We start from the raw sequence: 54,773 nt of genomic DNA on the forward strand, positions 1-54,773 counted from the left end.
CAAAACCGTCTCGACAAAATGCCCTTGCCAAGGGGGCGTCCACATATGAATCACATCGCGCCTCTCACATCAATGGGTCCTGACCCTAGGCGTGACGAGGAGGGTGCGGTCTTCAACTTTGACGGTGTTGCTGGTCGGGTTACTTGGAGGGTGCAGCGCAAACCCCATCGAGTCCTGCCAGTTCGGAAAGCGCATACGCGAACTACCAGTATCAGGCGTCATATTTGGAGGCGTCGGCACGAAAGTTAAAATAGATTCGTGCGGTGGACGATACTTCAAGCTAGCGTCAATCGGAGACGTCAACCTTCCTGCTATTTTTTCTAGATTAAAGGAATATTCTAAGAAGCGTAGTCAGCCCGTTGGATTTACAGCAATGGTAGACGGATACATACTTACGGACGGGCCTAATAAAGACTTTCTGCTAGTCATAGATATGAAAAACGTAACTGAAGGCGGCAGAGCGATCGAGGAATATCATCCGTAAAATTGCAAGCGCCGTTCTAGTTGAACGGCAGCCTCCCACCACCTTCGGTCATTCGCTGGAGGAGGCTTCCTCAAATCCACTGGAGTGGCGGCCCTCGGCGCGACCTATCGAATGAACGGCGGAGGGTGGGCGGGAGCCGACGCTCAATTTTTCGGCCGACGGCCGCCACCGGACGCTTACGAGCAACCCCAACGATGGTATCCCCCGGTACATCGCATTGTGCCAGCACCGCGGCGCGCTCCGCGTCTGAATAGCGTCGCCGGCGCTCCGCGCGGGTGATAACCTCCATTCGCGCCATCCGCACTCTCCTTAAGGCGTGCCAAAGGACACTCCTGAGTGCGCCTCGGGTCGCGCAGCAGAAGTTGCCACGCAATACGGGTCAGAGCGGACGCTTACCCCTCCCGTCCATATGCGATCGCCCCCCTTGTCGCAGCGCGATTGTTCCCCATATGTTCAAATCGCTGCCCGGTGCGGGCGCCGCTCTTTGCATCTGTAGAAACCACAGGCCGGGCTTTGCGCGTGCGCGCGATGCCCTAAACTTCCTGAACTTCACCTCTCCCCGCACATTCGCGCGTGAGCCTAAACTTCCTAAACTTCACATTGCGCGCGTGAGCCTAAACTTCCTAAACTTCACACCCCCCCGCACATGCGCGCGTGAGCCTAAACTTCCTAAACTTCGCCGGGCGCACAGCGCCTCCCCCACGCCCCGCGCCGGAAGCTTTTGCCGGTCGCCGGCGCAAGGGATATAAGCCACTTACCGCCGGGGATTGGCACTCGGGAGCGCGGACATGGGCGACATGGTGATCGTGGCGTATCGGCCGAAGCCGGGCCAGGACGAAGCCCTGCTGGCACTGACGAAGACGCATGTGCCGGAATTGCGCGAACTCGGGCTGGCGACCGACCGGCCGGCACTGGCGATGCGGTCGAAGGAAGGCGTGATCGTCGAAGTCTTCGAATGGCGCGACGGCGCGATCGAGACGGCGCACAGCAACCCGGCGGTACTCGCGATGTGGGAACGCTATGCCGCGGTGTGCGACTATGTGCCGCTGCACCAGCTTCCCGAGGCGCAGGACATGTTCGCCCAGTTCGCGCCGATCGACCTGGACTGAACGCGCGCCTAGTTCGCCCGCCGGGCATAGTGCCGCGCGAGCACCGCGCAGGCGAACAACTGGAGCTGGTGGAAGATCATCAGCGGCAGCACGATCAGGCTGACGCCGGCGCCGGGGAACAGGATGGTCGCCATCGGGATGCCGCTCGCCATGCTCTTCTTCGAGCCGCAGAAGACGATGGCGATCTCGTCCTCGGTCGAAAAGCCCAGCCGGCGGCTGACCAGCGTGGTCGCCACCAGGACGATGGCGAGGATCGCGGCGTTGAAGCCGATCACCAGCGCCAGATCGGCCAGCGACACCTGGGTCCATACGCCGGCGACCATGCCCGCGCTGAACGCGGCGTAGACGACGAGCAGGATCGATCCGCGATCGACCGTCATCGTCAGCACGCGGTGCTTGAGGATGAACCGGCCGATCCAGGGCCGCACCGCCTGCCCCGCCGCGAACGGCAGCAGGATCTGCGCGGCGATCGTCTCGAGTGCGTGCAGCGAGAAGCCCGCGCCGCTGGTGCGCGGCAGCACCAGCGCGACCAGCAGCGGCGTCACCAGCACGCCGACAAGGTTCGAGAGCGAGGCGCTGCACAGCGCGGCGGGCACATTGCCCCGGGCGATCGAGGTGAAGGCGATCGACGACTGCACGGTCGAGGGCAGCAGCGACAGGAACAGCAGACCGGTCGCGATGCCACCGGGCAGAACATGCCCCGCCACCGCAAAGGCGCCGAGCCCGACCAGCGGGAAAAACAGGAAGGTGCTGAGGAATACCAGCGCCTGCAGCCGCCAGTTGGTGATCCCCGCCCAGATCGCCGAGGGGGCAAGCCGCGCGCCATAGAGGAAGAACAGCAGCGCGACGGCAACGGTGACCGCCTCGTCCGCCACATCCGCCCAGCCGCCACGCGCCGGGAACAGCGCGGCAAGGCCGACGGTGCCGAGCAGCATCAGCAGATAGGGATCGATCCAGCGACGAAGGGCTTCCATGGCGATACTCGAACAAAGGCAATGCGGGGAGCCCATGCGCGCGCCTGCCCGATCGCGCAAGTATCTGCCGGCGCCTCAGGCGGCGAGCGGTACCCCGCGCTCGTGCCGCTCGCCGGCATCGGCCCAGTCGGTGCGGCGGCGCATGAAGGGATTGAGGAACAGGATCGGCAGCTTCACGAACAGCAGCTCGGAATGGATGAAGCTGTCGATCGCATGTTCCCACCAGCGCGACGCCCGCTTGCCTTGGGCGCGCAGCCAGCCGTCATAAGGTGCCCAGTGGCTCGGCTCGTCCTTCTCGATCACTTCGAAGATGCGGGTGAGCGCCTTGTCGGCCAGCACTGCCTTGTGGCGCAGCAGGATGTGCACCTGCTGATAGCCGCGCTGCTCGGTGAGCGAGATGACGCGGCACAGCTTTTCGAACTGGGCATCGTCGTCGATCACCGCCTGGGTATCGAGCGCGTCGATGGTGCGGCGGAACATGATTTCGACGAAGCGGTCGATATGGCCGCAGGTGCGATCGACTGCGAGCGGCATCCGCCCCTGAAGCTGGAACCAGCGCTTGAACATCTGGTAGTGTTTGCGCTCATCGGCGCGGTGCTTTTCGATCGCAGCGATCAGCGCGTGATCGTCGGGCGCCCGCACCCGCACCGCCTGCAGCACCCGGTCGATGCTCGTATAGCCGCGATGCTCGTTATAGATGTAGATCGAGCCGAGCAGGTCGAGATAGCGGCGGCGGTACCAGGCGAACATGGCCGCGACGCTAGGCGCCGGCGAGGCGCGAGGCAATGGGGATGCCCCCTCCCGATTTCGGAGGGGGCCTCGCCCTCACGCCGTAGCCAGCGCCACCGTGTAGTTCGCCGTGGTCTTCGCCGCGACTTCCTCCGCCGTCACGCCCGGCGCCAGCTCGATCAACCGGAACGGCGAGGCATGATCGGCACGGCTGAACACCGCCAGATCGGTGATGATCATGTCGACGACGTTCTTCCCCGTCAGCGGCAGCGTGCATGCCGGAATGAACTTCGGGCTGCCGTCCTTGGCAGTGTGTTCCATGACGACGATGATTTTCTTGACGCCGGCGACCAGATCCATCGCCCCGCCCATGCCCTTGATCATCTTGCCGGGGATCATCCAGTTGGCGATGTCGCCGCCTTCGCTGACTTCCATTGCACCGAGCACGGTCAGGTCGATATGTCCGCCGCGGATCATCGCGAAGCTGTCGGCCGAGCTGAAATAGACCGAGCTGGGCAGCTCGCTGATCGTCTGCTTGCCGGCGTTGATCAGGTCGGGGTCTTCCTCGCCCTCATACGGGAACGGACCGATGCCGAGCATGCCGTTTTCCGACTGGAGCGTCACTTCCACGCCAGCCGGAATATGGTTCGCCACCAGCGTGGGAATGCCGATGCCCAGATTGACGTAGAAGCCGTCGTGCAGCTCCTTTGCGGCGCGCGCCGCCATGTCGTCGCGAGTCCAGGCCATTATCGCTTCTCCTGCGGGTCCGCCCAGCGCGTCGCTGGCGGGAAGGTTTGGTCATAGGTGGAACCGAGGCCGGTTCCATAAACGGGGTTGGGCAGCACGAACCACCCATGGCCCCAGAGCGATGCGATCACCGGGCTCTGCACCAACGCACGCCGTTCAGGCGGGGTACGACCGGCGAAATCGTCGCTGAAATCACCGAGCTGGTCGCCGCCCATCGCCACCACGCACCAGCGCTGGGCAATGGCGTTGCGGCGGCCGTCCTTGCCCGATTTGCCTTCGACATCGCCCTTCAGGAACAGCGTCTCGCCATGCTTCGCGGGGCCAAGCCCGGCGAAGTTGAGCGCGGCTTCGGTATCTTCGGCATGGGCGGCGGCGCGGTTGGTGTTGAAAATCACCGTCACGCCCATCGCCCGAAGCGCCTTCACGGCCTCGACGGCGCCGGGGACCGCCGCGACCTTGGTCGCGCCAGTCTGTTCCCAGCGGTCCCAGCGGGCGGGATCATAGGGCCCTGGATGGCGCGCATCGTCGCCCTCGAAGCCAAGGTTCAGCAGCATCGTCTCATCGACATCGAACACGGCCGCTGCCGGCTTGTCGCCGCATGACTGGAAACGCGGGATGGCCAGCGTCGAACCCGGTTCCAGCACGACCGAGGTGCGGGGACCGCCCCGCTTCGGATCATCCTTGGCCATGCGCGTCCGGACCTGATCGACGAGTGCCGAATAGGCCTGTACGCTCAGCGCCGCCGCCTCGCCCGAACCATAGAGATACTGCATCCCCGCCGGAACTTCGCCCGTCGCCGCTGCGGGCGCCGGGGACGGTGGGGCCTCCATCACTGTCGAGCCGACGACGCAACCGGACAGCGCCAGCGCACCCGTCAGCAGCAGTGCGGGCCGAATCATGCCGCCTCGCGCGGACGCGTGGTGCGGAACTCGATCTTCTTGTCGTAGGGGGCGCCGATGAACAGCCGTTTCACATAGATGCCGGGCAGGTGGATCTGGTCGGGATCGAGGCTGCCGACAGGCACTACTTCCTCCACCTCGGCCACGCAGATGCGGCCCGCGGTCGCCATCGGCTGGTTGAAGTTGCGCGCGGTCTTGCGGAAAATGAGGTTGCCGGCCTCGTCGGCCTTCCAGCCTTTGATGATCGACAAGTCGGCGCGGATGCCGCGCTCCAGAATATATTCCTGGCCGTCGAAGACCTTCACTTCCTTGCCCTCGGCGACCTTCGTGCCGACGCCGGTCTTCGTGTAGAAGCCGGGAATGCCCGCCCCACCTGCCCGGCACCGCTCGGCCAGCGTGCCCTGCGGACAGAACTCGACCTCGAGCTCGCCCGAAAGATACTGGCGCTCGAACTCCTTGTTCTCACCGACATAGGAGGAGATCATCTTCTTGACCTGGCGGCTGCGCAGCAGCTTGCCGAGGCCCTCATTGTCGATGCCGGCATTGTTCGAGGCGATGGTGAGGTCCTTGACCCCCGCAGCCTGGATCGCGTCGATCAGCCGTTCGGGGATGCCGCACAGGCCAAAGCCACCTGCGCACAGCGTCATGCCGTCGAACAGCAGCCCTTCCAGCGCTGCGCTTGCGTTGGGGTACAGCTTGTCCATCGGCGATTCTCCTCGATCCTGATGGCCGATAATACCGGGCACGAGCCCGGGTCAAGCGAACCTGAACGGGTTTTCAAGTTTGCGAGAAGCAGCGCCTGCGGGGGCAACTGTTGCGAGCGCGCAACAGTCAGGATTGTAATGCAATCGTCATATTGCACCTGCGAACCAAAGGCCTAGGTATCCGCCCGGATGGCCGTCCGGAAAATGTAAAGTATAAAGTCCAAAGGTAGGTAAAATAATGCGTATTCTCGCAATGACGGCGCTCACCCTGACGGCAGTCGCCACTCCCGCACTCGCACAGGACGGCAGCTTCCAGGGCCCGCGCGTCGAGGCGGTGGCCGGCTGGGACCGCATCGAGACCAAGGCTCCGGGTGCGCCGGGCTTCGTCTATGGCGGCGCGGCGGGCTATGACTTGCAGCGCGGCAAGCTGGTCGCGGGTGTGGACGGTGAAATCACCGGCACCACCACCGACAAAACCACGGGCACGCTGAAACTGAAGGGCGGCCGCGATTTCTACGCCGGCGCGCGTCTCGGCTATGTCGTCCTCCCGGGCACGCTGCTCTACGGCAAGGTCGGCTATGACAACAGCCGCGTCATCAGCACCGTCGCCAACGTGCGCAACGCCGACAACGTCGATGGCGTCCGCCTGGGTGCCGGCCTGGAGCACAGCTTCGGCCATTATTACGGCAAGGTCGAGTATCGCTACACCAACGCTGCGCAGAATGTGGAGCGTCATCAGGTTCTGGCGGGCATCGGCTACCGCTTCTGAGCGTGTAACGGTCGCACCGCTCTTGCCGACGCGATTGTCTGCGGCCCCGCATGCCCTGGCATGTGGGGCCGTTTCCGTCTGGGGTTCCGCTCGACTTGAGCCGCGAGTCGAGGCTATGCCGTTCCCATGAATGCGAAACGCACCGGGGGCCGTATCCTCGTCGACAATCTGGTGGCACAGGGCTGCGACCGGATTTTCCATGTCCCCGGCGAGAGCTTCCTCGCCGTGCTCGACGCGCTGCACGACACGCCCGAAATCGACGTGGTGACCTGCCGGCAAGAAGGCGGCGTAGGCTTCATGGCCTGTGCCGACGGCGCGATGATGGGGCGCCCGGGCGTCGCCTTCGTAACGCGCGGGCCGGGCGCGACCAACGCCAGCATCGGCGTGCACGTCGCCATGCAGGATTCGCAGCCGATGCTGCTGTTCATCGGGGATGTCGACCGGGGAATGCGCGATCGCGAGGGCTTTCAGGAAGTCGACTTCCCGGCGATGTTCGCGCCGCTCGCCAAATGGGCAACGCGGATAAAGGACGCGCGGCGCATTCCCGAATATGTCGCACGCGCCTGGGCGGTCGCTACCTCCGGCCGTCCTGGTCCGGTGGTGATCGCGCTGCCGGAAGACATGCTATGCGACGAAGTGGAGGCGGTGGACCGGCCTGCCATCGTACCACCGATCCAGGCGCCCGACGGCTATGATCTCGATCTGGTGTTCGAGCAGCTCGCCCGCGCCGAACGGCCAGTGGCGATCGTCGGCGGCGCCGGATGGGATGCAGAGACGGGCGAAGACTTCCTGCGTTTTGCCGAATCGATCGCGCTTCCGGTCGCCGGCGCCTTTCGTCGTCAGGATTCGATTCCCAATAACTCGCCGGTCTGGGCGGGCAATCTGGGCTACGGCCCGAACCCCAAGCTGGTCGCGCGGATAAAGGCAGCGGACCTGTTACTGGTCATCGGCGCGCGGATGGGGGAGGCAACTACAGATGGCTATACGCTCGTCACACCGGACCACCCCGGCCAAACGCTGATCCACGTCCATCCCGATCCCGAGGAACTCAACCGTACCTATCGTGCAGACCTGCCGATCTGTGCACGCCCGTTCGAATTCGCCGTCGCCATCGCTGCGGCAGCTACCGAAGTGGAATTGCCCCGCTTCGCCATGGCTGAGGCGCATGCGGAATGGCTGGAATGGTCGACGCCCCGCCCCCGCGAAGGCGTGACGCTCGACCTCGGCCAATGCGTCGCGGCGATGCGCGAGGCCCTGCCGGCGAACACAATCATCTGCAATGGCGCGGGTAATTTCTCGGGCTGGTGGCACCGCTACTGGCCCTATGCCGCGCATCCGTCGCAGCTTGCTCCGACTGCGGGCGCAATGGGCTATGGCGTGCCCGCCGCGGTTGCAGCCGCGCTGCGCTTTCCGGAACGAAAGGTCGTAGCCGTGGCGGGTGATGGCGACTTCCTGATGAATGGACAGGAACTCGCCACGGCCGTGCAGCACGACGCCGACATGCTGGTGATCGTCGTCGACAACGGCACCTATGGCACCATTCGAATGCATCAGGAGCGCGAATATCCGGCGCGGCTTTCGGGCACCACGCTGCGAAATCCGGACTTCGCCGCCCTCGCCCGCGCCTATGGTTGCTGGGCGGCGACCGTGGAGACGACCGAGGCTTTCGCCCCGGCGCTGAACGCGGCCCTGGCAGAACCCGGCGTCAAGCTGTTGCACCTGAAGACCGATATCGAATTCATCACGCCCGCGACCACGGTGACGGCGATCCGCAACCGCTGATTTTGCCGCGTCTCGCCCGTCCCTGTGCCGCTCCGCACGCTATAAAATGAGGAAAGGAGAGGCACGTGGGACAGCGTTGGCGTTCAGCGCATATCGGCAAGCAGGGCGATCGGTTCAAAGTCGACGGGCAGCCGGTTTGGCAACGCGAATGGCGCTGGATCGACAAGAAGACCGTGCGCCTGCCGGACCCGATCAACGGGGTCGACATCTATTCGTTCATGATTTGCGAGATCGGTAATCGAACCAATCCGAGCCGCTTCGCCGCCGCGCGGGTCGGGCCGGATATGTGGGCCTTCTACGTCGAAGACTGAAAGGGCCGCGCCCCTTACGGAACCCGGCCCCGGCATTTCAGTAGCTTGGTGACGCGATCAGATGTCGTCGCCCAGCGCGCCCTTGACCTTGCCGCCAAGCTGCTGCGCCTTGCCCTTCAGCTCCTGGGCGGCGCCTTCGTCGCGGGTTTCGGGATCACGGCTCTGCTGCTTGGCCTTTCCAACCGCCTCGTTGATATTGCCTTTGATCTTGTCGACGAGTTCGCCCATGATTTCAAACTCCTAACAGAGCTGCGGCGGCGCGGTTTGCGTCCCTTCAGCTTCGATGGGATAACGATTGTTAGCGAAATAGGGTTCCCGCCATGCCCGATCGCATCGCCGACCATTACGAACGCCACGCCCGCACCTTTGACGCGGCGCGCAGCCGTGCTTTCGTCGAGAAAGGGTGGCTGGATCGCCTGCTGCTTGCGGTACCCCGTGGCGGCTCTGTCCTCGACCTGGGTTGTGGCGGTGGCGAGCCGATCGCCCGCTATCTGGTCGATCACGGGACAAAGGTAACGGGCGTCGATGCGTCCGCTTCACTCATCGCGCTGACGCGCACCCGCTTTCCCCGCCACCGCTGGGTCCATGGCGACATGCGCAAGGTGACGCTGGACGGTCCGTTTCATGCGGTACTCGCCTGGGACAGCTTCTTTCACCTGCCAGCCGAAGACCAACCGGCCATGCTTGCGCGCATGGCGGGTTGGTTGGGACCGGGCGGTTTGATGCTGTTCAACACCGGACCGGAGGCGGGACAGGCCATTGGCGAACAATTCGGAGAGCCCCTGTTTCACGCAAGTCTGGGCCCAGCCGACTATCGCGCCGTCTTTGCTGCAAACGGCCTGGTCGAAATCGCCTTCGCCCAAAACGACCGCACGACCGGTCGTGCCGTATGGCTCGCTCGCAAGCGTTGATACGTCAGCCGGTCGTCACGCTGTCAAGAAACGCGATTACCGCACGCCAAGCATAAAGCGCCCCTTGCGGGTTTTTCATGCGAAGCAGTGTCGACGATCCGTGCACGCCACCCAGCTTTGGCACGAACTGGACCTTGTCCTTGCCCGGCACGGCCGCAAGTATGGACCGCGCGGCGTCGATCTCCTTGCCGTCCTGGGCGGAGGTAACGAACACCGGAATTTGCAGCATTGCCGCGGCGCGGTGCACGCTCTGCTTATCATCGAGATATTCGTCCGGCGAAAAGGCCAGCACGGCCTTCACTTGCGGAGCATGTTCGGCCGCCAGCGGGAAGACCAAAGCCGCCGAATAGCTGCTGCCCCATAAGATCAGCGGCAGTTTTTGGCCCACGCCCCACTGGAAGGCCGCCTCCAAATCCTGACACGCCTCGGCATAGCTGGCCGAATGGCCGAGTGCCTTCACCGTATCGTTGAGGCCGAAAAGGTCGCCGCCGGCACGCTGGTCGATGCGCAGCGAGGAGTAGCCGGCCTGGGCCAGCTGCGGCGCGATCAGCGCATATTCGTCCTTGCCCGAGCCGGCCTGGTGAAAGAGCAGGATCAGCGCCCGCGGATTGGTCGCGCGCGTATAAACGCCGGCGATCTTCACGCCGTCAGTCGCCGTCAGCGTTACCGATTCCGCCGAAATAGGGCCGGCGCTACGGACAGGATCCGACTGGGGGCGAGGATGGCACGCCGCCACGCCTAGCAGCGCCAGTGCCAGTGCCAGTGCCAGTGCCAGTGCCAGTGCCATAGCGGCAGCCCGCAGCATCAGATCAACCCCGCCAGCGGGCTCGACGGATCGGCATAGCGACGCCTGGCCATGCGCCCAGCGCGGTAGGAAAGCCGTCCGGCCTCCACCGCAGCCTTCATCGCCGCCGCCATCAGGATCGGATCCTTGGCCTCGGCGATCGCGGTGTTCATCAGCACGCCGTCGCAGCCCAGTTCCATCGCCACGGCTGCATCCGACGCTGAACCTACGCCGGCATCAACCAGCACCGGCATCTTGGCGCCTTCGACGATAAGCCGGATCGTCACTTGGTTCTGGATGCCCAGCCCTGACCCGATTGGCGCGCCCAGCGGCATGATTGCCACTGCGCCGGCATCTTCCAGCCGCTTGGCGGCGATGGGATCGTCGACGCAATAGACCATCGGCTTGAAGCCTTCCTTGGCCAGCACTTCGGTCGCGCGCAGTGTCTCGACCATGTCGGGATAGAGGGTGCGCGCCTCGCCCAGCACTTCCAGCTTCACCAACTCCCAGCCGCCCGCCTCGCGCGCCAGCCGCAGCGTGCGGATCGCCGATTCGGCATCGAAGCAACCGGCGGTGTTGGGCAGATAGGTGATTTTCTTGGGGTCGATATAGTCGGTCAGCATCGGCGCCTTGGGGTCGCTGACGTTCACCCGGCGAACCGCCACGGTGACGATCTCGGCGCCCGACGCCGCGACTGCCGCCGCGTTCTGCTCGAAATCCTTGTACTTGCCGGTGCCCACGATCAGCCGCGAGCGGAAGGTCTTGCCCGCCACCGTCCAGCTATCGTCAGCGAGCGGCGCACCATGATCGCCGCCGCCCACGAAATGGACGATTTCCAGCTCGTCGCCGTCCTCGACCAGCACCTGTCCCAGCGTCGAACGTGGCACCACTTCGAGGTTGCGCTCTACCGCCACCTTCTCGGGCACCAGCCCCAGTTCCTCGGCGAGCTGCGCGAGGGTGAGCCCGGCGGTGATCCGCTTGTGTTCGCCGTTGACCCGGATGGAGACGGTGCCGTCGCTGTGCATGAGGTGCCTTGGATTTGATTGGAGACGCTGGGTCATATAGGGAGGGCCACAACCCGCCCGCAACCGAAAGGCGCCTGCATTGGCCGATACGATCTTCGTCTTGAATGGTCCCAACCTCAATTTGCTGGGGCTGCGCGAGCCGGAAATCTATGGATCGGACACGCTCGATGACATCGCCGGAATGCTCGAGGATCGCGCCCGCGAACTCGATCTGGAGATAGAGATGCGCCAGTCCAACCATGAAGGCCATCTGATCGATTGGCTGCACGAGGCCCAGGCGACCGGCGCGCGCGCCGTGATCCTCAATCCGGGCGGTTACACCCACACTTCGGTCGCTTTGCATGATGCCATCAAGAGCATCCGCACGCCGGTGATCGAAGTGCATTTGTCGAACCCGCATGCACGCGAATCCTTCCGCCACATCAGCTACGTAGGCCGTGCGGCGAAGGGTACGGTGGCCGGGTTCGGTTCGCTTTCCTACATTCTCGCGCTTGAAGCCGCCGCGCGTCTCTGACAGAGGGCACCGTTTCATTTACGGAATTTCAAAGAAGGGTCGTATGGCCGAAGATACCAAGACGGGTGCAATACAGGTTGACATCGAGCTGGTCCGCCAGCTTGCTGCCGTGCTCGATGACACCCAGCTGACCGAAATCGAAGTCGAGGACGGCGAACGCCGCGTACGCGTCGCCCGCACCGTTACTGCGGCGCCGGCCGCCGTGCAGGTTGCCGCGCCGCAGTTCGCAGCGCCCGCGCCCGTCGCCGCGGCTCCTGCCGCCGCTGCCGAACCGGTTGCAGCGCCCAGCGCCGCCAATGCCGTCAAGTCGCCGATGGTCGGCACCGCCTATCTCAAGCCGAATCCCGAGGCGAAGCCCTTCGTCGCGGTCGGCCAGCAGGTCGCCGCGGGCGACACGCTGCTGATCATCGAGGCGATGAAGGTGATGAACCCGATCCACGCCCCCAGCGCCGGCACGGTCAAGGCGATCCTGGTCGACAACGGCCAGCCGGTCGAGTTCGACCAGCCGCTCGTCGTGGTCGAGTAACGGAACGCTCATGCCCGAGATCAAGAAGCTGCTGATCGCCAATCGCGGCGAGATCGCGCTGCGCATCCACCGCGCCTGCCATGAAATGGGCATCAAGACGGTGGCGGTGCACTCCACCGCCGACGCCGACGCGATGCATGTGCGCCTGGCGGACGAGGCGATTTGCATCGGCCCGCCGGCGGCTGCGGAGAGCTATCTCAACGTTCCGAACATCATCTCGGCGGCGGAAATTTCGGGTGCGGATGCGATCCATCCGGGCTATGGATTCCTATCCGAAAACGCGCAGTTCGCCGAGATCGTCGAGGCGCACGGGCTGATCTTCGTCGGCCCCAAGCCCGAACATATCCGCACCATGGGCGACAAGATCGAGGCGAAGCGCACCGCCGGTGCGCTGGGGCTGCCGCTGGTGCCGGGCTCGGACGGCCCGATCAGCGACCTCGCCGAAGCCAAGGCGATCGCCGCCAAGGCCGGCTATCCGGTGATCATCAAGGCCGCTTCGGGCGGCGGTGGTCGCGGCATGAAGGTGTGCACCAGCGAGGACCAGCTCGAAACGCTGATGCAGCAGGCAGGCTCGGAAGCGAAGGCCGCGTTCGGCGACGCCACCGTCTATCTGGAAAAATATCTCGGCAACCCGCGCCACATCGAATTCCAGGTGTTCGGCGACGGCAACGGTAACGCCATCCACCTGGGCGAGCGTGACTGCTCGCTCCAGCGCCGCCACCAGAAGGTGCTCGAAGAGGCACTGTCGCCGGTCATCACCCCCGAGGAACGCGCACGCATGGGCGCGATCGTCGCCAAGGCGATGTCCGACATGGGCTATCGCGGTGCCGGCACGATCGAGTTCCTGTGGGAAAATGGCGAATTCTACTTCATCGAGATGAACACCCGCCTCCAGGTCGAGCATCCGGTGACCGAGATGATCACCGGCATGGACCTGGTCCGCGAACAGATCCGCGTTGCCGAAGGGCATGGCCTGTCAGTGCGCCAGGAGGATCTGGAGTTCCGCGGCCACGCGATCGAATGCCGCATCAACGCCGAGGATCCGCGGACCTTCGCGCCCTCGCCCGGCACGATCACCCACTTCCACGCACCGGGCGGCATGCACGTCCGCGTCGATAGCGGCATCTATTCGGGCTACCGGATCCCGCCTTACTACGACTCGATGATCGCCAAGCTGATCGTCTATGGCCGCACCCGCGAGGGCTGCATCCTGCGACTGAAGCGTGCCCTGGAAGAGTTCGTGGTCGACGGCATCAAGACGACGATCCCGCTCCACCAGGCATTGCTCGACGATCCCGAGTTCCAGAAGGGCGAATACACGATCAAGTGGCTCGAAGAGTGGCTGGCGAAGCAGGACGAGGCTGCGTCGGCGTGAAGGCCACGATCTACCACAACCCGCGCTGCTCCAAGTCGCGCGAAGCGCTGGCGATCCTGACGGACGCCGGCGCCGAGGTGGAGGTGATCGAATATCTGAAGACCCCGCCGAGCCGCGAGACGCTGGCGGACCTGTACCGTCGCGCCGGCATGACCGCGCGCGAAGGCCTGCGCATCGCCGAAGATGCTGCCAAGCCGCTGAAGGGCGCCGATGACGACGCCATCCTCGACGCAATGGTGGCGAATTCCATCCTGATCGAACGCCCGCTGGTAGTTACTGAGCGCGGCATAAGGCTGGGTCGGCCGCCCGAGAAGGTGCGGGAGATTTTGTAAGCGCCCCCTTTTCGGGCTACCCTCCCGCTTGCGGGAGGGGGCGGGGGAGGAGATGACATCGGCATTCCTGCCGCGGCGGCATCGCGAGCGACAACGCAGCCCCTCCCCTAGCCCCTCCCGCGAGCGGGAGGGGAACAAAACACAGGCCCCGCCTCCTTTACCCCTTCAACGCGGCCGCCAGCGTATCGCGCCACGGCGTAGTCGGGCGGCCGATCAGTTTCGACAGGGTGCGGCTGTCATCAAACAACGCGCCTTCGGCAGTCCGCGCGTCGCAGTCGGCCAGCGTTGCGGCGAATGGCGCGGGAACGCCGGCACCCTCCAGCGCCTTGGCATAGTCTGCCTCAGGTAAATTCTGATAGGCGATGGGCCTGCCCGCCAGTTCGGACAGCGCGACCGCCAGATCGGTGAGCGTGAAGGACGTATCGCCGGCCAGTTCGTACGCAACCGTGTCTGCCCCCGTCCCGGCCAGCACGACCGCGGCCGCTTCGGCATAGTCGGCGCGGGCTGCAGCCGAAATCCGCCCCTCTCCCGCGCTGCCCAGCAACACACCGTGCTCGATGGCCGGGCCGGCGCTCATCAGATAATTCTCGGTGTACCAGCCATTGTGCAGCAGCGCGTGGGGTACGCCGCTCGCCGCGAGCAGATGCTCGGTCGCCTTATGCTCGGCGGCAAGCGACAGAGGCGAGTTCTGGCCGTGCAGAACGCTCGTATAAGCGAGGTACCCGACACCGGCGGCCTTGGCGGCGTCGATCACGGCGCGGTGCTGCGGGACGCGGCTGCCCACCGCATTTCCCGAAATCAGCAGCAGACGCGCGACACCGGCCAGCGCCGGTGCCAGCGTTTCCGGCACATCATAGTCGAAGGCACGCACCACCACGCCGCGGCTGGCGAAATCGGCAACGCTATCGGGGTTGCGCACCAGCGCAACGATCTGATCGGGCGCGACCTTGCCCACCAGCGATTCGACAACAAGGCGGCCAAGCTGACCCGAAGCTCCGGTAACGGCGTACATGCGCTTTTTCCTTCCAAAGGCAGATTGCTGCGCATCAGCTAGAGGCATAACTTACGAATCGTAAGTACGCACAGGAAGGTAAGTGTGGAAAATAATCCGCCCCCCGCAACCGCCACCCTCGCGCAGCTGTTGGCAAGCGGCCAAGTGTTCGCCCCTGCCTGCCCCTCGCGAACCGTACTCAAGCGGATCACCAGCAGCTGGGGTCTGCTGGTGCTGGTCGCGCTGCAAGCCGAAACGCTGCGCTTCAGCAGCCTGCGGCGGCGGGTGAACGGCGTGAGCGAGCGCATGCTGGCACAGACGCTGCAACAGCTGGAGGCGATCCACCTCGTCGAGCGGCGCAGCTTTCCCGTCGTGCCGCCGCATGTCGAATATAGCCTGACGCCGCTGGGTCGCGAGGCGGCAGCGCGCGTCGAGGCGCTGGTCGACTGGATCGGACAAAGCCTGCCCGCCCTGCTGGGCGATGCGATGCCGGCAGCGACTGCCCTGCCCGACAGTTGCGTTGCGTGAAACCAGACCTGCGAAAAACCCGCATTGCCGGGCGGCCGGCGGCCATGTCATGGCGCAGGGCATGATTGCCGCCATTGCCACGCTGCTTCTGTGCCAGTTGCTCGGCACCTGTCTGCAACTGCTCAGCGGGGTTCCCCTGCCCGGCCCGGTGATCGGCATGTTCCTGCTGCTCGGCTGGCTGTTGCTGCGCCCCGGCGAGCGGCCGACCCTGGTGCAGGTTTCGGCATGGCTGACTGCGCATTTGTCGGTGATGTTCGTGCCCGCAGCGGTGGGGCTGATGGAAGAAGGGCCAGTGCTCGCACGCAGCGGCGCCGTGTTGCTGGGGGCGACGATCGTTTCGACATTGCTCACCATTCTTGTCACCGCCCTCGTGTTCCGCTGGGCGCTGGCCCGGCAGGAGCGTGACGCATGACCGCAGCCTGGCAGAGCTTCACCGCCTCTCCCCTGCTGTGGCTGGCGGTCACGCTGATCGTGTTTGAAGGCGCGGACCAGCTTTCGCGGCGGAGCAACCGCCATCCGCTCTGCCACCCCGTGCTGCTCGCCACACCCGTGCTGATCGCGATTCTGCTCGCCTCGCACACCCCCTATCCGCGCTATGCCGCCGCGACCTGGATCCTCGGCTTTTTGCTCGGGCCGGCCACGGTGGGACTGGCAGTGCCGTTGTGGCGCAATCGCGCGCTGGTCCGGCGCGTCGCCGGGCCGCTGGCACTGGCGCTGCTCGCCGGGTCCGCTACCGCAATCGTCAGCGCCGTCGGCATTGTCTGGGCATTTGGTGGCACACCGCAACTGCTCGCGACGATCGCGCCGCGATCGGTCACTACGCCAGTCGCGATGGCGCTGGCGCAGCAACTGGGGGGCATTCCCGCGCTGGCGGCAGTGATCGTGCTCGTCTCGGGCGTGTTCGGCGCAATGGTGGCCAGCCCGATACTCAACCGAATGGGCATGACCGACTATCGCGTGCGGGGCTTTGCCGTCGGAGTCGCCGCGCATGGTTTCGGCACCGCCCGTGCGTTTCAGGTATCGGAGATAGGCGGCACCTTTGCCGGCATCGGCATGGCGCTCAACGCCGCGATGACCGCGCTGCTGCTGACGATCTGGGCGCTGCTGGTCTAGCGCTTGCCGCTCTGTGACAGGCGCGCCATTTCTTCGGTGATGTCCTGCTTGGTGCCGTAAAGGCGCACCGGCCGCCCTTCGCGGCATTCGACATCGGCGGTCAGCCGCATCCAGCGCCAGCTGCCGTCGGTGCGCCAGATCTGCGCGTCGAACGTGAAGCTGCCGGCCGTCGCAATGGCCTGGTCACGCAATGCAGCGAGCTGCGCGCGCGATTCCGCACTGTACATCGCCACCGCCTGATCGCGCGTGACCGGAGCCCCGCGCGGGAGGCCGAAAAGGTCATAGACGCCGGGCGACCAGCGAATCTCTTCCGTTACCAGATCGCACTCCCAGGACGCGGGCAACGGCATCAGCGGATCGTCCGCGTGCAATCCGGAACCGGCAAGGGGCAAGATGTCCATGCCGAAAAGCGTTAGCACCGGCGGAGTTAACGGGCTGTATGTCCCTTGGCGCACAGGTGGGGTGACGCGCGGCCCACACCCCGCTAAGGGGTCCGGCCATGACCCAGATCACGCCCGAGATCGTGGCCGAGCACGGCCTGTCGCCCGAAGAATATGAGCGCGTCCTGAAGGCGCTCGGCCGCGAGCCGAACCTGACCGAGCTCGGCATCTTTTCGGTGATGTGGTCCGAGCATTGCAGCTACAAGTCCAGCCGCATCCATCTGAAGAAGCTGCCCACGACCGGCCCGCAGGTGATCTGCGGCCCCGGCGAGAATGCCGGCGTAGTCGATATCGGCGACGGGCAGGCGGCGATCTTCAAGATGGAGAGCCACAACCACCCGAGCTACATCGAGCCCTATCAGGGTGCGGCGACCGGCGTGGGCGGCATCCTGCGCGACGTGTTCACCATGGGCGCGCGCCCGATTGCCAACATGAACGCGCTGCGCTTCGGCCGGCCCGATCATCCCAAGATGAAGCATCTGATCGCCGGCGTGGTCCACGGCATCGGCGGCTATGGCAATTGCGTCGGCGTGCCTACCGTGGGCGGCGAGGTGAACTTCCACCCCGCCTATGATGGCAACATCCTGGTCAACGCGATGACCGTCGGCATCGCGGATACCGACAAGATCTTCTATTCGGCAGCATCCGGCGTCGGCAATCCGATCGTCTATGTCGGTTCCAAGACCGGCCGCGACGGCATCCACGGCGCGACGATGGCGAGCGCGGATTTCGGCGAGGATTCGGAAGAGAAGCGCCCCACCGTCCAGGTCGGCGATCCGTTCACCGAAAAGCTGCTGATCGAGGCCTGCCTCGAACTGATGGCCTCCGACGCGATCGTCGCGATCCAGGACATGGGCGCGGCCGGCCTCACCTCCTCCTCGGTCGAGATGGCGTCCAAGGGCGGCGTCGGCATCGAGCTGATCATGGACGATGTGCCCCAGCGCGAAACCGGCATGACGCCGTACGAGATGATGCTCTCCGAATCGCAGGAGCGCATGCTGATGGTGCTCAAGCCCGGCCGCGAAGCCTTTGCCGAGGCGATCTTCCGCAAGTGGGAGCTCGACTTCGCCGTCATCGGTCATGTCACCGACACCGGTCGCATGGTGCTGAAGTGGAAGGGCGACGTGGTGTGCGACATACCGCTCGCCCCGCTGGCCGACGAGGCGCCGCTCTACGACCGCCCGCATGTGCCGACGCCGAAGCAGCCCGAGCTGCAGAATGTGCCGGAATGCACCGATCCCGCAGCCGATCTGCTCAAGCTGATGGGCTCGCCAGACATCGCCAGCCGCCGCTGGATCTGGGAGCAATATGACCACATGGTCGGCGCCGACACCGTACAGCGCCCGGGCGGCGACGCGGCGGTGGTGCGCGTTCACGGCACCGAGAAGGCGCTGGCGATCACCACCGACTGCACGCCGCGCTATTGCTTCGCCGACCCGGTCGAGGGCGGCCGCCAGGCGATTGCGGAAGCGTGGCGCAACCTTTCCGCAGTGGGCGCTACTCCGCTGGCGGTGACCAACTGCCTCAACTTCGCTAACCCGCAGCGCCCGGAAATCATGGGCCAGATCGTCGGCTGCCTCGAAGGCATGAGCGACGCCTGCCGCACGCTCGACTTCCCGATCGTCTCGGGCAATGTCAGCCTCTACAACGAGAGCAAGGCGACCGGCGGCGGCTCGGCGATCCTGCCGACCCCCGCGATCGGCGCGATCGGCCTGCTCAAGGACTGGCAGAAGAACTGCACCATCGCCTTCAAGGGCACGGGCGACGTGATCATCGCGGTTGGCGAGCGCGGCGGCCATTTGGGCCAGTCGATCTGGCTGCGCGAGATTTGCGGCCGCGAGGAAGGCCCGCCCCCGCCCGTCGACCTGATGATGGAGCGCCGCACCGGCGCGTTCATCCGCGCGGCGATTGCCGGCGGCGCGATCACCGCCTGCCACGACGTGTCCGACGGCGGCCTGGCGGTTGCGGTCGCCGAGATGGCGCTAGCCTCGAACATCGGCGCGATACTCGATCAGCCGCAGCCCTTTGGCGTGGCGGGAAGCTGGTTCGGCGAGGATCAGGGCCTGTATGTCGTGACGGTGAAGGACGAGGCGCTGGCCGACTTCCTGGTCGCCGCCGACAAGGCCGGCCTCGCCGCCGATCCGATCGGCCGCACCATCGCCAACCGCATCATCTTCGAGATGGAGGAAGGCGATTTCTGCGTGAGCCTGGACGATCTGCGCAAGGCGCATGAGGGCTTCTTCCCCGCGCTGATGGGCACGTCTGCGACGAACTGACCGCGCTTCCTCTGCCGGGCCTCAGGGCGCGCTTGCGTCTGGATTGTTTCTAAAGGATGAGAAGCAAGGCCCGGCAGCTTCCCTAAGGCGGGAAGCCACGCCGCTTTCCGTGGCCGCGGACGAGACGTGCAGGCGAATGAAGCCGCTGGACCAGACACTCGAGCGGCTGCCGCTGCTGACAGAGCGGCGGTGGGCCGCCTATACGATCACGGTTCTGCTGTGCGGGCTGGCGTGGTGGCTGCGGCTGGTGCTCGACCCGTTCTTTCCGCCGGGCTTTCCGTATCTAACCTTCTTCCCCGCGGTCATTCTGTCGTCCTTCCTGTTCGGACGCTGGCCCGGCGCCGTGGCGGCGGTGCTGTGCGGCTTGCTCGCCTGGTATTTTTTCATCCCGCCTGGGCGCAGCTTCCAGATCGGCCGCAACACGGCGGTGGCGCTGCTTTTCTATGCGGGCGTGGTCACCGTCGACATTCTGCTGGTGCACTGGATGCAACTGGCCAATGGCCGTCTGGCGGCCGAGCGGGAACGAAGTGCCGCGCTGGCCCACCGAACGGAATTGCTGTTCCACGAGCTCCAGCACCGTGTTTCGAACAATCTGCAAATGGTGGGCGCCATGCTCACGCTGCAGAAGCGCAGCCTGCCGGAAGGCGATGGCCAGCGGGCGTTGAGCGACGCCGCTGCCAAGCTGCAGCTGATCGGGCGGATCCAGCGCCAGCTCTATGGCACGCATGGCGAGCAGGTGCCGCTCGACGCCTTTGTTACCGAGCTGGTCCGTGACCTGGCCGAAGCGAGCGGCAAGCCCGGCATCCACCATATCGTCACTGCCGATACCGGTCTGTCGCTGCCGCCCGACAGCGCCATTCCGCTGGCGCTGATCGTGGCGGAGGGCGTGGCGAACGCCATCGAACATGGCTTTGCCCAGCGCGAGCAGGGCACCATCATGGTCCGGCTGGATCGTGGTCTCCAGGGGCTCGCGCTCAGCATCGAAGACGACGGCGCGGGACTGCCGCCCGACTTCGATTCCGCGCATGTCGACAGCCTGGGCCTGCGGATCGCGCGCAGCCTGGCCGGACAGTTGGGCGCCAACATGCAGATCGCGCCGGCAAACCCCGGCACGGCGCTGCGCCTGAGCGGCATCACCATCGCCGCGATCGCGACGCCACCCTGGGCGGAGCACCGTCGCCCGGCAGACTGACCTACATCAAGGATATTGGCCGGCAGCCGTGCGATGCACTAGACTCGCGCACCAGGGAGGCCGCCATGATGACCACAGGTTATTCGGCTACGCCACTGGCCGACAAGCTGGGCCTGAAGCCGGGCATGCGCGTCTGGTTTCACAATATGCCGGACAGCGTCCGCGCAGAGATAGATCCGGAACGGATGGTGTTGGAGGAACAGCCCTGCGCCTCCGACGGGTTGCAGGGCGCGCATCTGTTCGTCACCGAACGAGACCATCTGGAACGCGAACTGAAGGCCCTGCGCGCGCTGCTTGCGATCAACGGTTTCATATGGGTATCGTGGCCAAAAAAGGCTGCAAAACAACCAACTGACGTGACCGAAGATGTGGTCCGCGCAGTCGCTTTGCCGATCGGGCTAGTGGATACAAAGGTTTGCGCAGTGGACCCGATCTGGTCCGCGCTCAAACTGGTTATCCGCAAGGAACTCCGGGAATAATACCAAATCGACGGTACTAATCCGGCCGTGCTAGGGGAAAATCCAGAATCGACGGTGTAGGCGGCGATCGCAACATCCCGTTCGGAAAAAATGATGCCCCCATCGCACCCCGTTCCCTGGCTCCCCTATCCGGATATGTCGGACGCCGAGCGCATTGCCCGGGCGGAAACGTTTCGCGATGCCATGGCGTCTCGACATAGCTGTCGCGACTTCTCCGACGCACCGGTCCCGCGCCAGGTGATCGAGGCGGCCATTACCGCCGCCGCCAGCGCGCCCAGCGGCGCCAACCGCCAGCCCTGGCATTTCTGCGCTATTTCCTCCCCCGGCGCCAAGACAGCAATCCGTGTGGCATTCGAGGAAGAGGAACGGCGTTTCTATGGCAGCAGCCGCAGCGCAGAATGGCTGGGCACGCTTCGCTCCTTTGGCGGAGGGCCAGACAAGGCGTATCTGGAGACCGCCCCCTGGCTGATCGTCGCGTTCGGCCAGACCCGCGCAAATGGTAAAGACCTGACGCCCCACCCGTTCGTCACCGAAAGCGTAGGCATTGCCTGCGGGCTGTTACTGACGGCGCTCCACCAGGCGGGGCTGGCCACCCTTGTCCATACGCCCGACCCTGCGGGTTTCCTGAACCGCGTCTGCCGGCGGCCTGCTTCGGAAAAGCCGCTGATGCTGGTGGTTGTCGGGCATCCGGCAGCGGACGCCACGCTGCCTTCCGCGGTGCTGCACAAAAAGCCGATAGAAGAGGTTGCAAGCTGGCTGTAAGCGCCGGCTTGTGACATTTGCACCTGCCAATCGCCTCCCCTCGCTGGACATCGTGCGCGGCACCGCGGTTCTCGGCATCCTGCTGCTCAATATCGTCGGCTTTGCCCTGCCCGAGGCCGCCTATTTCAACCCGCGTGCCTATGGCGGCTGGCACGGCGCCGATCTGGTCGCCTATCTGATCAATTTCCTGTTCTTCGATAGCCGGATGCGGGGGCTGTTCTCGTTCCTGTTCGGCGCATCGATGCTGATCGTGGCCGATTCGGCGCAGGCCGCCGGTCGCAATCCCGCCGTGGCGCACTATTCGCGCATGGGCTGGCTGCTGCTGTTCGGTCTCGCGCACCTGTGGCTGGTCTGGCACGGCGACATTCTCGCCCATTATGCGCTGGTCGGCATGATCGCCTATCCGTTGCGTCGCCTGCCGGTGGCCCGGCTGGTGGCATTGGGCGGCTCGCTGGTGGTGGTGAGCGTATTTCTGTTCGGCACTATCGCCCATTCGGCATGGCAGCTTTCCACCCACCCCATGCCCGGCAGCGCCCGCCAGCTCGCCGAACTGGTCCAGGCCTTCGGAACCCCGCCGCCGGACCGGATTGCCACAGAAATCGCCGTCCATCGGAGCAACTATGCCACGTTGGTGGCACAGCGTTTCGCCGAGTACCGGTTCAGCCCGCTCTCGATGCTGATGCTCTTCGGCTGGGAAACCCTCGCCTATATGCTGTTTGGCATGGCGGCGCTGAAAAGCGGCTTGCTGGCCGGCAAATGGACGCGCGAACGCTATCGCCGCTGGTGGATGCGGAGTTGGGCCGTGGCGGTGCCAGTCTATGCCGTGCTGGCGCTGGACCTGGTGCGCGCGGAATTCCGCCTGCCGGCAGTGGTGCTGGACGCCGTGACATTGCCGGGTCTGGTGCGGCCGGCGATGATCCTCGGCTGGGCCTGCCTGATCCTGCTGCTCACGCAGCCCGGCAGCTGGCTGAGCAACCGGCTGGCAGCCGTAGGGCGCATGGCATTTTCCAACTATCTCGCCACCAGCCTGCTCTGCGTGCTGCTGTTCGACGGCTATGGTCTGGGCTGGTTCGGCCGGCTGTCGCGCTGGCAGCTCTATCCCGTCGTCCTTGCCGTCTGGGCGCTGATACTGCTGTGGTCGGCACCGTGGCTGCGCCATTTCCGCTACGGGCCGATGGAATGGCTGTGGCGCAGCCTGGCGCGGGGCCGCCTGCAACCCTTCCGCCGCCACCTTGCAAATCAGTCGCATTAGCCCTACATTCCGATTCGCGAGTTGCGAGGGATGTGATGGTCGTCTGCGTCTGCAATGCTCTTCGGGAACGGGATGTGCGCGAAGCCGCGCGCGGCGGCGCGCAGAGCGCCTGTCAGGCCTATCGTGCGCTGGGGTGCCAGGCTAAATGCGGCCAATGCGTCCCCTTCGCCCGCGCCATCATCGCTGAGGAACGTGCGGCTGCGTGACAGTCGCAAGTAAAGGCGTGCGCATTTCTGCGGTTTTTTTATCTTCCCGTTCGCGCTAGGCGCCTTCCGCGAAGGGAGTTGCCGAGCATGAAGGGCGATACCAAGGTTCTCGAGTATCTGAACGAAGTTCTCAGGAACGAACTGACCGCGATCAACCAATATTGGCTGCATTATCGGATGCTCGACAATTGGGGCGTCCACAAGCTTGCCGAGTTTGAGCGGCACGAATCGATCGACGAGATGAAGCATGCCGACAAGCTGGCGGAGCGCATCCTGTTTCTGGAGGGGCTGCCCAATTTCCAGCTGCTCGGCCGGCTGCGCATCGGCGAGACGGTCGAGGAAATCCTGCGCTCCGATCTTGCGCTGGAAATGGAAGCGATCGCCGTGCTGCGCGACGCCGTCCAGCATTGCGAAACCGTCCGCGACTTTGTCAGCCGCGAACTTTTCGTCGAGATTCTGGAGAGCGAGGAAGAGCATGTCGACACGCTGGAGCGTCAATTCGACATGATCAGCCGGATGGGCCTGGAAAACTACATCCAGCTCAACAGCAAGGCAGCCGAGGCGGACTGATACCAAGCCGCGTCGACTCATCCGCGCGTTGGAGCCCTATTCGCCAGCCGTCACCCCAGCGGAAGCTGGGGTATCCGGCGACCGGGCGAAAAACGGAACAGCGCTACTGCGGGACATGCCAGCTTGCGCTGGCATGTCCCGCTCACGCAACTGATGTCAGTTTGGCGCCGCCCGTTTGCCGAAACCTGCCGGACGGCGTACTGCCAGCGGATTGGCCTCGCGTTCCAGCATGGTCAGCGTTGTTTCGAACATCGGACGCAGTTGAACGACATATTCTAGCGCATCGCTGGGAGTTTCGTGCCGTTCGACACAGGCGCGCGCCGTCATCTCGATGGTTTCGGCAAGGTCGCCGAGCACATGCGCGCCGAACTGGCGGGCCTCCCCCTTCAACGTGTGCGCCGGAATCACCATCGATGCGGCATTGTTGGCGCGCATCGCTTCTTCGATCCGCATCAGCGATTTTACGCCATCCTCGCGGAAATAGCCGAGGATGCGAACGAAATTGGCCCCAAGTTGCGCACGCGCCTGCGCGAACGCAGCCCAGTCCACCAGCGGCTCACCGTTCGTCAAGTCCATGCCCGTCCCACCCGTATCCACGCGGTTTTGGCCGGCATCCTTAGCGGGCAGCAGTAAACAGGCTGTTGATACGACCTGCTTTGACCGCCTCCGGATTATTCCTTGTTCCGGTCGAACGGATTTTTCGGGGCGCGCAAGGTCAACCGCACCGGCACCGCCCCGAAATCGAATTCGCGGCGCAGGCCGTTGATCAGATAGCGCTGGTAGCTGGTCGGCAGCAGGTCGACGCGCGTGCCGAACAGCACGAAACTGGGCGGGCGGGTCTTGTTCTGCGTGACATAGCGCGGCTTGATCCGCTTGCCGCCGGGCGCGGGCGGCGGATTGGCCTCAATCGCGCGTTCGAACCATCGGTTAAGCTGGCCCGTGGATACGCGGCGCGACCAGGCTTCGCGCGTCTCGAACGCCACGCGGATCAGCACGTCGAGCCCCTTGCCGGTTGCCGCCGACACGGTGAGCAGCGGAACGCCCTTCACCTGCGCCAGCCCTTCGTCCAGTGCTGCCTTCACCCCGTTGAACAGGCTGGAGGCATTCTCCGCCACGTCCCATTTGTTGAGCGCGATGATCAGTGCGCGGCCTTCCTGCAGCACGCGATCGGCGATCTTCAGATCCTGCACCTCCAGGCCGCGCGTCGCATCGAGCAGCAGCACCACCACTTCGGCAAAATCGATCGAGCGCAGTGTATCGGCGACCGACAGCTTTTCCAGCTTCTCTTCGACGCGGGCACGCTTGCGCAGCCCGGCCGTGTCGATCAGCCGGACGGCGCGGCCTTCCCATTCCCAGTCGATCGCGATCGAATCGCGGGTGATGCCGGCTTCCGGCCCGGTGATCATCCGGTCCTCGCCGAGCAGGCGGTTGACCAGGGTGGATTTGCCCGCATTCGGACGGCCGACAATCGCCAGCTTGAGCGGCGCGTCGGGGTTGTCGAGGTCTTCCTCGACCTCTTCCTCGTCGCGCTCGACATGCGGCAGCAGCGCCTCGAACAGATCGGCAATGCCCTCGCCATGTTCGGCGGAGAGCTGCACGGGCTCCCCCATGCCCAAAGCCATCGCCTCCAGTACCCCGGCCTCACCGGCACGGCCCTCGGCCTTGTTGGCGACGAGCACCACGGGCCGGTCGGTGGAGCGCAGCCAGCGGGCAATTTCCTCGTCGAGCGGGGTCACGCCGGCGCGCGCGTCGATCAGGAACAGCGACACGTCCGCCTCGCGCACCGCCGCTTCGGTCTGCGCGCGCATCCGGCCGGGCAGCGTCGCGGCGTCCTCGTCCTCATAGCCGGCGGTGTCGATCACCCGGAACTCCAGCCCGAGCAGCGTCGCCTCGCCTTCGCGGCGGTCGCGGGTCACGCCCGGCTGATCGTCGACCAGCGCAAGGCGCTTGCCGACCAGCCGGTTGAACAGCGTCGACTTGCCGACATTGGGGCGTCCGATAATGGCGACGGTGGGAAGCGGCATGGCGAAACTCTTATCACGGTAGAGGCGACAGAAAAGCCCGCCCCAAAACGCAACGGGCCGGGGCAGGCCCGATCGGCCGCCCCGGCACCGTCGCCAGACTGCCGCCCGCCCTGTCCGGGGCAGGCGGCGATCGATCATTTATAGGCGGTCAGCCGCCCCTTGTTGTCCAGCACGTACAGCATGTTGTTCACCACAACCGGCTGCAGGCTGATCGGATCCTTGGTCTCCATGGTCGACAGGATGCTGCCGTCCTTGGGCGACACCGACACGATCTGCCCGCGCGAATTGACGAGCAGCAACCGCCCGCCGGCCGCCACCGGGCCGGTCCAGGAAATCGGATTGCTGACCTTTTTGGGCTTCTTGTAGCGCTGAAGCTGGACGATCCAGCGCGCCTTGCCGCTGCTACGCGAGAGGCAGAGCAAACGCGCGTCATCGGTCACGACGAACAGCCATTCGCCGACCGCCCAGGGCGGAGAAATGCCGCCGATCGTCTGTTCCCACAGCGTCGAGCCGCTGGTGATGTCGATTGCGACCATGCGGCCACCCTCGCCCAGCGCATAGACACGGCCCTGATCGATTACCGGCTCCGCATCGATATCGGTGAGCGACGACACCGAGGTCGACATGCTCGAGCGCGTGAGCACGTCGCCCCACAGCGACAGGCCGTTTTCATAGCGATAGGCGTTGAGCTCGCCCGACGAGAAGCCGGCGATCACCGTGCCCTGGGCCGAAGCGGGTGCCGCCACACCGAACACGCCCTGCGATTCGAGGCTGGCGGTCGAGGTCCAGGACACCTCGCCCTTTTCCTGGGTAAGCGCGAACAACTGGTTGTCCTGCGTCACCACATAGACATTGCCGTTGGCGAGCGTGGGCGCACCGCGCAGCGGGCCGCCCGGATGCGCGCGCCACAGCTCACTGCCGTTGCTGGCGTTGAGCGCGACCACTTCGCCCAGCCCGTTCGAGGCGAACACCTTCTCGCCTTCGACGCTGACGCCGCCGCCGAACAGTGCCGAGCGATTGCGCTTCTGGTTGGACGTTGCGACCACCCAGATTTCCGCACCGGTGTCGGCGGCGAGCGCATGGACCCGACCGTCGGTGTCGATCACATAAAGCCGGTTGCCGGCCACCACCGGCGATGCCGCCAGACGTTCCTTCGGCGAAGTCTTGGCGATCTGCTTCGACCATACGCGCGAGAGCGAATCGCCCAGTGCCAGATGCCCCATCGACTTGGCGGCGTTGCCACCGGGCTGTGTCCAGCTATCGTTGACCTCCGCTGCCGGCAGCAGCACTTCCACCTGCGCCAGCGTCTTGTCCGACTCGACGTCGTTCTCGGTCACCAGAATGGGCACGCGCTCGCCGAGCACAGGGGTCTTGTGACCGCCGCTGCCGCCCTTGAAGACGCCGCAGCCGCTTACCAGCGCCAGCGCCGTCAGGGCTGCCGTAACCCTCACCTTATACTTCATTTGGATTTCTTTTCCTGCGTCTGGGTCGCCGCGGGGGCGGCCGAAAGCACCTTCGCCAGGTCGGCGGCGCGCTGGCGGATCGATTCGGGCACGCGCTCGCCTGCCTGGCCGATCTGGCTGTAGAGACGGATGGCCTGCTCGCGCTTGCCTGCCTTGAGATAGGCGGCGGCGACCATCTCGCCGGCCGTACCGAACCAGGGCGATTCGGGGTTGGCATAGATATTGAGGCGCTGGACGACCGTGTCCGGCGCCAGCGTGTCGAATTCCGCCTGGGTCTGACGCACCAGTGCCAGATCGCGCATCGCCTGATCGAGATGCGCATCGTTGGCGACCTGGGCGAACTTCGCAGCAGCGCCGGTCTTGTCGTTCCGCGCGAGCAGCAGATTGCCCAGCGTGATCCGCGCCATGCCGGTATAGCCGTCGTCGCCGCCCTGCGCGACCTTGTCGAGCGCCGGCTCCGCCTGAGACGGCTGGTTGCTAATGACGAGCTGCAGCGCTGCGTCGAACGCTTCGCCGCGCTTCTCTTCGTTCGCGGCGTTCTGATGCTGCCAGAACAGCCAGCCCGCGACGGCAGCCAGGAACAGGACCACGCCCAGAATGATCAGCCGCCCGTAGCGCTGCCAGAGCGACAGCATCTGGTCGCGGCGATATTCTTCGTCGACTTCGCGAAGAAAAGCCTCGTCGGTGGTGCCGGAAGGAGGAAGCGCCAAAATCTACTCCATGGGTCTCGTGCGGGCGCGGACCTTAGCCACGCCGTGGAGGAAGGGAAAGCCGGGTTACCCCGTCAATCGCGCGCCGCATAGACCTGTTCCGCCCCCGGAAAGGCCCGGGAGCGCACCTCGGCGGCATAGGTTTCAACCGCGGCGGAAATGCGGCCGGCCATATCATCATAACGCTTCACGAACCGGGCGGTGCGCTCGAACAGGCCCAGCATGTCTTCCGCCACCAGCACCTGACCATCACACTGCGCCGACGCGCCGATGCCGATGGTGGGGCAAGCGACCTTCTGCGTGATCTCGACGGCGATCGGTTCGACCACGCCTTCGACGACAATCGCAAAGGCTCCCGCCTCGTCCATCGCCACCGCATCGCCGACCAGCTTTTCGCGCTCGGCATCGCTGCGGCCGCGCGCGGCGTAGCTGCCCAGCACATTGATCGCCTGCGGCGTCAGGCCGATATGGGCGACGACCGGAATGCCGCGCTCGTTGAGGAAGCGGACCGTCGGCGCCATCGCCGCCCCGCCCTCCAGCTTCACCGCCGCCGCGCCCGTCTCCTTGAGCAACCGCGCCGCGCTGGCAAAGGCCTGTTCGGGGGAAGCTTCATAGCTGCCGAACGGCATGTCGATCACCACCATGGCGTGATAGCTGCCACGCACCACGGCAGCGCCGTGCGCGGCCATCATCTCCAGCGTCACCGGCACCGTGGAGGGCAAGCCGTAGATCACCTGGCCCAGGCTATCGCCGACCAGCAGCATGTCGCAATGCGCGTCCATCAACTGCGCCATGCGCACCGTATAGGCGGTCAGCATCACGATCGGCTCGCCACCCTTGCGCTTGCGGATAGCCGGCACCGTCACGCGCTTCATCGGCGCGGGGGTGGGATTGGCGCGGCTGGTGGCGGTATCGAGCGTGAAGTGCGACATGGCAGCGCTCTAGCGGGTTCGCAGGCCGCTCGCCAGCGGACTCAGATCAGAGGATCCAGCCCCGCCGCGTCGCAAATCCTGCCAGCCAGATCTGAAAGGCGCCGATCGCGAGGGTGGAAACGGGGATCGCAGCAGCCTTCAGCAGCCCCTTTTCGCCGATCACGCCGGTGAAGCCGAGCGTATAGCCGAACTGGACGACCACCGCCGCAAGCGAGACGATGTAGAGGATATTGGCCATGCGCGACCGTCGCAGCATCGCCACCGATCCCCACAGCGCCGCCCCCACGGCAATGGCAAAGTCATAGCTGAACCAGACCGGCAACTCCTGATGAAACTGCCGCTCCCATGCCGAAGCCGCCACCGCCGTGTGCGGATCGAACATGACATGCTGGTAGAATGCGATGCAGCCGACCAGACTCCACAGCAGAAGCAAGCTCGCCACGCTCCGGAACCAGCCGGCAGGCCTCTGTCGAATATAAGACGCCATGCAACCCCAATAATTTCTGGGTTCAATGACGTTAATTTAGGATAAAAACGTAGGTCTGGCCAGAAATCCGGCGTTTATCGGCAATCAGAGTAACCCGCGCGCATAGCGTTCCGGCGCGAATCCGACCAGAATGCCGCCCGGATATTCGAGCACGGGCCGCTTGATCATCGACGGCTGGGTAATCATCAACGCTGTGGCTTTTGCCGAATCCAGTCCTGCTTTTTCGGCATCGGGAAGCTTGCGAAATGTGGTGCCCGCACGATTGAGCAACACTTCCCAACCCTCGGCCTCGATCCACTGCGCCAGCCGCGCGGGGTCGACACCTTCCACCTTATAGTCGTGGAAGACATAGGCGATCGCATTGGCATCCAGCCAGGCGCGCGCCTTCTTCATCGTGTCGCAATTCTTGATGCCGTAGAGTGCTAGCGCCATTCCGATCTCCCTTGGTTCGTACCGAACTCAGTGATTTGCATCGCAGCCGGTGGCGCCCACTACGCCGCTTGGTCTATGCTGGACTGCATGACCAGCGAACCACGGGTACGCTTCGACGGCCCCTCCGGATCTCTCAGCCTCAGCGTTGAACGCTACCAATTCCCGGAAATCGTGGACGACGAGTGGGACTCGAACTGGCTGATCGTCGTTGGCGATGCAGAAGTTGATGGGAAGCGTTGGCGATTTCGCGACGCCTGTCTCACAACCTTCGAGGTGCGACATCTCGCTGATTGGCTCGACGCCGTAGCCGCCGGCCAAACTGAAAACACGTTCTGCGGTTTCACCGAACCTCACATCGACTTTGAGGTAGCGCCCAACGGCGTGATGCGGATTGCGCTTTCCCTTCAGGCAGCGCTGCCGGAAGCGGACCCGAATGCCGATCTTGGCGCAATCGGCTTCGAAGTTCCGATCGACCATCGGCTCTCCGCTGCCGCAAACGCATTGCGCCAAATCTTCAGGGATTATCCGGTCCGGGCGAGGGACTGAGACGAAACACCCCCTCATTTTCAATTACTCGCAGAGGCGGCGACTGCTTGTAATGAAAAACATTGCTCGCAATTCTTGATGGCGCAGAGTGCTGTCGTCATGCCTGCCCTAGTGCAGGAAATGGCCGAGCGTCACAACCGGCTGCGGCTCCAGCCCCAGCGCGTGATAGAAACCGATCGCCGCATCATTGCCTTCGCGGACCATCAGCTGCAGCTTGGGACAGCCCCGCGCGCGCAGCCAGGATTCGGCGGCCGCCATCAGCGCGCGGCCGTGGCCCTGCCCGCGCGCGGCCTCTGCCACCGCCAGATAATAGACCCAGCCGCGATGGCCGTCATCGCCCACCATCGCGCTGCCCAGCAGGGTGTCGCCATCGCGGCACAACAGCACCGCCGACTGCTCGCCTGCAACCGCGCGGAGGAAATCTGCCTCGGGGTCGTTCCACGGGCGGGTCAGCCCCGCCGCCTGCCATAGCGCGACCACCGCAGCACAATCTTCCGCCGACGCAGGCTCGATCCTGATCATGCCGCCGATTAGCGCGGGCGCGCCGGCATCCGCAATCCAAGCAGCGCAACCGCCGCCACTGCCGAGCCCAGCGCCATCACGAATGCCACCACCGGCAGCCCCAGATTCATCTGGAACAACAGCCCGGCAACGATCGGCCCCAGCGCCGCGCCGCCGCGCCCGACTCCGATCACAAAGCCCGTGCCGGCGCCGCGCGTCGCGGTTGGAAAGCTCTGCGCGATCAGCGAATACATGCCGACTACGCCGGCATTGGTGCACGATCCGGCGATGGCGGCGACGAGCGCCAGACCCGCCAGACCATGCTGGCCCTGCCCGAACAGCGTTACCGCGACCGTCGCCGCCGACAGTGCCGCCACCAGCAGCGGCCGCAACGGCACCCGCCAGCTCAGCGCGCTCAGCAGCAACGCCCCGCACAGCCCGCCGACATTGGCCCAGACCAGCACGCCACCCGCCTGCGAAGCGGGATAGCCCATGTCGACCACCAGCTTCGGAATCCATTTCAGGATGAAGTAGAAGGTCATGATGTGGCAGAAATAGGCGAGCGTCAGCAGCAGCGTGGTGCGCATCAGCCCCGGCGCGAACAGCGCTGCAAGCGGCAGCGACGGCACACCCTCCGCTCGATCGGGCAGGGCAGGCACAGGCGCCTGCCCCATGCGGGCGAGAATGCGGTTGGCGCGGGCCAGTGCGTCCCGTGGCTGGCGCTGCACCAGATAACGGATCGATTCGGGCAACAAGGCCCAGGTGAGCGGCAGGCACACCCCGGTCGCTATCGCGCCGAACAGAAACACATGGCGCCAGTCGCCCGACACCAGCAGCGCCGACGCGATCGACCCGCCGAGAATCGCGCCCACCGGATAGCCCGACGCCATCACGCCCACCGCCAGGCTGCGCGTGCGGGCATTGGCGAGTTCGGCCACCATCGCGTTGGTGCAGGCGAGCATCCCGCCGATGCCGAGGCCGGTGAACAGGCGAAAGGCAGACAGCATCACCACGTCGCGCGCTGTCACTGCCGCCAGCATCCCCGTCGCCATGATGACGAGGCAAAGCAAGATCGCCGGGCGCCGGCCGATCCGGTCGGCGAGCGCACCCAGCGCAACCGAGCCCAGCGCCATGCCGATCAGCTCCATCGACAGCACCAGCCCCAGCGCCGCGCGGTCGATATGCCATTCGGCGGCGATGCCGGGCGAAGCGAAGCTGATCGCCAGCACGTCGAACCCGTCGAGCGCGTTGAGCAGCACGCACAACAGGATCGCCAGTATCTGGACGCGGCTGAGCGGCGCCGTGTCCAGCCGTTTCAGCACGGCCGCCGATTCATTCATCCAACCTCTCCCTCGGGCGCTTCGCGCGCCTCGTGTCAGGCGCCCGCAGGCGCCGTCAGCATCAATGCATCCAGCGCCACCACGCCCTCGCCACGAGGATGGACGACCACCGGGTTCAGGTCCACCTCACGGATCGACGGTTCGGCAAGCAGCACCCGCGCCAGCCTGGCGATGAGTTCCGCCACGGCCGGCACGTCCAGCGCGGGCGCGCCGCGCCAGCCGCGCAGGATCGCCGCGCTCTTCAGCAGGTGCAGCTCGCGCTCGATTGCGTCGATGGTAAGGTCGCACGGCAGCAGCCGCACATCCTGCAGGATTTCGGCCGTGACACCGCCAAAGCCGGCCAGGATCACCGGCCCCCATTCCGGATCGCGCTTGGCACCGACGATCAGCTCGACGCCGCGCTTGCCCATGGCTTCCACCAGCACGCCGTCGAGCGTCAGGCCGGGGCGATAGGCGGCGACATCCGCGTGCATCTTGTCCCAGCCCGCGCGCACCGCCGCGTCGTCGGCAAGGTTCAGCACCACGCCGCCGGCATCGCTCTTGTGGCTGAGTTCGGCGGACTGCGCCTTGAGCACCACCGGATAGCCGATGGTCGCGGCAACCTGCACCGCCTCGTCCACCGTGCGGGCAAAGCCGCCCTTGGGAAACGGCAAGCCGAGTGGACCGAGCACTGCCTTGGCGCGATATTCGGGCACCACCCCGCCGAGCGGCAGGCCCTCACAGGCGAGCGGCGCAGCGTCAGCGCTGGTGAAGTCCCGCGCGGCATGGCGCGACAGCCGTGCAATGGCGCGGAACACGCGCTCGGTGGAGGCGAAGCACGGCACCCCCGCCGCGCGCAGCCGGGCGATGTTTTCGGCCCCCAGCGGCGCGCCTTCGTCCAGCCCGGTGAAGATCAGCGGCTTGGTGATCGGCGCTTCTTCCACCGCGCGCAGGATCGGCGGCAGCTTGATCGCGACGGTGGCCGGATCGGTGAGGATGATGCCGGCAACGACGCAGCCAAAACGATCGTCCGCCCCCAGCGCCTTGAGCAGCCGGTAATACATGTCGGGCTCGACCAGCCCCTGCGCGGTAATGTCGAGCGGATTGCTGACGCCGACAAAGTCCGGCATCGCCGCGCGCAAGGCGGGTGCGTTGACGTCATCCAGCGCCGGCAGCGCGACGCCCAGTTCCTCGCACAGATCGAGCGTCAGCGCCTTGAACGCGCCCGATTCGCCCAGCACCGCGGTGCCGCCGCCGGGCAGCGCCGGGCAGCGGGCGGCGATCTCGGTGATGTCGCCCAGTTCCTCCAGCGTTTCGGCGAACACCACGCCGGCACGCTCCACCATCACCCGCATCAACTGATAGTCGCCGGCCATCGCGCCGGTGTGCGTCGCAGCCGATTCGCGCGCGGCGCTGCTCTTGCCGGGGTGGAGCAGCACGACGAGCTTGCCCGCCGCCCGCGCCTTGCGCGCCGCCTCCAGGAAGCGCTGCGGCTTGCGGAACTGCTCGACGATCATCGCGATCACCTGCGTGTTGGGATCGGCCACGCAATAATCGACATAATCCTCGACGCCGCTCGCCGCCTCGTTGCCGGTCGATACCGACAGCGTCACCGGCAGGTCGCGGCTGAGCAGCATCGTCGCCAGTACGGCCGCCATCGCCCCGCTCTGCGAGACGATGCCCACGCCCGCGCCCGGGCCGCGCTCCGGCACCGTCGTCTCGACAAAGGTTAGCGGCACCCGCTCGACATAATTGACCAGGCCCAGACAGTTCGGCCCCTCGATCACCATCCCCGCCTCGGCGGCGATGCGGGCAATCTCGCGCTGGTCGGCCAGGCCCTGCTCGCCGCCTTCGGCGAAACCGGCCGAAAACACGATCGCCGCACCCACCTTGCGCGCGGCGAGGGCGCGGATCGTGTCCACCACCCCGGCGCGCGGAATGGCGAGAACTGCAGCATCCACCCCCTCCGGCAGCGCCTCTACCGACGGCAAACAGGGCCGGCCGCCGATCGTTTCGCGCTTCGGGTTGATCAGGTGGATGTCGCCGGCAAAGCCGTTGCGCTCGAGATTGGCGAGCACCGAGGCGCCGAGCGCCCCGGGCTTGTCCGAGGCGCCGACGATCACGACCGATTTCGGCCGCAACAGCCGGTCGAGCGCAAGGCCGGTCGCCGGCGGGGCGAGCGTATCGACGGTCATCGGTGCCGCTCCCTGGCTCAGGCGTTCTGCTTCGACTTGTCGTACGCGCCGAGGCCCGGCTTGTACGTCTTGTCGTCAATGAACTGCTTGATGCCTTCCTTGCGGCCTTCATTGTCGAAGCTGTTGGCCGCTTCCTGCGCGCGGATCAGATAATCCTCGGCATTGTCGTAGGTCATTTCGCGCACGCGGCGGATGGCGTCCTTCGTCGCCTTCAGCGCCACCGGGTTCTTCTGGAGCAGCACCTTGGCCACTTCCTCGACCCGTGCCTTCAGCCCGTCGAGCGGCACCGCTTCGTTGACCAGGCCCCATTCGGCGGCCTTTTTGCCGCTGACATTCTCGCCCATCATCGCGTGGTACATCGCGTTGCGAAAGCCGGTCAGCTCGGCGATCACCTTCGACGCGCCGCCGCCGGGCAGGATGCCCCAGTTGATTTCGGACAGGCCGAACTGCGCCTCTTCCGCCGCGAAGGCGAGGTCGCAGGCGAACAGCGGGCCATAGCCGCCGCCGAAGCACCAGCCATTGACCATCGCGATCGTCGGCTTGTGATACCAGCGCAGGCGGCGCCACCAGGTATAGGCCTCGCGCTGCGCCTTGCGGGTGGCGCCCAGGCCGATCTGTTCGTTCTCGCGGAAATATTCCTTCAGATCCATGCCCGCCGACCAGGCGGTGCCCTCGCCGCTCAGCACCAGCACGCCGACATCGTCGCGATATTCGAGCTCGTCGAGCACTTCCACCATCCGGCGGTTGAGGCGCGGCGACATGCAGTTGCGCTTGTCCGGGCGGTTGAAGCGCACCCAGGCGATGCCGTCGACGACGTCATAGGCGACAGTGGCGGTTTGGATCGGATCGGTCATTGCAATAACTCCTTGGGGAGCCGCACCCCCGGCGCGGCCAGGGTGTTCAGATCAGATGGGATAGTGGCCGGGCTGGGTTTCCAGCGTGATCCAGCGCAGTTCGGTGAAGCTCTCGATCCCCGCCTTGCCGCCGAACTTGCCATAGCCCGACGCCTTGACGCCGCCGAACGGCATCTGCGCTTCGTCATGCACCGTCGGCCCGTTGACGTGGCAGATGCCCGACTGGACCTGCCGCGCAACGCGCAGTCCGCGCGCGGCATCGCGGGTGAAGACCGAGGCGGACAGGCCATATTCGGTGTCGTTGGCAAGTTCGATCGCATGCGCTTCGTCGCGCGCGCGGATCACGCCGACCACCGGGCCGAAGCTTTCGTCGCGGAACAGCTTCATGTCGGGCCTCACCTTGTCGACGACATGGGCGGGCATCAGCACGCCGTGCGCCGCGCCGCCATTCACCAGCACCGCGCCCTGCGCGACGGCATCGTCGATCAGGCTTTGCACATGCGCCACGGTCCTGGTGTCGACCACCGCGCCAAGCGGGGTCTTGCCCTCGCGCGGATCGCCGACCGCCATGGTCGCCACCTTCGCCCGGAACTTCTCGACAAACGCATCGGCCACCGCATCGACGACGATGATCCGCTCGGTCGACATGCATATCTGACCCTGATTCATGAAGGCGCCGAATGCGGCGGCCTTCACCGCCTCGTCGAGATCGGCATCGTCGAGCACGATGAGCGGCGCCTTGCCGCCGAGTTCGAGCACCACCGGCTTGAGGTTCTGGGCGCACCGCACCGCGATGATCCGGCCCACCCCGGTCGAGCCGGTGAAGTTCACCCGGCGCACCGCTGGCGCGTCGATCATCGCGCCGACGACTTCGCCGGCATCTTCCGGCGCATTGGTGATCAGGTTGACGATGCCGCCACCGAAGCCGGCCTCTACGAACGCCTCGACGATCAGTGCGTGGGTGCGCGGGCATTGCTCGCTGGCCTTGAGCACGACGGTGTTGCCGCAGGCGAGCGGTACCGCAATGGCGCGGGTCGCGAGGATGATCGGCGCATTCCACGGCGCCATGGAGAGCACCACGCCCGCCGGCTCGCGCACCGCCATCGCGATGCAGCCCGGCTTGTCGGACGGGATCACTTCGCCGCTGATCTGGGTGGTGAGACCGGCAGCCTCGCGGATCATCGACGCGGCGAGCATCAGGTTGAAGCGCGCCCAGCCCTCGGTCGCGCCGATCTCCGCCATCATCGCTTCGACGAAATCGCCGGCGCGCGCTTCCATCGCAGCGGCCGCCTTGGTCAGCAGCGCGCGGCGGGCATTGGGGCCTTGGGCGGCCCAGCCGGGGAAGGCGGCCTGCGCGGCGGCGACGGCCGCCTGCGCATCTTCGACACTGGCCGCCGCCGCATGAGTCGCGACTTCGCCAGTTACGGGATTACGCCGTTCGAACTGGCGTGCAGCGGAGCGCGTCTCACCTCCGATGCGCAGCGGAACTTTGCTTGCAGACATGACCTCTCCCGTCTTGCCGGTTATTGCTATGCATCATAGCATTTACCGCCAGACTGACAAGAGGCCCTGCACGCCCGATTCGATCAATCGACCGGCGGCTCCCACAATTCGATCGGATTGCCTTCCGGATCGTGGATGCGGGCGAAACGGCCGGTTTCCGGCGAATCCCACTCGGCCCGCGTCTCGATTTCGATGTCGGCGGCGCGCAAGGTTTCGATCAAGCCGTCCAGATCGCTCACCCGCAGGTTCAGCATCACCGCCTTGTCGCGCGCGTAATAGTCGCTGTCTGCCTTGAACGGCTGAAAGACGATGCCACCCGGCTCCGGGTGCCAGAACCATGGGCTCGATTCGCCTTGCGCATCGACACCGCAGCCGCCGCCCACGCCCAGCATGTCGCGATACCAGGCCTTCAGAGCCTCAGGGTCCTGCGCGCGAAAGAAATAACCGCCCAATCCGACAACCGGCATGGCAATCCCCCTTGGTCAGGCGGCCTGTGCGATGTCATCCCCCGTCGCGGCTTCCAGCAGCCGCCGCTCGATCGTCTTCAACCGCGACGCGGAATTGATCTTATCGCCAATCAAATCGGTAAGATAGAAGGTATCGACGGCGCGTTCGCCATAGGTCGCGACATGCGCCGAATGGATCGTCACCTTCGACTGGAACAGCGCGTGCGCCAGACTGTAGAGCAGCGCCGGCCGGTCGCGCGCATTCACTTCGATGACGGTGAAGCGGTTCGACGCCTTGTTGTCGATGAACACATTCGCCTCGACCGAAAAGGCATCGGCCCGCGGCCGCACCGGCGCCTTGGTCTTCAGCCGTTCGGAAAGCCGCGCGCGGTTCGCCAGTGCATCGGCAATCCCCGTCTTCAGCCGGTTCAGCCGCGCTTCTTCGTCGAACGGCTGGCCGAACGGATCCTGGACCAGGAAATTGTCGAGCGCCATGCCGTCGCGCGTGGTGTGAATCCGCGCGTCGATGATGTTACCACCGGCGACATGGATCGCCCCGGCGATGCGATAGAACAGGCCGGGATGGTCGGCGGCATAGACCGTTACCAGCGTCGCCCCGCGATCGGGATAGACCTGCGCCTCGACATGCAGCCTGGCGTCACGCGCGACGTCGATCATCCGGGCGTTGCGCTCCAGCACGTCGATCGGCTCGGCGATCCAGTAGCTTTCGGTCAGCCGCCGCTTGAGTGAAGCCATGCGCGGCGCACCCCACCCGAGGATATTGGCCAGCTCTTCCTGCTTGGCGGCGATCCGTTCCGCCCGCCCCTTCTGCTTGTGGCCGAGCCGCAGCACTTCCTCGGCCGCCTCATAGAGATTGGCGAGCAGCTGGCGTTTCCAGCCGTTCCATACCCCCGGCCCCACCGCGCGAATGTCGACGATGGTTAGCACCAGCAGCATCCGCAACCGCTCGGCGCTCTGCACCTGGTCGGTGAAATCGAGGATCGTCTTGAAGTCGGCCAGATCGCGCTTGAACGCAGTCGCCGACATCAGCAGGTGCCAGCGAACCAGCCAGGCGACCATTTCCGTTTCGCCCGGCGTCAGGCCCAGCCGGGGGCAGAGCCGCTCGGCCACCTCGGCACCCAGCACCGAATGGTCGCCGCCCCGCCCCTTGGCGATGTCGTGCAGCAGCACCGCGACGTAGAGCGCCCGGCGCGATGCGACATGTTCCAATATGCCGCTCGCCAGCGGATGATCTTCCTTCAGTTCGCCCTTCTCGATCCGGCTGAGCAGCCCGATCGCGCGGATCGAATGTTCGTCCACCGTATAATGGTGGTACATATCGAACTGCATCTGCGCGACGACGCGGCCGAAATCGGGCACAAAACGCCCGAACACGCCCGCCTCATTCATCCAGCGCAGCACCGTTTCGGGGTCGCGGCGCGAGGTCAGCACGTCGAGGAACAGCGCGTTGGCGCGCTGATCCTGACGGACATCGTCCACCAGCTTGGCGTCGCGTGCGGCGGCACGCATCGCCAGCGGGTGAATTTCCAGCTCATGCTGGTCGGCAAGCTGGAACAGCTCGATCAGCCGCACCGGATCGTCGTGAAAGAAATCGTCGCGGGGCAACGCCAGCCGGCCGCGATCGAGCACGAAACCCTTCAGCTTGCGCCGGCCGCGCCATAGCGCCGGAAACCCGAACCGCCGCCCCCGCGCGGCGAATTTCTCGTCAAGATGGGCCAGGAAGACGCCCGTGAGGTCGCCCACCACTTTCGCCTGCAGGAAATAATAGCGCATGAAGCGCTCGACCTTCGACATGCCGGGCCGGTCGGCGAAGCGCATCCGCTCGGCAATTTCGCGCTGGACGTCGAAGGTCAGCCGGTCCTCGGGCCGTTTCGCGATCAGGTGCAGGTGGCAGCGTACCGCCCACAGGAAATTCTCGGCGCGGCGGAACTGGCGATATTCGGCCGGCGTCAGCAACCCCGCTCCGACCAGCTCGGCCGGTTCGCCGACATTATAGGCGAACTTGCCGATCCAGAAGAGCGTGTGGAGGTCGCGCAGGCCGCCCTTGCCTTCCTTCACATTGGGTTCGACGACATAGCGGCTGTCGCCCATCTTCTTGTGGCGGGCATTGCGTTCGTCGAGCTTGGCGGAGATGAAGCCACGCGCCGAATCCTGCTGTACTTCGGCCTTGAAGCGACGCGCCGCCTCTTCATACAGGTCGGTATCGCCCCAAACGTAGCGCGCCTCGAGCAGCGCCGTGCAGATCGTCACGTCCGATTTCGCCTGGCGCACCATCTCGTCTAGCGAACGCGACGAATGCCCCACTTTCAGCCGCATGTCCCACAGCGAATAGAGCATCGATTCGATCACCTGCTCGCTCCAGCCGGTGACCTTCCAGGGCGTGAGAAAGCCGATGTCGATGTCCGACTGCGGCGCCATTTCGCCGCGCCCATAGCCTCCCACCGCAATCAGCGTCATCCGCTCGGCGGCCGTGGGATTGGGGTTGGGATGCAGCCGCTCGACCGTGAAGTCCCAGAGCAGCCGCAAGATCTGGTCGATCAGGAACGCGCCCGCCGCCGCAGCTTCCAGCCCCCGCGAGGGATGTTCGGCCAGCCGCCGCGCGATTTCCGCCTGGCCGGCATCGAGTGCCGCCTTCAGCTCGGCCGTCGCCGCCCCGCGCAACCGCGCCGCATCCGGCGCCTCGATGGCGGCAAGCCGCTCGGCAACGGCCCGGCGGTCGATCAGGGCACGCCGATTGGGAACGGAGTCAAAGCGGGACGACATGATCCCCAGATAGGAAGATTTTGGGGAAAGGTCACCCGGCGACGTAGCGCCTGGGCGACGAGCAGCAAAGAGACGCCGATGGCATCGCTTATCGTCGTTAAAGGTGCTCCCCTCCCTGCTCGCAGGGAGGGGCCGGGGGTGGGTCCGCCGCCGCCCGGCGGCGGGACAAGGGTCAAGCGGAGGGATGGAGTCTTTTGTAGCGCGCCGACGCGCGCACCCACCCCTTGCCCCTCCCTTTCAGGGAGGGGAAGTACGTTACTCCGGCTTCTTCGCCACGGCGACCAGTGCGGGGCGGAGCAGGCGGTCCTTGATCATATAACCCGCCTGGATTTCCTGCACGACGGTGCCGGGCTCCTTGTCGGCAACCGGCATTTCCATCATCGCCTGGTGCTTGTTCGGGTCGAGCGTTTCGCCCAGCGCGACGATCTTCGAAATGCCGTGACGGCCGAACACCGATTCCAGCTCCCGGCCGGTTGCTTCCAGGCCAGTCACCAGCCCCTTCAGCTTGTCGTCCTCGCGCAACTCGGCAGGAATCGCCTGCAACGCGCGCGACAGATTATCCGACACCGAGAGGATGTCACGGGCAAAGCCGGTCGCGGCATAGGTGCGCGCGTCGGCCACTTCCTTTTCGGTGCGGCGACGCAAATTCTGCATCTCCGCCTGCAGGTACAGATGCGCCTGCTTGGCCTCGGCGAGCTGCGCCTCCAGCGTGCTCACCTGGTCCGGTTCCGCTCCCTCAGCCTGGGGCTGGGCGGTTTCCACAGCCTGTGCTTCGGTGGCTTCGGTCGTCTTGCTTTCGGTTTCTTCTGACATGGTTCCCTGTTCTTCAGGCCAGCAAACGGGCCAATGTGGCCGCCGTGAAATCCACCATGGGTACGACGCGCGCATAGTTCAACCGCGTAGGGCCGATCACGCCGACCACCCCCACCACGCGCCCGTCGAGCGCGCGCACCGGCTTGGCGATCACCGATGAGCCCGACAGGGCGAACAGCTTGTTCTCCGATCCGATAAAGATGCGGGTCGCCTCGCCCTCGCGTGCGCTGTCGAGCAGGCGCGCGATTTCCTCCTTGCCTTCCAGTTCGTCAAGCAATTGCCGTACACGATCGAGATCCTCGGCCGCAGTGGCATCGAGCAGCCGTGCCTGACCGCGCACGATCAGCACCGGCCGGCGGCCGCCATCCTCGCTCCAGACCGCCAGCCCGCGTTCGACCAGATCGGCGGCAGCGGCATCCAGTGCCGCCTGATGCTGGCGTAGTTCGCGCTCGACATGGCGGCGTGCCTCGGCAAGCGTCAGGCCGGCCAGGGTCGCGCTCATATAATTGGCGGCGCGCTGCAGCGACAGGGGATCCAGCCCGCCGGGCAACTCGACCACGCGGTTCTCGACCGAACCATCCTCGCCCACCAGCACCGCCAGCGCGCGGTCCCGGCTTAGCGGCACGAAGCCGAACTGGCGCAGCACCGTCTCTGCCTTGGGGACCAGCACCAGCCCGGCACAGGCCGAAAGGCCGGACAGCGCGGCGGTAGTGTTGGCGATCGCGTCCTCCACCGGCCCGCCGGTGCCGGCCCGCGATTCGATCGCAGCCCGTTCCTCGGCCGATGGCTCGTTCGCCTGCATCATCCCGTCGACGAACAGGCGCAGCCCAGATTCGGTTGGCATCCGTCCGGCGCTGGTGTGCGGCGCGGCGAGCAGGCCCAGCTCCTCCAGATCCTGCATCACATTGCGGATCGAGGCAGGCGACAGGTTGAGCGCCGAAATCCGCGAAATGGTGCGCGAGCCGACCGGCGCGCCATTGTCCAGATACGACTCCACGACGATCCGGAACACGTCGCGGGCGCGGTCGGTCAGCTCGTGGATCGGCGAGGTGATCATGATGGCATGTATCTAGGCAGCGCAGCCCGGCGGGTTCAAGGCCGCGCGCCGACCATGTCCTGGATGGGCAAGACCTCCGGCGCGTTCCCCAGCGCGCTCGCCATCGCGCGCAGCCGTTCACGATCGCAGCCGAAATAGAAGTAAAGATGCTGCCCCGCCCCACCGCCGCGCATCCACTGCACCTCGACGCTGGGCATGTCGGTGGTGATGGTCCGACATGCCGGCTCGCCCGGCACATATCGGATCGTGCCGTTAACCGGACGATAAGGCGCCAGCCGCGCGGCGAAGGCAGCAACTTGTGCCGGGCTGGCGCGAAAACTGCGCGTGCCGGTGACGGAGGTGAAGCGCTTGCCCTCAAACAGGCCGCTGCCGTCCGGGTTCACGGTCACGGCATAAACCGGACAGCGGCCATAGCAGGGGCCGGTTTCGTACCGGATAGCCTCTGCCCCGGCCGAAGGCCCCGCCGGCACCGGTGCAGACACGGTCCCCTGCGGCGGATGACCGGGCGGAATACATCCCCCCAGCACCAGACCCAACGCTGCGAACCGCCACTTCCCCCGCATCCACTTGCTCCTTCGTCCGTCGCACGAGACTGGCGAAACGCGCCTATGCCGTCTAGGTGCCCGGTTTGACCTTGCAGGAGAATATCGTATGCGCCCATCCGGCCGCGCCCCCGACGAAATGCGGGACATCACGATCACGCCGAACTTCACCCGCCATGCCGAAGGTTCGGTGCTCATCGGCTTCGGCGACACCCGCGTGCTCGTCACCGCCAGCGTCGAAGAGCGGGTGCCGCCGTTCCTGCGCGGCAAGGGCGAAGGCTGGGTCACCGCCGAATATGGCATGCTGCCCCGTGCCACCCATACCCGCGGCCAGCGCGAAGCGGCCAAGGGCAAGCAATCGGGCCGCACCCAGGAAATCCAGCGACTGATCGGTCGCTCGCTGCGCGCCGTGACCGACCTGAAGCTGCTCGGTGAACGCCAGATCACCCTCGACTGCGACGTGATCCAGGCCGATGGCGGTACCCGTACTGCCGCCATTTCGGGTGCATGGGTTGCGCTGCGCATGGCAGTGAACAAGCTGCTGGCCGACGGGGCGATCACCGAAGATCCGATCACGACGCAGGTCGCGGCGGTCAGCTGCGGCATCTATCAGGGCACGCCGGTGCTCGACCTCGATTATCTCGAGGATTCGTCGGCCGATGCCGACGCCAATTTCGTGCTGCTCGCCAATGGCAACATTGCCGAGGCGCAGGCGACCGCCGAAGGTGCGACTTATGACGAGGAAGGGCTGCTCCGCCTGCTCCGCCTTGCGCGCATCGGCTGCAACCGCATCTTCGACGCGCAGTTGAAGGCGCTGGCATGAACGAAGACGAAGCAGCACCCCAGGCGATCCGCAAACTCGGTCCCGGCCGGCTGGTGATTGCCAGCCACAACCAGGGCAAGGTTCGCGAAATCCGCGATCTGCTCGGTCCCTATGGGATCGAGCCGGTCTCCGCGGCCGAGCTGGACCTTCCGGAACCGGAGGAGACCGGCACCAGCTTCGTCGCCAATGCGGAGCTGAAGGCACTGCAGGCGGCAGACCTTTCGGGCCTGCCGGCACTGGCGGACGATTCGGGGCTCTGCGTCGAGGCGCTGGGGAATGCGCCGGGCATTTATTCGGCGCGCTGGGGGCTAGCTGCCCCAGGTATTGCCGGGCTGGAGCCGGTGGAGCCCTTCGAAGGTCGCGACTTCGCGCTGGCGATGCGGCGGGTACAGGCGCAACTGGAAGCGCTCCCCCCCGACACCAGCCGCGCCGCGCATTTCGTCTGCGCGCTCGCGCTCGCCTGGCCCGACGGCCATGTCGAGTGGTTCGAGGGTCGTGTCGACGGGACGCTGATCTGGCCGCCCCGCGGCGACCGGGGTTTCGGCTATGATCCGATGTTCGTACCGCTCGGCCATGCAGAGAGCTTCGGAGAAATGGACCCCGCCGCAAAACATGCGATGAGCCACCGGGCAGACGCATTCCGGCAATTGGTTGCTGCGGTACTATAACAAGTCGCTGCCTGTAGCGAGTGCGCCATGACTTAATGGGTTTAGACCTCGATAAGCATGGCTATGTCTTGATTGGTGCGACGGCGCTGCCCTAGCGTAACCGGAGATGGAGAAACAATTGCGAGGCACCCGCCCGGATCTTCTTGACGAATTCGACGCGCGGCTGACCGACATCAAGCGGCTGTTTGCCGAAGCGGCAGGCGCATCCGAAGATCGTACAGCGGCGCCCGCGCCCCGTACGGCGACCGGGGCGACCCGGCTCGACATGGCAAAGCTGATCCTGTGGATGCGCGGCATGCTCGATTCAGAATTCGATTCGGACCTGTTCGCCAACCCGGCGCTGAACATCCTGATTTCGCTGTATGTCGGCCGGGCCGAACGGCGCAGCATATCGACATCCAATGCGTGCGCCGCATCCGGAGTGCCGACCACCACGGCGCTGCGCTGGATCAACGCGCTGGCGCGCCGCAATATGATTGTGCGGCGCAGCGCCCCTTCCGACAAACGCTATACCTTTCTGGAACTGAGCGACGATTGCGCGCGCCAGCTCGACCATCTCCTGCAACTTATACTGGATCGTTTTGCGGCATTGCAGGCAGGTTGATCTGATATTTGCCGCATAACCGCTCCAGCGAGAGAGACAGATACGCGGCCTCCGTATCTTCCCCGGCTCGATCCAGTGACATGATCGCCTCCACAAGGTGTCGACAGACCGCGTCGATCCCTTCCCCTTCGACCTTCATTCGTAAATCACCTGCCCATGAATATATCCGTATTGGATTATTTTCGCGGGGTTGAACAGGTAAGGAATGTCCGCAAGGCGGGAGCTTGCCCCCGGAATGGACCAATTTTAATGAATTCGGCGTTGCGGATATATATCCATTATGGATATGTAATAACCTCTATAACACCGGGTATCGCCCTTGCCGCCGCTCACCACGCTCCTGGAACGCGCTGAAGCCGTCTATCTCACGCACGGCAAAGCAAGCCCGGCCTTCCTGCTGGATCAGATTGAACGTTCTATCCGGGCAGGCGCGGAATTAGGCTATATTCGCGAACTGGATCATCTGCTGCAGCTCGTCGAATATCGCGAGCGCGTGACGGCAAAGCTTGCCCACGCCTGAAAGGCCCGGCCGATAGATTTGCAACGCTGCTTGAGGAAAGATCGCTCGCAGCGGCGGTGGTGGATAGGGATGGATTCGAACCACCGTAGGGCGAAGCCCGGCAGATTTACAGTCTGCTGCCTTTAACCACTCGGCCACCTATCCAGGCAACCGCCGCTTGCGAGCGAGGGCGTGCCATTGCCGAAGCAAATCGCCCCTGTCAACGCCTTGCGCAGCATCTTCTGCACGCATAGCGTCCCGCGCTGAAAATAAAGGGGACATTCATGCGCCGAACGTCGATTGCCATTGCCGCTGCGCTGCTCGCATCCGCACCGATTGCTGCACAGACGATCCAGACCGGCCCGACTGACCGGATCATCGACCAGGGCACGAATCACTCCGAAGTGATGCGCATCGCCCAATATCTGACCGATGTGATCGGCGGCCGGCTCACCAATTCGCCGGCCATGCGCAAGGCCGAGGACTGGACCCAGGCGAAGTTCCGCGAATGGGGCCTGGTGAATGTCCATAAGGAAGGTTTTGAATTCGGTCGCGGCTGGACCAACGACCGGCTGATCGTGCGCATGGTGACGCCGCGGTCGTTGCAGCTCGTGGCAGCCCCGCTCGCCTGGACGCCCGGCACCAGCGGGCCGGTGAGCGGCGAAGTCGTGCTCGCCCAGATTCCCGACGAAGCCGCGTTCGCCCAGTATAAGGGCAAGCTGCGCGGCAAGATCGTGCTGGTCTCCGAACCGCGCGAGATGGAAGACCATGTCGAGGCGCCGTTCAAGCGCCTGTCCAGCGAAGACCTCGCCAAGGAAGACAAATATGAGCTGCCGAACGGCCGTGGCGGCCGCCCCTTCAATCCTGCGCGCTATATGTTCGCGGCCAAGCGCGATGCCTTTCTGAAGGAAGAAGGAGCAATCGCCATCGCCACCATGTCGGGCCGCGACGGCAAGCTGGTCCATGGCCAGAACAGCCAGTATCAGGTCGGCCAGACGCCGGCCCTGCCGGGCGTGGAAATCGCCGCCGAAGATTATCGCCGCCTCGCTCGGCTAGCCAAGATGGGCGCGCACCCGACGCTGGAGATTGACGCGGTCAATCGCTTCGACGACAGCGACACCAAGGCCTATAACGTTCTTGCCGACTTGCCCGGCACCGATCCGAAGGCGGGCTATGTGATGGCCGGCGCGCATCTCGACAGCTGGGCGATGGGCGACGGCGCCGCCGACAACGGCGCCGGCAGCGCGATGGTGATGGAGGCCGCGCGGATCATCAAGGCATCCGGCATCAAGACGAAGCGGACGATCCGCTTTGCGCTTTGGGCGGGCGAGGAACAGGGCCTGCTGGGCTCGATGGCCTATGTCGAGAACCATGTCGCCAGCCGGCCGGTGGAAAAAGGCGCGTCGGGCATCGTCCGTTACGCCACCTGGAGCCGCGGTTTCCCGATCACGCCGGGCGCGGACTATGGCAAGCTGGCGGCCTATTTCAACATCGACAATGGCTCGGGCAAGCTGCGCGGCATCTATGCGCAGGGCAACACCGCCGTGATGCCGATCTTCGAGAAATGGTTCGAGCCGTTCCACGCGATGGGCGCCACCACCGTGGCCGCAGGGCGCACCGGCAGCACCGACCATGTGTTCTTCGACGCGGTCGGCATCCCTGCCTTCCAGTTCATCCAGGACCCGCTCGATTATGAATCGTCGGTCCACCACACAGACGTCGACACGTACGACCATCTGCGCGCCGACGACATGCGCCAGGGTGCGATCATTCTCGCTGCATTTCTGGTGAATGCGGCAAATGCCGATCAGCCGCTGCCCCGCATGCCACTGGCGACGCAGCCGACCCCCGCAGATCAATTCTACCCCTTTGCCGGTGCAGAGGGCGCGCACTGATGAAGCGTCGCGGGCATCGCCCCAGCCAGGCACCGTCGTCGCGGCCGCGTTTCTATGGCCGCCACGCGGTGCTGGCCGCCCTTGCCAACCCCGAACGCACCGTGCGCAAGATCTGGGGCACGCGCGAGGCACTGTCGGCGCTCGATCTGCCGCCGGTGATTCCTATCACCTATGCCGAAGCCGCTGATCTCGCCCGGCTGGTACCGTCTGATGCCCCGCATCAGGGATTGGTGGCGGAAGTCGATCCGCTGGAGGAAATCTGGCTGGGCGACCTGCTGGAAAGCGGCGCGGGCGACAAAAGGCCGTTGCTGGTGCTCGATCAGGTAACCGATCCGCACAATGTCGGCGCGATCCTGCGCTCGGCGGCGGCATTCGATGCGCTCGGCATCGTCACGCAAGACCGCCATGCGCCGCCCGAAACCGGCGCGCTGGCGCGATCGGCGGCGGGCACGCTGGAAGTGGTGCCCTGGGTGCGCGTGGTGAACCTGTCGCGCGCGCTCGACGAGATCGCCGAGGCGGGCTTCTGGCGGGTCGGGCTGACCGGCCATGCCAAGGGCATGCTGCACGAAGTGATGGGCGACGCCCGCATCGCACTGGTCCTGGGTGCCGAGGGCGAGGGCATGCGCCAGAATACCGAGGCGCATTGCGACGAGCTCGCCCGCCTGCCGATTTCGCCGAAGGTCGAAAGTCTCAACGTGTCGAACGCGGCGGCGATTGCGCTCTATGCCGTGACGACGCGGGGGTAACACACCCCCGCAAGCCGGATCAGCCGAGCGGGTAGAGCGCCCCCGCAACCCAGCGCAGCTCCGCCCGCAGCACGCCCCAGGCGCGCGCGGCGGCGCGGCTGTCCATTGCCTCCACGCCGATGCCGCGCGCCTCCAGCGCCTTCACCAGCGCCAGCGACGGCCGCACCAGCGTCGCGCCGGTGCCGAGCAGCAGGAACTCCGGCTGCGGATCGATCGCCAGCGCGGGCGCCAGATCGACCTCGGTCAGCTCGGCAATGGGCGGCGGCGCCCAGCCATCGGCGCGCTGTGGCGTGATCAGCAGCCCTTCATAGACATTTTCATCCACGCGGAATCCGCGCCCCGAAAAGCCGGAGATCAACGGCCCTTCGGCGCTACGCCGTTCGATCTTCATCGCGGCACCTCCGTCAGGGCAGTTCGCGCGGCCCGATGCGTTCGGCATTGCCGATCTTGGGGTCGACCTTTTCGGGCTTCACGCCCGGCTTAAGCCCCAGCGAGATCAGCAGCGACGACGAGACGTAGATCGACGAATAGGTACCGACGACGATACCCAGCATCATGGCCGAGGTGAAGCCACGCAGCACATGGCCACCCCAGATCAGCAACGCGCCCAGCGCCAGCATCACCGTCAGCGAGGTCATCACCGTACGCGGCAGCGTCTCATTGACCGAAAGGTCGATCAGCTCGCCCATACCCATCTTGCGGTACTTGCGCATATTCTCGCGGATACGGTCGTCGATCACCATCTTGTCGTTGATCGAATAGCCGATGATCGTCAGCACCGCCGCGACGATGTTCAGGTCGAACACCATGCCGGTCACCGCGAAAAAGCCCAGCGTCATCAGCACGTCGTGCAGGATGGCGACCGCAGTCGACACGCCGAACTGCCATTCATAGCGCAGCCACGAGAAGATCGCGATGCCGACAATTGCGAGGAACACCGCAAGCATGCCGTTGCGGATCAGTTCTCCCGAAACCTTGCCTGACACGGTGTTATAGGTGGAAAAGGTCGCGCCGGGGAATTTCGCGGCGATGGCCGTCTTCACCCGCTCCACCATCGCATTAGTGGCATCGGGCGCCGTCGACTTGGGCAGCGGCAGGCGGATGGTGACAGTGTTCGCGCTGCCCATCTGCTGGATTGCGGTTTCACCATAGCCCAGCTCGTTGACGGTCGAACGCAACTGGTCGATCGGCGGCGTGGTGGCGAATTTTTCCTCGATCGAGACACCGCCGACAAAGTCGACGCCCAGATTGAGGCCGTGCAACGCCACCATTGCAATAGCTGCGACGGTCAGCAGCGCCGTCACCGCAAAGGCAACGAAGCGGATGCGGACAAAGCCGATATTGGTGTTGTCGGGAACGATCTTGAGGAGCCGCATGGGTCAGCGCTTCCTTAAATATGGATCTCGCTCGGGCGCTTCTTGCGCAGCCAGAGCGTGACGAGCATGCGCGTGAACACCACGGCGGTGAAGACGGAGCTGGCGATACCGAACAGCAGCACGACCGCGAAACCGCGGATCGGGCCCGAGCCCAGCACCAGCATGATCAGCCCGGCAATCGCATGGGTTACGTTCGCTTCGAAAATCGTGCGGCTGGCTTCCTTATAGCCAAGCTCGACCGACTGGATAACCGAGCGGCCACGCCGGCGTTCCTCGCGAATGCGCTCGTTGATCAGCACGTTGGCGTCCACCGCCGTACCGATCGTCAGCACGAAACCGGCAATGCCCGGCAGTGTCAGCGTCGCGTGCAGCAGACCCATTATCGCCAGGATCACCAGCACGTTGATGGTAACGGCGATGTTCGCATAGATACCGAACCGGCCATAGGTCAGCACCATGAACACGATCACCGCAACGATGGCGATGACCGAGGCCGTGATGCCGGCGCGGATGGAGTCGTTGCCCAGTTCGGGGCTGACGGTCGATTCCTGCACGACCTTCAGCGTGATCGGCAGCTTGCCCGAGCGCAGCGCGATCGCCAGTTCGTTCGCGCTCTGCACCGTGAAACCGCCGGAGATCGAGGCGCTGCCGCCGAGGATGGGCGTATCGATGCGCGGCGCCGAAATCACCTTGTTGTCGACAATGATCGCGAACGGCTTGCCGGTGTTTTCCTGAGTCACTCGTGCGAAGCGCTTCGCGCCGACGCCGTTCAACTGCAGCGTGACATCCGGGCGGTTGCTCTGGTCATAGCTTTGCTGGGCATCGACAAGCATGTCGCCGGTGATCATCGCCGTGCGATCGACAACGATCGGCGCGCCGTTTTCATACTGCAGCACCTGGCTGGTCGGCGGAATGTCGCCGGCCGCGATCTGCTGCGGCGTCACCGTGACATCGACCAGCTTGAATTCGAGCTTGGCGGTCTTGCCGAGCAGCGCCTTGAGCGCGGTTGGATCCTGCAGGCCCGGAACCTGCACGACGATGCGGTTGCTGCCTTCGCGCACCACGGTCGGTTCGCGCGTACCCATCGCGTTGATACGCTTCTCGACGACTTCGCGCGCATCGTTCATCGCAGTTTCAACCTGCTGGTTGATCCCCGCCTGCGTGGGCGTCAGCACGAACACCGAAGTGTCGCGCACGGCGATTTCCCAGTCGCGCTGGCCGGTATTGCCGACGCCGTTGGTCATCGGAATCAGCTTTTCACGCGCCGCATCGACCTTGCTGGGGTCGCGGACCATGAAGCTGAGCTTGCCGCCCTGGATGGAGATGTCACCAATGTCGATCCGCGGATCGCGCCGCATCGCCGCGCGAACCTGATCCCGCATCTGCTCCAGCTTGGCCTGGGCGACATCCGCGGTATCGGCCTCGAGCAGCAGATAGGAACCGCCGGCAAGGTCGAGACCGAAATTGATCGCGGGCTTGGGCACCCAGCTAGGCCAGGTATTGCGGACGTTCTCGGGCACGAAGGTCGGCACCGACAACAAGATCATCGCGGCAAGGCCGATGACGATCGACCAGACTTTCCAGCGCGGGAAATCCAGCATCAGTCGTTCGCAGGCTTGGCACCCAGCGGGCGCACTTCAGCGAGCGTCGACTTGATCGCGCGCACCTTCACATTGGGGCCGAGTTCCAGCTCGACTTCGCTGTCTTCAACCTTGGTGACCTTGCCGATCAGGCCGCCGGCGGTGATGACGGTATCATTCTTCTTCACGGCCTTTACGGCGTCCTGAAGCGCCTTCATCCGCTTTTGCTGCGGACGGATCATCAGGAAATAGAAGACGACGAAGATCAGGACGAGCGGCAGGATCGAAACGATTCCGGCGGCGGTGCTACCCGCCCCTGCCGCGCCCGCGGCCTGTGCATATGCTGGAGTGGCGAACATGGGTTCCCGAAAAGCCTGAAGTTAGGGACGCGGAATGGCCCCATTCAAGCCGCGGGCGCTACCATGCGACGGAAGAAGGCGCAACCATTGGCGATTTCGTTGGGCAGGTGGCGGGCGCTTGGCGGTCCTCCCCGGCCAAGAGAGGGCAGGGTAATCGCACATGCGCTCAACCCCTCCCCTCGCGGCGAGGATAATTGCTTTTGGCGCTTGCACTCCCCTCCCTGAAAGGGAGAGGACGGGGGTGGGTGCGCGCGTCTGCGCGCTTCAAAACTCTATCCGGCCGGATAGCGCATCCCGCCGCCTGACGACGGCGGACCCACCCCCAGCCCCTCCCTGCAAATGCAGGGAGGGGAGTCGAAGAGCCGGATTTTCCCTGGCATGTGGGGACCGCCCCTACCCCTTCAAAATATCCAGCGCCGCTGCCGTCATTGCTTCGGTCGCGGTGCCGATCACCGCTTCGGCCTCGGGCGCCCATTGCGCACTGTGGAGCGAGGGTAACGTCGCCTTGCCGGCCTGGGCCGCATCCCATTTCGCCTGGGGCACGCCCCCGACCCAGAAAATCGTGCTCTGAATGCCGGGATCGGCGAGGTAGAAACGGCCGAAATCCTCGCCGCCCATCACCGGTTTCGTCTCCACCACCCGGTCCTTGCCGAAGCGCGTGGTGAACAGCGCCTGCAGCCGCCCGGCGAGCGGCTGGGTATTGAAGGTGGCGGGGGTGTATTCGTCCTTCACCGTCATCACCGGCATCCGGTCTTCCGGCACGCCGGCGGCGATCGCCTCGCCCTTTGCGATGCGGGCGATGCCGTCGAGCAACTGCTTGCGCGCCTCGGGCGTGAAGCTGCGCACGGTGAGCAGCATCGTCACGTCGTTGCCGATGATATTGTGCTTCGACCCGCCATGGATGGCCCCCACCGTCACCACCGCCGGCTGCTGCGGGTCCATTTCGCGGCTGACCAGCGTCTGCAGCGTGGTGACGATCCGCGCTGCGAGTACGATCGGGTCTTTGGTCGTGTGCGGATAGGCGCCGTGGCCGCCGACGCCCTTCACTACCAGATCGACCGAATCGACATTGGCCAGCGCATAGCCCGGGGTCACGCCGATCTGTCCGGCGGGCAGGCTGGCGCTGTCGTGGAAGGCGATAGCGTATTGCGGCTTCGGGAAGCGCGTGAACAGCCCGTCGTCCAGCATATCCTTAGCACCGCGGCCGCGCTCTTCGGCGGGCTGGGCGATCATCACCAGCGTGCCGTGCCACTGGTTCTTCATCGCCGCCAGATTGCGCAGCGTGCCGACCCAGCTCGCCATATGCGTATCGTGGCCGCAGGCGTGCATCACGCCGCTTTCGATGCCCTCGTCGGTGACGGCCCGCACCTTGGAAGCGAAGGGCAGGCCGGTATCTTCCACGACCGGCAGCCCGTCTATGTCGGTGCGGATCAAAAGCACCGGGCCGGCGCCGTTGCGCAGCACTGCGACCACGCCGGTGCCGCCGACCTTTTCCGTGACCTCAAAGCCTGCCTCGCGCGCGGCAGCCGCCAGCTTCGCCGCCGTCTTCACTTCATGCAGGCTGAGTTCCGGATTGGCATGCAGGTCGCGATAAAGCGCCATCAACTGCGGCAGTGCCCGCGCGGTTGCCGCATGGACGGCATCGGGCGCAGCGGCAGAAGGCGTGGCGGCGCTCATGGCGCCGGCCAGCAAGAGCATACGGAACATTCAGGCCCCTTTCGCATGATCGGGGCAAGTGTCTCGCGCGGCGGGGCGGCTGTCAAACCGCCCCGTTCAGCCGGCGGGGACCAGCTCGGTCACTTCCAGCATCGATTCGAACTGCGGGTGCGGCACCACCAGCCGCCAGCGCGCTGCATCGATATGCTCGACATAGCCCAGCACGTCGCGCTTCGGATCGACGCCGTAGCGCAGCGGCGCCGTCTCGTCGCCGATCACCAGCGTGCCGACGAAGATCGCGCGCGCCTTGGTGTCGGTGAACAACACACCGTCGGGGCGTTGCGCACCCTGGGTGATGCGGAAGCTGCGTACCTCTCCCTGATCGCCGACGGAGCAGGGGCGCCAGTCATAGACGGTATAGGCCGAGACCCTGGTGCCGCCGCCGCCGAGCTTGTAGGTCCGGCAGCGATAGGCGCCCACCGGCGGCATCGCGTCCGCCAATGCGCGGTCGGGGTCGAACAAAGCCGCATCGCCGTCGATCGCCGCAGCATCGGCGGCGCGCGCCAGCGGCAGCGCCTCGCTCCACGACTTGCGCCAGTTGCGCAGCCGCTCGCGGTCCGCATCGGTTGTAACCCGGCGCCAGCTTCCGCTCGTGTCGATCCGCGCCGTGGTTCCTTCGCGATAGACGCCGCAGCCGCCCAGCACGAGCGCCAGGCCGGCCGCGAACAGTGGCAAACGAAGGCTCACGCGGCGGTCCATCCGCCGTCGATCGAGTAATTGGCGCCGGTGATCTGCGCCGCTTCGTCGCGGCACAGGAACAGCACCAGCGCGGCGACCTGTTCGGGCTGGACGAACTGCTTGGTCGGCTGCGCATCGAGCAGCACGTCGTTGATCACCTGCTCGCGGGTCAGCCCGCGCGTCTTCATCGTGTCGGGAATCTGATTCTCCACCAGCGGCGTCCAGACATAGCCCGGCGATACGCAATTCACGGTGATGCCGTCCGTCGCCACTTCCAGCGCGACCGTCTTGGTGAGGCCGGCAATGGCGTGCTTGGCCATGACATAGGCGGTCTTGTTCGGGCTGGCGACCAGACTGTGCGCGGAGGCGGTGGAGATGATCCGCCCCCATTTCGCCGCCTTCATATACGGCACGGCGGCACGGATCATGTGCCAGGCCGACGACATGTTGATCGAGATGATCGCGTCGTATTTCTCGATCGGGAAATCCTCGATCGGCGAGACATGCTGGATGCCGGCATTGTTGATGATGATGTCCGGGCCGCCCAGTTCGTCATGGCAGCGCTTGACCATTGCCGCGATCTGGTCCGGCTTGGTCATGTCGGCGGCGTCGTACAACGCCTTGGCGCCGCTCGTCTCTGCAAGCGCGGCGCGTTCCTTCTCGATCGCGGCGGCATCGCCGAAGCCGTTGATGACGACGCTTGCGCCCTCCGCCGCCAGCGCCTTGGCATAGGCGAGGCCAATGCCCGAGGTGGACCCGGTAATGATCGCGGATTTGCCCTTCAGGAACATCGCTTTACTCCTCGCTTGCCTTGGTCAGGTCGAACGCCGCGGTCTTGCCGTCGACGATATTCTGCGCAACCAGCCGCGAATTGGCCATGGTCTCCGCCACGGCAGTGCGGCCGGCCTCCCAATGCTCATGCATCGAGCGGGCCGAAAATTCGAAGTCGCGCGCGCCGCCCTCCCAGGCATTGGCACGATAGATCAACTGGACGAGGCTTACCGGATGCTCGGTCACCAGCGCGCGCACCGCATTTACCTGCGGGTCGTCGTCAAGCCCGTCGGGCAGCTTTTCCAGCAGCCGCCGCACCGTCTCGCGCGCGGTGCGCAAGCGCATCCGTTCGTCGGAAATGGCGCGCGTGCGGCTGGAGAAGCGGATTTCCTTCTCGCGCGCCATCACGTCCATGATCGTGCGCGGCATTTCGTTCGCGGCAGGGAACAGATCGACCTGGAAGACGAGCATGCCGTCCTCCTGCCGGTCGAGCACATGCGTCAGCGGCGTATTGGAAACGAGGCCGCCATCCCAATACCAGTTGCCGTCGATTTCCACCGGCGGCAGGCCGGGCGGCAGCGCGCCCGATGCCATGATGTGCCGCGCGTCGATCCGCTCGTCGCGCGTATCGAAATAGCGGAAATTGCCGCTGTGGAGGTTCACCGC

The 54,773-nt window shown here is 65.3% G+C and carries 61 protein-coding genes and 1 tRNA gene (1 of these 62 running past the window's edge); 26 read left to right on the forward strand and 36 right to left on the reverse strand.

The features are described from left to right. Window positions 1-1,272: 1,272 nt before the first annotated feature. Window positions 1,273-1,593 carry a hypothetical protein gene (locus ACT53M_RS15600; protein ID WP_476234519.1) on the forward strand — a complete coding sequence of 107 codons (321 nt, stop codon included), beginning with the start codon at window positions 1,273-1,275 and terminating at the stop codon, window positions 1,591-1,593. An 8-nt stretch (window positions 1,594-1,601) separates the two neighbouring features. On the opposite strand, the gene ACT53M_RS15605 is transcribed toward ACT53M_RS15600, so the two are convergent. From ACT53M_RS15605 to ACT53M_RS15625, 5 genes are all read right to left on the reverse strand, one after another. Then, window positions 1,602-2,567: a bile acid:sodium symporter family protein gene (locus ACT53M_RS15605; protein WP_476234521.1), complete on the reverse strand. Its 966-nt coding sequence runs from the start codon at window positions 2,565-2,567 to the stop codon at window positions 1,602-1,604. 75 nt (window positions 2,568-2,642) lie between these two features. Further along, complete coding sequence (locus ACT53M_RS15610; protein ID WP_476234522.1) at window positions 2,643-3,317, reverse strand: ferritin-like domain-containing protein; 675 nt, start codon at window positions 3,315-3,317, stop codon at window positions 2,643-2,645. Between the two features lie 75 nt (window positions 3,318-3,392). After that, window positions 3,393-4,043: a CoA transferase subunit B gene (locus ACT53M_RS15615; RefSeq protein WP_476234523.1), complete on the reverse strand. Its 651-nt coding sequence runs from the start codon at window positions 4,041-4,043 to the stop codon at window positions 3,393-3,395. Beyond that, complete coding sequence (locus ACT53M_RS15620; RefSeq protein WP_476234525.1) at window positions 4,043-4,942, reverse strand: 5'-nucleotidase, lipoprotein e(P4) family; 900 nt, start codon at window positions 4,940-4,942, stop codon at window positions 4,043-4,045. Before ACT53M_RS15620 ends, ACT53M_RS15615 begins: the two co-directional genes overlap by 1 nt. Beyond that, the gene (locus tag ACT53M_RS15625; RefSeq protein WP_476234527.1) at window positions 4,939-5,646 is read right to left on the reverse strand and encodes a CoA transferase subunit A; all 708 of its coding nucleotides are present in this window, start codon (window positions 5,644-5,646) and stop codon (window positions 4,939-4,941) included. The genes ACT53M_RS15620 and ACT53M_RS15625 overlap by 4 nt, the downstream gene beginning before the upstream one ends. A 238-nt stretch (window positions 5,647-5,884) precedes the next feature. Between ACT53M_RS15625 and ACT53M_RS15630 the strand changes: the two genes are divergently transcribed. The 3 genes from ACT53M_RS15630 to ACT53M_RS15640 all read left to right on the forward strand — a co-directional run bounded on the left by ACT53M_RS15630 (window position 5,885) and on the right by ACT53M_RS15640 (window position 8,508). Further along, window positions 5,885-6,415 carry an outer membrane protein gene (locus ACT53M_RS15630; protein WP_476234529.1) on the forward strand — a complete coding sequence of 177 codons (531 nt, stop codon included), beginning with the start codon at window positions 5,885-5,887 and terminating at the stop codon, window positions 6,413-6,415. A gap of 126 nt (window positions 6,416-6,541) precedes the next feature. After that, a complete protein-coding gene (locus tag ACT53M_RS15635; protein WP_476234531.1) occupies window positions 6,542-8,197 on the forward strand; it encodes a thiamine pyrophosphate-binding protein in 1,656 nt (551 codons plus the stop codon). A gap of 65 nt (window positions 8,198-8,262) precedes the next feature. Continuing rightward, window positions 8,263-8,508 (forward strand): hypothetical protein, encoded by a 246-nt coding sequence (locus ACT53M_RS15640; protein ID WP_476229495.1) that lies wholly within the window; start codon window positions 8,263-8,265, stop codon window positions 8,506-8,508. 57 nt (window positions 8,509-8,565) lie between these two features. Here ACT53M_RS15640 and ACT53M_RS15645 read toward each other — a convergent pair whose 3' ends face one another. After that, window positions 8,566-8,736 (reverse strand): CsbD family protein, encoded by a 171-nt coding sequence (locus ACT53M_RS15645; protein WP_476234533.1) that lies wholly within the window; start codon window positions 8,734-8,736, stop codon window positions 8,566-8,568. A 92-nt stretch (window positions 8,737-8,828) separates the two neighbouring features. On the opposite strand from ACT53M_RS15645, the gene ACT53M_RS15650 reads away from it, so the two are divergent. Beyond that, entirely contained in the window at window positions 8,829-9,419 is a 591-nt protein-coding gene (locus ACT53M_RS15650) for a class I SAM-dependent methyltransferase (RefSeq protein ID WP_476234535.1), read from the forward strand. 4 nt (window positions 9,420-9,423) lie between these two features. Here ACT53M_RS15650 and ACT53M_RS15655 read toward each other — a convergent pair whose 3' ends face one another. Both ACT53M_RS15655 and thiS read right to left on the reverse strand, forming a co-directional pair. Beyond that, the gene (locus tag ACT53M_RS15655) at window positions 9,424-10,224 is read right to left on the reverse strand and encodes an alpha/beta hydrolase (protein ID WP_476234537.1); all 801 of its coding nucleotides are present in this window, start codon (window positions 10,222-10,224) and stop codon (window positions 9,424-9,426) included. After that, complete coding sequence (gene thiS / locus ACT53M_RS15660) at window positions 10,224-11,228, reverse strand: sulfur carrier protein ThiS (protein ID WP_476234538.1); 1,005 nt, start codon at window positions 11,226-11,228, stop codon at window positions 10,224-10,226. Before thiS ends, ACT53M_RS15655 begins: the two co-directional genes overlap by 1 nt. A gap of 79 nt (window positions 11,229-11,307) precedes the next feature. On the opposite strand from thiS, the gene aroQ reads away from it, so the two are divergent. Genes aroQ through arsC form a run of 4 tightly spaced genes read left to right on the forward strand, consistent with a single transcriptional unit; the run spans window position 11,308 to window position 13,975 of the window. Then, window positions 11,308-11,742 (forward strand): type II 3-dehydroquinate dehydratase, encoded by a 435-nt coding sequence (gene aroQ / locus ACT53M_RS15665; protein WP_476234539.1) that lies wholly within the window; start codon window positions 11,308-11,310, stop codon window positions 11,740-11,742. A gap of 43 nt (window positions 11,743-11,785) precedes the next feature. Then, window positions 11,786-12,268, forward strand: a complete 483-nt coding sequence (gene accB, locus ACT53M_RS15670) for an acetyl-CoA carboxylase biotin carboxyl carrier protein (protein WP_476234541.1) — start codon at window positions 11,786-11,788, stop codon at window positions 12,266-12,268. 10 nt (window positions 12,269-12,278) lie between these two features. Continuing rightward, entirely contained in the window at window positions 12,279-13,643 is a 1,365-nt protein-coding gene (gene accC / locus ACT53M_RS15675) for an acetyl-CoA carboxylase biotin carboxylase subunit (protein ID WP_476229502.1), read from the forward strand. Continuing rightward, window positions 13,640-13,975 carry an arsenate reductase (glutaredoxin) gene (gene arsC, locus ACT53M_RS15680; protein WP_476234543.1) on the forward strand — a complete coding sequence of 112 codons (336 nt, stop codon included), beginning with the start codon at window positions 13,640-13,642 and terminating at the stop codon, window positions 13,973-13,975. Before accC ends, arsC begins: the two co-directional genes overlap by 4 nt. A 157-nt stretch (window positions 13,976-14,132) precedes the next feature. On the opposite strand, the gene ACT53M_RS15685 is transcribed toward arsC, so the two are convergent. Further along, window positions 14,133-14,987 (reverse strand): SDR family oxidoreductase, encoded by an 855-nt coding sequence (locus ACT53M_RS15685; RefSeq protein WP_476234545.1) that lies wholly within the window; start codon window positions 14,985-14,987, stop codon window positions 14,133-14,135. A gap of 144 nt (window positions 14,988-15,131) precedes the next feature. On the opposite strand from ACT53M_RS15685, the gene ACT53M_RS15690 reads away from it, so the two are divergent. From ACT53M_RS15690 to ACT53M_RS15700, 3 genes are all read left to right on the forward strand, one after another. After that, window positions 15,132-15,494, forward strand: coding sequence for a winged helix-turn-helix transcriptional regulator (locus tag ACT53M_RS15690; RefSeq protein ID WP_476234546.1), 363 nt, complete (start codon window positions 15,132-15,134; stop codon window positions 15,492-15,494). Window positions 15,495-15,555: 61 nt separating this feature from the next. Continuing rightward, complete coding sequence (locus ACT53M_RS15695) at window positions 15,556-15,906, forward strand: CidA/LrgA family protein (RefSeq protein WP_476234547.1); 351 nt, start codon at window positions 15,556-15,558, stop codon at window positions 15,904-15,906. Continuing rightward, window positions 15,903-16,607: an LrgB family protein gene (locus ACT53M_RS15700; RefSeq protein WP_476234549.1), complete on the forward strand. Its 705-nt coding sequence runs from the start codon at window positions 15,903-15,905 to the stop codon at window positions 16,605-16,607. Before ACT53M_RS15695 ends, ACT53M_RS15700 begins: the two co-directional genes overlap by 4 nt. Here ACT53M_RS15700 and ACT53M_RS15705 read toward each other — a convergent pair. Beyond that, the gene (locus tag ACT53M_RS15705) at window positions 16,604-16,957 is read right to left on the reverse strand and encodes a PAS domain-containing protein (protein WP_476234551.1); all 354 of its coding nucleotides are present in this window, start codon (window positions 16,955-16,957) and stop codon (window positions 16,604-16,606) included. The genes ACT53M_RS15700 and ACT53M_RS15705 overlap by 4 nt on opposite strands. A 149-nt stretch (window positions 16,958-17,106) precedes the next feature. Between ACT53M_RS15705 and purL the strand changes: the two genes are divergently transcribed. From purL to bfr, 7 genes are all read left to right on the forward strand, one after another. Further along, a complete protein-coding gene (gene purL, locus ACT53M_RS15710) occupies window positions 17,107-19,323 on the forward strand; it encodes a phosphoribosylformylglycinamidine synthase subunit PurL (RefSeq protein ID WP_476234553.1) in 2,217 nt (738 codons plus the stop codon). Window positions 19,324-19,459: 136 nt separating this feature from the next. Then, entirely contained in the window at window positions 19,460-20,515 is a 1,056-nt protein-coding gene (locus tag ACT53M_RS15715) for a sensor histidine kinase (protein ID WP_476234554.1), read from the forward strand. Window positions 20,516-20,580: 65 nt separating this feature from the next. Beyond that, window positions 20,581-20,994: a hypothetical protein gene (locus tag ACT53M_RS15720; RefSeq protein ID WP_476234555.1), complete on the forward strand. Its 414-nt coding sequence runs from the start codon at window positions 20,581-20,583 to the stop codon at window positions 20,992-20,994. Between the two features lie 135 nt (window positions 20,995-21,129). Then, the gene (locus ACT53M_RS15725; RefSeq protein WP_476234556.1) at window positions 21,130-21,756 is read left to right on the forward strand and encodes a nitroreductase family protein; all 627 of its coding nucleotides are present in this window, start codon (window positions 21,130-21,132) and stop codon (window positions 21,754-21,756) included. A 10-nt stretch (window positions 21,757-21,766) separates the two neighbouring features. Further along, window positions 21,767-23,008: a DUF418 domain-containing protein gene (locus tag ACT53M_RS15730; protein WP_476234558.1), complete on the forward strand. Its 1,242-nt coding sequence runs from the start codon at window positions 21,767-21,769 to the stop codon at window positions 23,006-23,008. Window positions 23,009-23,043: 35 nt separating this feature from the next. After that, entirely contained in the window at window positions 23,044-23,214 is a 171-nt protein-coding gene (locus ACT53M_RS15735) for a (2Fe-2S)-binding protein (protein WP_476229514.1), read from the forward strand. Window positions 23,215-23,301: 87 nt separating this feature from the next. Beyond that, window positions 23,302-23,784, forward strand: coding sequence for a bacterioferritin (bfr, locus tag ACT53M_RS15740; protein ID WP_476234560.1), 483 nt, complete (start codon window positions 23,302-23,304; stop codon window positions 23,782-23,784). A gap of 156 nt (window positions 23,785-23,940) precedes the next feature. On the opposite strand, the gene ACT53M_RS15745 is transcribed toward bfr, so the two are convergent. From ACT53M_RS15745 to ACT53M_RS15775, 7 genes are all read right to left on the reverse strand, one after another. Further along, the gene (locus ACT53M_RS15745) at window positions 23,941-24,360 is read right to left on the reverse strand and encodes an Hpt domain-containing protein (RefSeq protein WP_476234562.1); all 420 of its coding nucleotides are present in this window, start codon (window positions 24,358-24,360) and stop codon (window positions 23,941-23,943) included. 95 nt (window positions 24,361-24,455) lie between these two features. Continuing rightward, a complete protein-coding gene (gene der / locus ACT53M_RS15750) occupies window positions 24,456-25,808 on the reverse strand; it encodes a ribosome biogenesis GTPase Der (protein WP_476234563.1) in 1,353 nt (450 codons plus the stop codon). A 134-nt stretch (window positions 25,809-25,942) separates the two neighbouring features. Beyond that, window positions 25,943-27,271, reverse strand: coding sequence for an outer membrane protein assembly factor BamB family protein (locus tag ACT53M_RS15755; protein ID WP_476234565.1), 1,329 nt, complete (start codon window positions 27,269-27,271; stop codon window positions 25,943-25,945). Beyond that, complete coding sequence (locus ACT53M_RS15760) at window positions 27,268-27,981, reverse strand: tetratricopeptide repeat protein (RefSeq protein WP_476234566.1); 714 nt, start codon at window positions 27,979-27,981, stop codon at window positions 27,268-27,270. Before ACT53M_RS15760 ends, ACT53M_RS15755 begins: the two co-directional genes overlap by 4 nt. 74 nt (window positions 27,982-28,055) lie before the next feature. Further along, window positions 28,056-28,913 carry a 3-methyl-2-oxobutanoate hydroxymethyltransferase gene (panB, locus tag ACT53M_RS15765; RefSeq protein WP_476229520.1) on the reverse strand — a complete coding sequence of 286 codons (858 nt, stop codon included), beginning with the start codon at window positions 28,911-28,913 and terminating at the stop codon, window positions 28,056-28,058. A gap of 46 nt (window positions 28,914-28,959) precedes the next feature. After that, on the reverse strand, window positions 28,960-29,355 hold the full coding sequence (locus ACT53M_RS15770) for a hypothetical protein (RefSeq protein ID WP_476234567.1): 396 nt from the start codon (window positions 29,353-29,355) through the stop codon (window positions 28,960-28,962). Window positions 29,356-29,484: 129 nt separating this feature from the next. After that, window positions 29,485-29,832: an ArsC family reductase gene (locus ACT53M_RS15775; protein WP_476234569.1), complete on the reverse strand. Its 348-nt coding sequence runs from the start codon at window positions 29,830-29,832 to the stop codon at window positions 29,485-29,487. An 87-nt stretch (window positions 29,833-29,919) separates the two neighbouring features. Here ACT53M_RS15775 and ACT53M_RS15780 point away from each other — a divergent pair, with 87 nt between their 5' ends. After that, on the forward strand, window positions 29,920-30,378 hold the full coding sequence (locus tag ACT53M_RS15780) for a WapI family immunity protein (protein ID WP_476234570.1): 459 nt from the start codon (window positions 29,920-29,922) through the stop codon (window positions 30,376-30,378). 108 nt (window positions 30,379-30,486) lie between these two features. On the opposite strand, the gene ACT53M_RS15785 is transcribed toward ACT53M_RS15780, so the two are convergent. The 10 genes from ACT53M_RS15785 to ACT53M_RS15830 form a co-directional block, all read right to left on the reverse strand. Beyond that, complete coding sequence (locus ACT53M_RS15785; protein ID WP_476234571.1) at window positions 30,487-30,900, reverse strand: GNAT family acetyltransferase; 414 nt, start codon at window positions 30,898-30,900, stop codon at window positions 30,487-30,489. 8 nt (window positions 30,901-30,908) lie between these two features. Beyond that, the gene (locus ACT53M_RS15790; RefSeq protein ID WP_476234573.1) at window positions 30,909-32,219 is read right to left on the reverse strand and encodes an MFS transporter; all 1,311 of its coding nucleotides are present in this window, start codon (window positions 32,217-32,219) and stop codon (window positions 30,909-30,911) included. 35 nt (window positions 32,220-32,254) lie between these two features. After that, window positions 32,255-34,393: an acetate--CoA ligase family protein gene (locus ACT53M_RS15795; protein WP_476234574.1), complete on the reverse strand. Its 2,139-nt coding sequence runs from the start codon at window positions 34,391-34,393 to the stop codon at window positions 32,255-32,257. 17 nt (window positions 34,394-34,410) lie between these two features. Further along, the gene (locus tag ACT53M_RS15800; RefSeq protein ID WP_476234576.1) at window positions 34,411-35,247 is read right to left on the reverse strand and encodes a p-hydroxycinnamoyl CoA hydratase/lyase; all 837 of its coding nucleotides are present in this window, start codon (window positions 35,245-35,247) and stop codon (window positions 34,411-34,413) included. A gap of 51 nt (window positions 35,248-35,298) precedes the next feature. Next, a complete protein-coding gene (locus ACT53M_RS15805) occupies window positions 35,299-36,750 on the reverse strand; it encodes an aldehyde dehydrogenase (protein ID WP_476234577.1) in 1,452 nt (483 codons plus the stop codon). A gap of 83 nt (window positions 36,751-36,833) precedes the next feature. Next, window positions 36,834-37,217 (reverse strand): VOC family protein, encoded by a 384-nt coding sequence (locus ACT53M_RS15810; RefSeq protein ID WP_476234579.1) that lies wholly within the window; start codon window positions 37,215-37,217, stop codon window positions 36,834-36,836. 15 nt (window positions 37,218-37,232) lie between these two features. After that, window positions 37,233-39,980: a [protein-PII] uridylyltransferase gene (locus tag ACT53M_RS15815; protein WP_476234580.1), complete on the reverse strand. Its 2,748-nt coding sequence runs from the start codon at window positions 39,978-39,980 to the stop codon at window positions 37,233-37,235. Between the two features lie 255 nt (window positions 39,981-40,235). Beyond that, window positions 40,236-40,793: a nucleotide exchange factor GrpE gene (grpE, locus tag ACT53M_RS15820; protein WP_476234582.1), complete on the reverse strand. Its 558-nt coding sequence runs from the start codon at window positions 40,791-40,793 to the stop codon at window positions 40,236-40,238. Window positions 40,794-40,806: 13 nt separating this feature from the next. Further along, window positions 40,807-41,850, reverse strand: coding sequence for a heat-inducible transcriptional repressor HrcA (hrcA, locus tag ACT53M_RS15825; protein WP_476234584.1), 1,044 nt, complete (start codon window positions 41,848-41,850; stop codon window positions 40,807-40,809). A 35-nt stretch (window positions 41,851-41,885) separates the two neighbouring features. Further along, window positions 41,886-42,413: a DUF6438 domain-containing protein gene (locus ACT53M_RS15830; RefSeq protein WP_476234586.1), complete on the reverse strand. Its 528-nt coding sequence runs from the start codon at window positions 42,411-42,413 to the stop codon at window positions 41,886-41,888. A gap of 88 nt (window positions 42,414-42,501) precedes the next feature. Here ACT53M_RS15830 and rph point away from each other — a divergent pair, with 88 nt between their 5' ends. The 4 genes from rph (at window position 42,502) to ACT53M_RS15850 (ending at window position 45,007) form a co-directional block, all read left to right on the forward strand. Further along, a complete protein-coding gene (rph, locus tag ACT53M_RS15835) occupies window positions 42,502-43,215 on the forward strand; it encodes a ribonuclease PH (protein WP_476234587.1) in 714 nt (237 codons plus the stop codon). Next, window positions 43,212-43,883, forward strand: a complete 672-nt coding sequence (gene rdgB, locus ACT53M_RS15840) for an RdgB/HAM1 family non-canonical purine NTP pyrophosphatase (protein WP_476234589.1) — start codon at window positions 43,212-43,214, stop codon at window positions 43,881-43,883. The genes rph and rdgB overlap by 4 nt, the downstream gene beginning before the upstream one ends. A gap of 118 nt (window positions 43,884-44,001) precedes the next feature. Further along, the gene (locus ACT53M_RS15845; protein ID WP_476234590.1) at window positions 44,002-44,487 is read left to right on the forward strand and encodes a transcriptional regulator; all 486 of its coding nucleotides are present in this window, start codon (window positions 44,002-44,004) and stop codon (window positions 44,485-44,487) included. Window positions 44,488-44,806: 319 nt separating this feature from the next. Beyond that, window positions 44,807-45,007, forward strand: coding sequence for a hypothetical protein (locus ACT53M_RS15850; protein WP_476234592.1), 201 nt, complete (start codon window positions 44,807-44,809; stop codon window positions 45,005-45,007). Between the two features lie 57 nt (window positions 45,008-45,064). Here ACT53M_RS15850 and ACT53M_RS15855 read toward each other — a convergent pair. Continuing rightward, window positions 45,065-45,151: transfer RNA gene (locus ACT53M_RS15855), tRNA-Tyr, on the reverse strand. A 119-nt stretch (window positions 45,152-45,270) separates the two neighbouring features. Between ACT53M_RS15855 and ACT53M_RS15860 the strand changes: the two genes are divergently transcribed. Both ACT53M_RS15860 and rlmB read left to right on the forward strand, forming a co-directional pair. Next, on the forward strand, window positions 45,271-46,881 hold the full coding sequence (locus tag ACT53M_RS15860; RefSeq protein WP_476234593.1) for a M20/M25/M40 family metallo-hydrolase: 1,611 nt from the start codon (window positions 45,271-45,273) through the stop codon (window positions 46,879-46,881). Beyond that, window positions 46,881-47,627, forward strand: coding sequence for a 23S rRNA (guanosine(2251)-2'-O)-methyltransferase RlmB (gene rlmB / locus ACT53M_RS15865; protein ID WP_476234595.1), 747 nt, complete (start codon window positions 46,881-46,883; stop codon window positions 47,625-47,627). Before ACT53M_RS15860 ends, rlmB begins: the two co-directional genes overlap by 1 nt. Window positions 47,628-47,646: 19 nt before the next feature. On the opposite strand, the gene ACT53M_RS15870 is transcribed toward rlmB, so the two are convergent. From ACT53M_RS15870 to ACT53M_RS15905, 8 genes are all read right to left on the reverse strand, one after another. Beyond that, a complete protein-coding gene (locus ACT53M_RS15870) occupies window positions 47,647-48,018 on the reverse strand; it encodes an Mth938-like domain-containing protein (RefSeq protein ID WP_476234596.1) in 372 nt (123 codons plus the stop codon). Between the two features lie 13 nt (window positions 48,019-48,031). After that, entirely contained in the window at window positions 48,032-49,003 is a 972-nt protein-coding gene (gene secF, locus ACT53M_RS15875) for a protein translocase subunit SecF (RefSeq protein ID WP_476229540.1), read from the reverse strand. Window positions 49,004-49,017: 14 nt separating this feature from the next. Beyond that, complete coding sequence (secD, locus tag ACT53M_RS15880; protein WP_476234598.1) at window positions 49,018-50,604, reverse strand: protein translocase subunit SecD; 1,587 nt, start codon at window positions 50,602-50,604, stop codon at window positions 49,018-49,020. Next, a complete protein-coding gene (yajC, locus tag ACT53M_RS15885; protein ID WP_476234599.1) occupies window positions 50,604-50,942 on the reverse strand; it encodes a preprotein translocase subunit YajC in 339 nt (112 codons plus the stop codon). Before yajC ends, secD begins: the two co-directional genes overlap by 1 nt. 393 nt (window positions 50,943-51,335) lie before the next feature. Continuing rightward, window positions 51,336-52,649 carry an amidohydrolase gene (locus tag ACT53M_RS15890; RefSeq protein ID WP_476234600.1) on the reverse strand — a complete coding sequence of 438 codons (1,314 nt, stop codon included), beginning with the start codon at window positions 52,647-52,649 and terminating at the stop codon, window positions 51,336-51,338. 66 nt (window positions 52,650-52,715) lie between these two features. Further along, window positions 52,716-53,345: a DUF4893 domain-containing protein gene (locus tag ACT53M_RS15895; RefSeq protein WP_476234602.1), complete on the reverse strand. Its 630-nt coding sequence runs from the start codon at window positions 53,343-53,345 to the stop codon at window positions 52,716-52,718. After that, window positions 53,342-54,127, reverse strand: coding sequence for a 3-hydroxybutyrate dehydrogenase (locus tag ACT53M_RS15900; protein WP_476234604.1), 786 nt, complete (start codon window positions 54,125-54,127; stop codon window positions 53,342-53,344). Before ACT53M_RS15900 ends, ACT53M_RS15895 begins: the two co-directional genes overlap by 4 nt. A gap of 4 nt (window positions 54,128-54,131) precedes the next feature. Continuing rightward, a protein-coding gene (locus tag ACT53M_RS15905) for a patatin-like phospholipase family protein (RefSeq protein WP_476234606.1) crosses the window boundary here: on the reverse strand, window positions 54,132-54,773 show its 3' portion. It continues 513 nt past the right edge of the window; only the last 642 of its 1,155 coding nucleotides appear in the window; its start codon lies off the right edge, out of view; it ends in the stop codon at window positions 54,132-54,134.

The organism is Sphingomonas sp. DMC6, assembly GCF_056314225.1.

Coding starts and splice junctions, on each gene's coding strand:
- ACT53M_RS15600 (WP_476234519.1), top strand. CDS start 1,273: ATGGGCGACATGGTGATCGTGGCGTATCGGCCGAAGCCGGGCCAGGAC.
- ACT53M_RS15605 (WP_476234521.1), bottom strand. CDS start 2,567: ATGGAAGCCCTTCGTCGCTGGATCGATCCCTATCTGCTGATGCTGCTC.
- ACT53M_RS15610 (WP_476234522.1), bottom strand. CDS start 3,317: ATGTTCGCCTGGTACCGCCGCCGCTATCTCGACCTGCTCGGCTCGATC.
- ACT53M_RS15615 (WP_476234523.1), bottom strand. CDS start 4,043: ATGGCCTGGACTCGCGACGACATGGCGGCGCGCGCCGCAAAGGAGCTG.
- ACT53M_RS15620 (WP_476234525.1), bottom strand. CDS start 4,942: ATGATTCGGCCCGCACTGCTGCTGACGGGTGCGCTGGCGCTGTCCGGT.
- ACT53M_RS15625 (WP_476234527.1), bottom strand. CDS start 5,646: ATGGACAAGCTGTACCCCAACGCAAGCGCAGCGCTGGAAGGGCTGCTG.
- ACT53M_RS15630 (WP_476234529.1), top strand. CDS start 5,885: ATGCGTATTCTCGCAATGACGGCGCTCACCCTGACGGCAGTCGCCACT.
- ACT53M_RS15635 (WP_476234531.1), top strand. CDS start 6,542: ATGAATGCGAAACGCACCGGGGGCCGTATCCTCGTCGACAATCTGGTG.
- ACT53M_RS15645 (WP_476234533.1), bottom strand. CDS start 8,736: ATGGGCGAACTCGTCGACAAGATCAAAGGCAATATCAACGAGGCGGTT.
- ACT53M_RS15650 (WP_476234535.1), top strand. CDS start 8,829: ATGCCCGATCGCATCGCCGACCATTACGAACGCCACGCCCGCACCTTT.
- ACT53M_RS15655 (WP_476234537.1), bottom strand. CDS start 10,224: ATGCTGCGGGCTGCCGCTATGGCACTGGCACTGGCACTGGCACTGGCA.
- thiS (WP_476234538.1), bottom strand. CDS start 11,228: ATGCACAGCGACGGCACCGTCTCCATCCGGGTCAACGGCGAACACAAG.
- accB (WP_476234541.1), top strand. CDS start 11,786: ATGGCCGAAGATACCAAGACGGGTGCAATACAGGTTGACATCGAGCTG.
- accC (WP_476229502.1), top strand. CDS start 12,279: ATGCCCGAGATCAAGAAGCTGCTGATCGCCAATCGCGGCGAGATCGCG.
- ACT53M_RS15685 (WP_476234545.1), bottom strand. CDS start 14,987: ATGTACGCCGTTACCGGAGCTTCGGGTCAGCTTGGCCGCCTTGTTGTC.
- ACT53M_RS15695 (WP_476234547.1), top strand. CDS start 15,556: ATGATTGCCGCCATTGCCACGCTGCTTCTGTGCCAGTTGCTCGGCACC.
- ACT53M_RS15700 (WP_476234549.1), top strand. CDS start 15,903: ATGACCGCAGCCTGGCAGAGCTTCACCGCCTCTCCCCTGCTGTGGCTG.
- ACT53M_RS15705 (WP_476234551.1), bottom strand. CDS start 16,957: ATGCCGTTGCCCGCGTCCTGGGAGTGCGATCTGGTAACGGAAGAGATT.
- purL (WP_476234553.1), top strand. CDS start 17,107: ATGACCCAGATCACGCCCGAGATCGTGGCCGAGCACGGCCTGTCGCCC.
- ACT53M_RS15715 (WP_476234554.1), top strand. CDS start 19,460: ATGAAGCCGCTGGACCAGACACTCGAGCGGCTGCCGCTGCTGACAGAG.
- ACT53M_RS15720 (WP_476234555.1), top strand. CDS start 20,581: ATGATGACCACAGGTTATTCGGCTACGCCACTGGCCGACAAGCTGGGC.
- ACT53M_RS15725 (WP_476234556.1), top strand. CDS start 21,130: ATGTCGGACGCCGAGCGCATTGCCCGGGCGGAAACGTTTCGCGATGCC.
- ACT53M_RS15735 (WP_476229514.1), top strand. CDS start 23,044: ATGGTCGTCTGCGTCTGCAATGCTCTTCGGGAACGGGATGTGCGCGAA.
- bfr (WP_476234560.1), top strand. CDS start 23,302: ATGAAGGGCGATACCAAGGTTCTCGAGTATCTGAACGAAGTTCTCAGG.
- ACT53M_RS15745 (WP_476234562.1), bottom strand. CDS start 24,360: ATGGACTTGACGAACGGTGAGCCGCTGGTGGACTGGGCTGCGTTCGCG.
- der (WP_476234563.1), bottom strand. CDS start 25,808: ATGCCGCTTCCCACCGTCGCCATTATCGGACGCCCCAATGTCGGCAAG.
- ACT53M_RS15755 (WP_476234565.1), bottom strand. CDS start 27,271: ATGAAGTATAAGGTGAGGGTTACGGCAGCCCTGACGGCGCTGGCGCTG.
- panB (WP_476229520.1), bottom strand. CDS start 28,913: ATGTCGCACTTCACGCTCGATACCGCCACCAGCCGCGCCAATCCCACC.
- ACT53M_RS15775 (WP_476234569.1), bottom strand. CDS start 29,832: ATGGCGCTAGCACTCTACGGCATCAAGAATTGCGACACGATGAAGAAG.
- ACT53M_RS15780 (WP_476234570.1), top strand. CDS start 29,920: ATGACCAGCGAACCACGGGTACGCTTCGACGGCCCCTCCGGATCTCTC.
- ACT53M_RS15785 (WP_476234571.1), bottom strand. CDS start 30,900: ATGATCAGGATCGAGCCTGCGTCGGCGGAAGATTGTGCTGCGGTGGTC.
- ACT53M_RS15790 (WP_476234573.1), bottom strand. CDS start 32,219: ATGAATGAATCGGCGGCCGTGCTGAAACGGCTGGACACGGCGCCGCTC.
- ACT53M_RS15795 (WP_476234574.1), bottom strand. CDS start 34,393: ATGACCGTCGATACGCTCGCCCCGCCGGCGACCGGCCTTGCGCTCGAC.
- ACT53M_RS15800 (WP_476234576.1), bottom strand. CDS start 35,247: ATGACCGATCCGATCCAAACCGCCACTGTCGCCTATGACGTCGTCGAC.
- ACT53M_RS15805 (WP_476234577.1), bottom strand. CDS start 36,750: ATGTCTGCAAGCAAAGTTCCGCTGCGCATCGGAGGTGAGACGCGCTCC.
- ACT53M_RS15810 (WP_476234579.1), bottom strand. CDS start 37,217: ATGCCGGTTGTCGGATTGGGCGGTTATTTCTTTCGCGCGCAGGACCCT.
- ACT53M_RS15815 (WP_476234580.1), bottom strand. CDS start 39,980: ATGTCGTCCCGCTTTGACTCCGTTCCCAATCGGCGTGCCCTGATCGAC.
- grpE (WP_476234582.1), bottom strand. CDS start 40,793: ATGTCAGAAGAAACCGAAAGCAAGACGACCGAAGCCACCGAAGCACAG.
- hrcA (WP_476234584.1), bottom strand. CDS start 41,850: ATGATCACCTCGCCGATCCACGAGCTGACCGACCGCGCCCGCGACGTG.
- ACT53M_RS15830 (WP_476234586.1), bottom strand. CDS start 42,413: ATGCGGGGGAAGTGGCGGTTCGCAGCGTTGGGTCTGGTGCTGGGGGGA.
- rph (WP_476234587.1), top strand. CDS start 42,502: ATGCGCCCATCCGGCCGCGCCCCCGACGAAATGCGGGACATCACGATC.
- rdgB (WP_476234589.1), top strand. CDS start 43,212: ATGAACGAAGACGAAGCAGCACCCCAGGCGATCCGCAAACTCGGTCCC.
- ACT53M_RS15860 (WP_476234593.1), top strand. CDS start 45,271: ATGCGCCGAACGTCGATTGCCATTGCCGCTGCGCTGCTCGCATCCGCA.
- rlmB (WP_476234595.1), top strand. CDS start 46,881: ATGAAGCGTCGCGGGCATCGCCCCAGCCAGGCACCGTCGTCGCGGCCG.
- ACT53M_RS15870 (WP_476234596.1), bottom strand. CDS start 48,018: ATGAAGATCGAACGGCGTAGCGCCGAAGGGCCGTTGATCTCCGGCTTT.
- secF (WP_476229540.1), bottom strand. CDS start 49,003: ATGCGGCTCCTCAAGATCGTTCCCGACAACACCAATATCGGCTTTGTC.
- secD (WP_476234598.1), bottom strand. CDS start 50,604: ATGCTGGATTTCCCGCGCTGGAAAGTCTGGTCGATCGTCATCGGCCTT.
- yajC (WP_476234599.1), bottom strand. CDS start 50,942: ATGTTCGCCACTCCAGCATATGCACAGGCCGCGGGCGCGGCAGGGGCG.
- ACT53M_RS15890 (WP_476234600.1), bottom strand. CDS start 52,649: ATGTTCCGTATGCTCTTGCTGGCCGGCGCCATGAGCGCCGCCACGCCT.
- ACT53M_RS15900 (WP_476234604.1), bottom strand. CDS start 54,127: ATGTTCCTGAAGGGCAAATCCGCGATCATTACCGGGTCCACCTCGGGC.